Here is a 47,574-nt window from a genome sequence, read left to right on the forward strand (position 1 = left end):
GTGGTGTCTGAAGTAGATTGTAATGCCAATGCGCTTTCTGAAATAATATTTGTGTCACCTTCTGATGAGGCATTAATATCGCCTTGAGCCTGAATATCAATATTTTCTTCAGCAATCATTTTAATGTTCTTGGCTTGAAACTCTATATTTTCGGCAGCAGTTATATATAATGATTTTGCTTGTGTGTCAAACGTTATGACACTACCTTCATTATCATAAATATTTATTTTTTCTTCACCATCAGTATCATTTAGCTCTATGGTGTGGCCACTTCTTGTACGTATGGCTTTTATGTCGTTATTACTGCTTTCAAATGTACTAGCTTTATTGTTTCCGTTATATAAGCTACCTAGCATGTATGGGTGTTCAGCATTTCCACCTTCAAAACCAATCAAAACTTCTTCGTTAACTTCTGGTATAAAATGGAAACCTTTATCTACACCAGCATGTGGTGTTACTATACGTATCCAAGGTGTCATCTCACCAGTAATGGTTTGCCAAGGGAACTGTACTCTGATTCTACCTAAACCTTCCGGATCAACATTTTCTAATACAATTGCTGTTTGTGTTTCGCTTTTAGGAAATGCACTTATATTGGTATTTGGATAAGCATCAAACTCTGCTGTAATCGCTTCAAATTCGTTTAAATAATTTCCGTTTTCTGAGTTAGAGTGTGTAACACGTGTTACTCGGTAATTATTACCTTCAATTTTTATAATGTTTCCTAATTTGACTCCTGGATTGTCACTAACACCATTAAGCATGACTTGTTTGATTTCGATAGCTTTTTTCTGTAGCTCAATACTTGTATCTAAACGTTGTTTTGCTTGTGGATCGTTATAGTGGTTATGCCAAACTTTGGTTTCTTTATTAAAAATACTATTAGATTTATTGGTTACAAAACCATTATATCCATTAACTCCAGAGGTAATGTCTTTGGCGTCTTTTTCGTGTATTTCGTTTAATAAATAATCGTTAGCATAATATTTATAGTTGTGCGATTGTGGTAATAGTGATAAATGGTATTCTTTTAAATCAAAACCATAGATTAGTTCAAGCTCGTTGGTTTCTGGTGCACCAAAAATAAGTTGAGATCCATTATAATAAAACCATTCTGAGTGCTGTGCAGCAAGTCTGCTTATATAATTATAAGCACTTTCGTTATGTTGTACAGTATAATGTATAGATACGTTGTTTTGTGGTTGTACTACAACTTCTAATTGCGATTGGTCATAATCTATTAACGTATTTTGTATAATTTCAGAAAGCTGTTTGTCACTGTGTGAGGCGTAATGTGGACCATCATCTGTTATAAAAGTAGGACTTTGTGCTACTACTTGTATAGTATCACCAGTACTAGCTTCATGACCTTTAATAGTTTTTACCTGTGTGACTATACCTTTAAATTCTAATTGTTGGTAATTGTCAATATCGTCTATAGGTGCTATTTGGATAGAAATAGTTTCGCCTAGATAGTTTTTAGTCGTTTCGCCTAAAGTCATTTCTAAATCTTCAAGTACATCCATTCTAAAATGTAAGACTAGATAATGGTGTGCATCAATTTGCTGATTAAGCGTTAGTTTTTTAAAAGCTGTAATTTCTTGACCATTTATAAAAATGGTAGTATTGCTTTGTAAAGCCATGATTTGGTTGTTGTTTGGCTGAATTTTAAACTATTTTTTAACAGTTTAAACATCAAGCTATTGTAAAAAAAACGATACTATCAAATAGACGTTTAATTACTAATAATCTTGTTGATAGTGGCTTAAAATTAGTTTTAAAATATATATTATCATAATTTAATTAAACAAAATTTAATTAAAAATGACGTTATAAATTAGAGTAGATGAATAGTTTATCGTCTAAAACCGAATGTTTTTCGATAAGTTTCCCTTTAAAATTAGGAGCTGACACGCCTTCAGAAAATAATATATCTCCTTTAAAAATTCTTGCTTCGTCCCAAAGGTTTTTATCAATAAAAGCTTGTAACGTTTTTGATCCGCCTTCAATTATTACAGAATTGATGTTATTTTTAAATAAATAATCACAGATAGCAGTAACAGATTGCTCTTTAAAAGTTAGGGTTTCTGCTTCAGTGTTAAAAATAGTATAGTCATTAGACAATAAGTTGTTTTTGTCTAAAACGACACGTGTTGGGTTGCTTCCTGTCCAATCTCTAACCGTTAAGCTTGGATTGTCCATGATAACTGTGTTTGTACCAACTAAAATGGCTTGCTCTTCAGCTCTCCATTTATGGACTAGTTGCCTTGATATTGGATTGGTTATCCAAACGGGTTGTAATTGATCTCTGTTTTTTGGAGCTATAAAACCATCAACGGATTCTGCCCATTTTAATATGATGTAAGGTCTTTTTTTATTGTGAAATGTAAAAAAACGCTTGTGATGCGCTTTACATTTAGTTTCTAATACGCCAACTTTAACATTGCGTCCAGCATCTAATAATTTTTTAATGCCTTTTCCTGCTACCTCAGGATTATCATCTACACAACCAATAACAATGTTAGGTATCTGGTGATGGATAATTAAATCGCTACAAGGTGGAGTTTTTCCATAATGACTGCAAGGTTCAAGCGTAACATAAATGGTGGCTTGTTTTAAAAGCGATTTATCTATAACGCTGTTAATGGCATTAACTTCGGCATGATTACCTCCATATTTACTAGTATAACCTTCACCAATTATACGATTGTTTACTACAATTACACTACCAACCATTGGATTTGGACGTGTTTGTCCTAATCCATTTTTACCAATTTGTAAAGCGCGTTGTATGTAATATTGGTCTGTCAAATTATAGTTTGATTTTTACATCCTCTGTTCGGTCTACATTGTAAGTATGTGAGAAGCCTAAAATTTTATACTTAATTTCACCAAGGTATTGTACTTTCATTTTTTTACTAAACAAACTACCTAATAAGCTACTTAAATTTTTATTACTAAGTAAACTATCTGTTGGGATTTTGGCTTGTAGTGGTATGCTAAATTCTTTTCTAGAAGGGACTTTAAAACTTTCACTTGTGACAGACGCAAGTTCGTTGTTATTAACAATAACCCTAATTCCATCTGTTTTTAATTGTCCACTAATGTGATTTGGGTTTAAGAAAAAAGCATCTGCAGTAAGTGTAATAAATTTAGAATTAGAGTGTGACACTTTAATATTTTCAACTTTAATAAATTCTGGTCTTTCAGTCACTTTGCAACTAAAAAAGCAGAACAGTATTGTTAATAAAATTAGTGTGTTTCTCATGGTTCTATTTTTAGATTTACCGTATCTTTCACCTTTAAATCAAGCACAAAAATAACATTTAAAAGTGAGTAATACTACTATTGAAATAAGAGAAATCCAGCCACAGGATAATCCTGAAATAGAGGCAGTTATACGTGAGGTTTTTATCGAGTATAATTTACCTTTAGTTGGTACTGCTTATGAAGATGCTGAAACCCCTAAAATGTTTCAGGCTTATGCAGATCCAAAATCTGTGTATTATGTTGTTGTTGTTGATGGCAAAGTTGAAGGTGGTGGAGGTTTAAAACCTTTAAGAGGAATGGAGAACGAGGTATTTGAAATACAAAAAATGTATTTTTCAAATCGCTTACGCGGAAAAGGCTTTGGTAAAAAACTATTCTTAAAATGTTTAGAAAAAGGAAAGTCTTTAGGTTTTAAAAAGGCCTATTTAGAAACTATTCCTGTTTTAAAAGAAGCAATCCATATTTACGAAGCTAATGGTTTTAAGCATCTTGAAGGACCTTTAGGTAGTACAGGACATTTTAGTTGTGGAATTTGGATGTCAAAAAACATATAAAGTAGATGTTGGTAAACGATTTAAAAGCGTTGTTTCATAATCAATTGGATGCCATTTATGGCAAGGATGAGGTGTTTACTTTTTTCTTTATGTTAACGGAAGCGTATAGTAATATTTCAAGATTAGATGTTGCTTTAGATATTAATTTAAGTATCACAAAAGCTGAGCAGCAGCCTTTTTTTGACGCTTTAGAGCAATTAAAAAAACAGCAACCAATACAATATATAATAGGTGAGACCGAGTTTTTTGGACTGCCTTTTAAAGTTAATTCCAATACTTTAATTCCGCGTCCAGAAACCGAAGAATTGGTACAACTGATTATGGATAGTTATACTAACAAAGCTTCAGTAAATAACGCTTCAATTTTAGATGTTGGTACTGGCAGTGGTTGTATTGCTATTAGTTTAGCCAAAAACATAGCTAAAAGTACTGTTCATGCGCTTGATGTTTCCGCGAAAGCGATACAAAACGCATCAGAAAACGCAATGTTAAACCAAGTATATGTTAACTTTTTAGAATCTAGTATTTTAGAGGATACGACTTGGGATAGTGTTTTTAAGGATTTAAAATTTGATACCATTGTATCCAACCCACCTTATGTAAGACAGCTTGAAAAACAAGCCATGTCTGCTAATGTGTTAGAAAACGAACCGCATTTAGCTTTGTTTGTAGACGATGATAATCCTTTAATTTTTTATAAAGCCATTACAAATTTTGCATTAAAATATTTAAAGCCTAAAGGCGAATTGTTTTTTGAAATAAATGAATATTTAGGTCGTGAAACAGTAGATTTATTAATCCATAGTGGTTTTGAAAACGTACAACTAAAACAAGATTTTTTTGGAAAAGACCGTATGGTTTTTGGAAGAAAAAAATAATACAATAAGCAGTTAACAATTGCTAATAGTCACATTATATGAGCATACAATTAAAAATAAACGCATTAAGAGAACAGTTAAGAGAACATAATTATAATTATTATGTTTTAGACAGTCCAACTATTAGCGATTATGATTTTGATATACAATTAAAAGAATTACAGGTTTTAGAAGAGGCTCATCCAGAGTTTTTTGACGCTACATCACCAACGTTACGTGTTGGAGGTGCTGTTACAAAAAACTTTAATACAGTGGTGCATAAACACAGGATGTATAGTTTAGATAATTCTTATTCTTTAGAAGATTTAAAAGATTGGGAAACACGTATTAAAAAAATGGTGGATGGTCCAGTTGAATATGTTTGCGAGCTTAAATATGATGGAGCGTCTATTAACTTAACTTATAAAAATGGAACCTTGTTTAATGCGGTAACACGTGGAGATGGGATTCAAGGTGATGATGTTACAGCAAATATAAAAACCATTAATTCTGTGCCTTTACAATTAAAAGGAGAAGATGTGCCAGAGCAATTTGAAATTAGAGGAGAAATAGTATTGCCTTTTGATGGGTTTAATGCTATGAATGAAATACGAATTGCTAATGGAGAAGAACCTTATAAAAACCCACGTAATACAGCATCTGGTAGTTTAAAACTACAAGATAGTGCTGAGGTTGCAAAACGACCTTTAGATTGTTTATTATACGGTTTAGTTGGTGGAGCTTTTGATTATAAAACGCATTTTGAAAGCTTAGATAAAGCTCGTCAAATGGGGTTTAAAGTGCCTAATGAAGCTAAATTGTGTCAAAATATTGATCAAGTTTTTGAGTTTATTAATCATTGGGATGTTGCTAGACACGATTTACCGTATGAGACTGATGGAGTAGTGGTCAAGGTTAATAATTTACACCAGCAAGATGAGCTTGGTTTTACATCCAAAGCACCACGATGGGCTATGGCTTATAAATTTAAAGCAGAGCAGGTTAGTACTGTTTTAAATAGTATTTCTTATCAAGTTGGTCGCACAGGTGCAATTACACCTGTCGCTAATTTAGAACCTGTTGAACTTGCAGGAACAGTGGTAAAACGTGCTTCGTTACATAATGCAGATCAAATTGAAAAATTAGATATTAGAGAAGATGATACGGTTTTTGTAGAAAAAGGAGGAGAAATTATACCAAAAATTATTGCTGTTAATTTAGTAGAAAGACCTGAACATTCAATGCCAACTAAATATATTACAGAATGTCCAGAGTGTCATACACCTTTACAAAGAGAAGTTGGAGAAGCGAAACATTTTTGTCCAAATTACAATGGTTGTAACCCTCAAATCATTGGACGTATTCAGCATTTTATTTCTAGAAAAGCAATGGATATTGATGGCTTAGGTGGAGAGACCGTTGCGCTTTTAGTAAATGCAGGATTGATTAAAAATTATGCAGATTTATACGAGTTAACCAAAGCACAAGTCTTACCTCTAGAACGCATGGCAGAGAAAAGTGCTGACAATTTAATTGCAGGTATTGAAGCTTCAAAGCAAATACCATTTGAACGTGTTTTATTTGCTTTAGGTATTAGGTTTGTTGGTGAAACTGTTGCAAAAACATTAGTTAAACATTATAAAACCATTGATGCATTGGCTTTTGCTTCGGTTTTAGATTTAGAACAAGTTAACGAGATTGGTATTAGAATAGCTGAAAGTGTTGTTGACTTTTTTGCTGATCCAGAAAACCAAGACATGATTAGTAGATTAAAATCTTATGGTTTACAATTAGAGATTTCGGCTGAAAAATTAGCAGGTCAAACCGACAAATTAAAAGGACAAGTTATAGTGGTTTCTGGTGTATTCCATTCGGTATCAAGAACTGAGCTTAAAAAATTGATAGAAGATAATGGTGGAAAGGTAAGTAATTCAATTTCATCTAAAACTAGTTATATTGTAGCTGGAGATAATATGGGACCAAGCAAAAAAGAGAAGGCTGAGAAGCTGAAAGTGGAATTAATTTCTGAGCGGGATTTCTTACAAATACTTGAGTAGTCGCTATGTTAATCCGTTAAAAGGCGTTTATTTTCGTCTAATAACAAAATTAATGTATATTTGCTGCTCAAATCAAAATGATGAAGTTATCAAGGTTTAATGTTGTATCCATAATATTGGTTATACTTGTGCTGCTTGTTGCGGTTGGTAGGATATTTGTTTGTCCTACTTTATCAAATTATTCTTGGATAGCCATTTTTCCACTGTTTGTTTATTTGTACTACAGTCATGTAAAGGACAAAAATCATTTGTTTGGCTTTTTTCTTATAGCTTTTTCAATTGCAGAGTTTTTAAAAATAGTCTTTGACACTAGTAACGCTATGGCTTACTATTTTGCAAATATCTTAGTAATTATAGCCTACATTGCATTAATAGTCTTTTTTGTTAAAGACATTAAATTGAAACCATTATTAAAAGAATTTAAAATACATATTATTGTATTGTTAGTGTTTAATGCTTACATTATATATGTATTAAATCAAATGATCATGCAAGATGAAGATATATCTGTATATTCATTAGATTTTTTAATCGAGGTTACCTATAATGTATTAATATTACTAGTATTATCATTATCGTTAATACATTATTTATATCACGAGACTAAACCTGGTTTATTCCTGTTTTTAGCTAGTGTTTGTATTGTTTTTTCAGAAATGGTTCAGGTGGCTTATTTGTTTATTTCGTCTCAACAATTACTACAAGTTATATATTCTTCACTAATGGCAGTTGGATTTTATTTTTTATACGAGTATATCAAAATAAAAAACAATCCACCATTAGGATCACCACAAGCTTTAAGGCGTTAAACAATTATTGAGGTTCCTTCCGCTTTTTTAGTGTTATCAGATTCAAAATAAAAATCAATTTTACCAAGATTAATTCCGTAGCAACCAACTTGGTTTACTAATACATTTTTGCCATCAATATTTTGTGCAACTGTAGGTTTTGGTAAAAAAGTATGTGTGTGACCACCAATAATTAAGTCTATGTCTTTAGTGTTTTTGGCTAAGTTAAGATCACTTATTTTGTCTGGATTTTTCTTGTAGTTATATCCTAAGTGAGACAAGCAAATAATTAAATCGCATTGTTCATCCTTTTTAAGGATTCTTGTCATTTCTTGCGCAGTTTCAATAGGATCTAAATAGTCTGTTTCTTTATACATAGACTTATCAACAAGACCATCTAATTGTATTCCTAACCCAAATACACCTATTTTTAAACCTTCTTTTTTAAAGACTTGATAAGGTTTAACATGCGTATCCATAACAGTATTTTTAAAGTCATAGTTAGCAGATACAAAACCAAAATTAGCATGTGGTAATTGTGCATATAATCCATCAATACCATTATCAAAATCATGATTACCAATAGTAGCTAAGTCGTATTTTAAGCGACTCATTAGTTTAAATTCTAATTCTCCTCCATAATAATTAAAGTATGGTGTACCTTGAAAAATGTCACCAGCATCAAGTAATAAGGTATTAGGGTTTTCTTTTCTAATATTTTCAATTAAAGTAGCACGCCTAGCAACACCACCTTTGTTAGCATTTCGTCCATCTTCAGGACCAAAAGCATCAATGTGACTATGCACATCGTTAGTGTGTAAAATGGTGATTTTTTTAGTATTGGCAGTTGTTGCAAAAGATTGTAATCCATAACCACCAACTGTAATTAAAGCAGTAGCTGCTGTTGCTTGTTGTATAAAGTCTCTACGTTTCATGTTTAGTTATTTAGTTTGGATAAATCTATTGTCAATTACAGGTTTGATAGTGTCTACACTTTTAAAGTAGTCTATCATAGCGTTTCTTATTTTATAATCTAAAACATAAAGACTATCATTGGTTTTAAAAAATCGCATTCGGTCACCACCATTATATAAATAGTCGTTAGTAGCAACATAATAGGTCTTATCCTTTTGGATAGGTTCATTATTTAATAAAGCTTCAGTAATAGCATAGTTTTTGTCTAAAGTTAATTGCAATCCACTAATAGGATGTGGACGCTTAGATTTACTTAAGTAGTCTGTTAGGCTATCAATTTGTTGTCCTTTTAATGCAACAACAACAATACTGTTTTCAAAAGGCATAATCTGAAAAGCAGTTCTAGTCGTTACATTTCCTTTAGATATAATAGATCGTATACCACCATGATTTAGTAAAACCATATCTATATTATGACCAGTGCGTTTGTTAAAAATTGGGTCACTTTGCGTCAATACAGCATCAGCCATTAAGTTACCTATAGCTGTGTTTAAGTCTCCATCATTTTTGCTATATGTTTCAGGTGCGTAAGACAGTATAGCATTCATGTCTTTATTAACGCTTTCGCGGAAAGGTTTAATTATCGAGTCTATGCCTTTATCAATAGCAATAGAGTCCGTAATTGGGATCTGTTTTCCTTCAATTTTAGTTAAACTGAAAGTCTCTTGCTTACAGGATGCTAAAGACATAATAGCAAGCAAAAATAAAAGTGGTCTTAAATTCATATTTAAAGTTGAATAATTTAAAGTCAATATTTAGTTACAATCATTACATTTGTAACAAAGGAATAAAGATAGATGATTTTAAAAAGATTTATAGACAAATCTAATAAAAAGTATGTTAAGAAATCTGTACTAAACAGAGTAGTACAGCCTAATGACAACAAAATTAATAGCATTGGTGTACTGGTAGATAATAATGAGTTTACTGATATAGAGTGGATTAATAATTTAGCACAAAGCCTAAAAGTCAATCAAAATCAATTAAAAATTTTATCATATTTTAATCCCAAAAAAGAGGAAATTTCTGTCTTTACAAATACCTTTGCAAAAAAGGATTTGAGCTGGAATGGTCAATTTAAATCGCAAATAGCTAAGGATTTTGTAAATACATCTTTTGATTTGTTAATTAACTTGTATCAAACCAATGATTTAGCATTGCAAGTTGCAACAGCAGCTACTAATGCAACCCTAAAAGTTGGTTTAAATAACACAAATCCTGAATTAAACGATTTAATTATTAATGTAAACATTAATGATAAATCCGTTTTCAAAACCGAATTAATAAAATACCTAAACATATTAAATAAATTAAAGTAATGAATAACCCTTTTTTAGGCACAGGAGTAGCAATTGTAACACCTTTTAATGATGACTTAACGGTCGATTACAAAGCGCTAGAAAACATTGTAGAATACAACATTACCAATGGTACAGATTATATAGTAATAAGTGGTACAACAGGTGAAAGCGTTACAGTTACCAAACAGGAAAAAAAAGAGATAGTTACAGCAATAATTAAATACAATAAAGGACGTTTACCTTTAGTTTTAGGTATTGGAGGTAACAATACAGTAGCAGTTGTAGAAGAAATCGAAAATACAGATTTGTCTGCTTTCGCAGGAATTTTATCCGTTGCTCCATATTACAGTAAACCAACACAAGAAGGATTTTACCAGCATTTTAAAGTAGTAGCAGAAGCTTGTCCAGTACCAGTTATACTATATAATGTACCTGGACGTACAGCAAAAAACATGTCTCCAGAGACGACGTTGCGTTTAGCAAAAGATTTTGACAATGTTGTGGCTGTAAAAGAAGCAGGAAACAATATGGGACAATATTTACAGTTATTAAGAGATAAACCTGAGAATTTTTCAGTTATTTCAGGAGATGACGATTTAGCTTTAGGAGTTGTTTTAGCAGGTGGAGCAGGAGTAATATCTGTAATAGGTCAAGCTTTACCAAAAGCATTTTCTACAATGATAAACCTAGGTTTAGAAGGTAAAGCAAAAGAAGCTTATGATTTGCATTTTAAAATGATGGACATTGTAAGTTTAATTTTTGCCGAAAACAATCCAGCAGGAGTAAAAGCTGTGTTAAGCCAATTAAATTTATGTGCTACAACAGTTAGATTACCATTAGTTCCTGCAACAGATCAGTTACAAAAAAGTATTGAGGCGTTCCTGTCAAATTTTGATAAAAGTTAAATTATACTTAAACCTATATCAAACTTGATATCTTCAATTAATTTAGCAACTAAATTATATTTTTAAAATCCATTTAAATAGCGTATTTTTGCGCTTCGTTAAAATTTTATGAAGAATTTATTTTACATCTTAATTACATTTTTAGTTTTTACTTCTTGTAGTGATTATCAAAAGGCTTTAAAGTCTGAAGACGTTGCTGTTAAGTTTAAAATGGGAGAACAACTATATAATGAAGGAAAATTTAATAAAGCTAGTCGCTTATTTGAACAAATTTTACCAGCATATAGAGGTAAGCCTCAAGCAGAAAAATTAATGTTTTTAGATGCAGATTGCTATTTTCAAACAGGTCAAGAATACTTAGCAGGTTATAAGTTTGAGCGTTTTGCTTCATCATATCCTAAAAGTGAAAAGGTGGAAGAAGCCTATTATAAAAGCGCAATTAGTTATGCAGATTTAGCACCTGTATATTCTAAAGAACAACACGATACAAATCACGCATTAGAAAAATTACAATTATTTGCAAACCTGTATCCAACGTCAGAGCACATGCCAAAAATTAACGAATTGGTAAAAGATTTAGAATACAGACTAGAATTTAAAGCTTACAGTATTGCAAAACAATACAATCATATTTCTGACTTTAAAGCATCAATAAGTGCTTTTAATAACTTTATAGCAGATTTTCCTGGAACAACCTTACGTGAAAAAGCGTTGTTTTACAGATTTGATTCTGCTTATCAGTTAGCAATGAAAAGTGTAGAAAGTAAAAAAGAAGAAAGGTTAAATACAGCAATCACATATTATAATAGCTACAAAAAATCCAAAGGTGAATTAGAATTTTTGGAAGAAGCAGATAGTATGGCTGAAGATTTAAACGAACAATTACAACAATATAGTACCAAAAGCTAATATATATTATGGATTTAAAAAAAATCGACGCTCCGTTATCAACGACTACTTATAACAGAAATGCAATTGATGCTCCAACAAACAACATTTATGAAGCAATTTCAGTTATTTCTAGAAGAGCAGAGCAAATTAATTCTGAAATTAAAAAGGAATTAATTGAAAAGCTTGAAGAGTTTGCTACTTATAATGACAGTTTAGAAGAAATTTTTGAAAACAAAGAACAAATTGAAGTCTCTAAGTTTTACGAAAAATTACCTAAACCTCATGCTTTAGCAGTTCAAGAATGGTTAGATGACAAAATCTACCACAGAAATACAGAGCAAGATAAAAAAGACTAAAACTATGTCTATATTAAGTGGCAAAAATATACTATTAGGCGTCAGTGCTGGTATTGCTGCTTACAAGACTGCTACATTAGTCAGAGCATTCATAAAAGCAGGTGCCAACGTAAAAGTCGTTATGACACCTGCTTCTAAAGATTTTGTTACTCCGTTAACACTATCTACACTATCCAAAAATCCTGTTCATTCAACATTTACTAACGATGATGATGATAATGCTATGTGGAATAACCATGTAGAATTAGGACTTTGGGCAGATTATTTTGTTGTTGCTCCTGCAACAGCAAATACATTGTCAAAAATGGCAAATGGTACTTGTGACAATCTTTTATTAGCAACCTATTTATCGGCAAAATGTAAAGTGTATTTTGCACCAGCAATGGATTTGGATATGTATATTCATCCATCCTCAGTGCATTCTTTTGAAACACTTAAAAGCTATGGTAATGTTATGATTCCTGCTACTTCAGGAGAATTAGCTAGTGGACTTGTTGGTCAAGGTCGTATGGCAGAACCAGAAGATATTGTTTCGTTTATAGAAAAAGATATCATTAACGGTTTGCCTTTAAAAAACAAAACCGTTTTAATAACAGCTGGACCAACCTATGAAGCTATAGATCCTGTAAGATTTATTGGTAATCATTCCTCTGGAAAAATGGGGTTTGAAATTGCAAAAGCAGCAGCTAATTTAGGAGCAAATGTTGTTTTAATTTCTGGTCCAACGCATCAAACGGTTAATCATAACTTAATTAAAGTTATTCCTGTGGTAAGTGCACAACAAATGTATGATGCTGCTCACCTTCATTTTAATAAATCTGATATTGCTATATTGTCTGCTGCGGTTGCAGACTATAGACCAAAAAATATCGCTACTCAAAAAATAAAAAAGAAAACTTCAACGTTAACTTTAGAGTTAGAAAAAACAAAAGATATTTTAGCCTCATTAGGTCAAATTAAAACCAAGCAGTTTCTTGTAGGTTTTGCTTTAGAAACTAATAACGAGCTTGAGCATGCAAAATTGAAGCTTAAAAAGAAGAATTTAGATTTAATTGTTTTAAATTCGTTAAACGATAAAGGTGCAGGATTTAAGTCTGATACAAATAAAGTAACTTTAATTAATAAAGACGAAGAAGCTACTGTTTACCAGTTGAAATCTAAAGCTGAAGTTGCTAAAGACCTTTTTAATACTATAATAAATACACTAAATGCGTAATTTTTTATTCTTATTTTTATTTTGTTTTAGTGTTTCAATCAACGCACAAGAGTTAAATGCTACTGTCGTTGTAAATGCACAGCAAACAGGTAATGAAAACTTACAACAATTTAAAACACTTGAAAAACAACTGAAAGAATTTATATCTAATACACAATGGACAGATATAAAGGTTAAACCTCAAGAGCGTATAGATTGTAATTTTGTAATAAATATTAGTGAGTATTCAGGTAACAACTATAAAGCAACATTGCAAATACAATCGTCAAGACCAGTTTTTGGTTCAAGTTATACAACTCCAGTATATAATATTAACGATAAAAATTTTACGTTTGAGTATATCGAGTTTCAAAACCTTATATATAATGAAACACAGTATGCCTCTAATTTAATATCTGTTTTAGCTTTTCATGTTAATATGATTTTAGGGATGGATGCAGAAACCTTTAAAAAACAAGGTGGTAGTAAGTATTTTGAGCAAGCACAAAACATTGTTAACTTTTCACAGCAAGAAAATTATGCAGGATGGAAGTTAGCAGATGGTTTGCAAAGTAGATTTGCGTTAATAGACAATTTATTATCACCAACTTTTAAAGAATTTAGAACCGTTTTATATGACTATCATAGACTTGGTTTGGATGCCATGAGTGTTAATCAAAAAGAAGCTAAAAACAAAATAGCATCTAGTTTGTCTTATTTCAAGGATATGAATAGAAGACGCCCAAACTCGTATTTATTACGTGTGTTTTTTGATGCTAAAGCAGAAGAAATAGAACAAATTTTTTCTGATGGTCCAAGTGTTGATATCGCAGACTTAATAGAAACACTTAACAAAGTGGCGCCAATACATTCTTCTAAATGGAGAAATATAAAATTTTAGACTTAAATTATTTTCATTCTTAAAAAGCGAAAAACCAAAACTTTTCACTTTTTAATTTTTAACTTTTCACTTTAAGAATGCTTACAGGATTAACAATAAAAAACTACGCATTAATAGATCAACTTCAGGTTAACTTTAACGATGGTTTTACCATTATTACAGGTGAAACTGGAGCAGGAAAATCTATATTATTAGGAGGCCTTTCTTTAATTTTAGGTAAACGAGCTGATTTGTCAAGTTTACGTAACCCTGAAAATAAGTGTATTATTGAAGCTACTTTTGATATTTCAAAATATAAACTTAAAACCTTATTTAAAGAACAAGATTTAGATTACGAAACGCAGACAATAATTAGACGTGAAATTTTACCATCAGGAAAATCTAGAGCCTTCGTAAACGATTCGCCTGTAAACTTATCTAGTCTTCAAGCATTAGGTGAACAATTAATAGATATACATTCTCAGCATGAAACCATGCAATTGGTAAATGATGCTTTTCAATTTCAGGTGATTGATGCTTTAGCAAAAACAGACACTAATTTGTTGACTTATGCTACTTACTTAAAACAACATAAAGTTTTAAAAAAGGAATTAAAACAATTATTACAATTTCAAGCTGAAGCGACTAAAGAGCACGATTACAATTCGTTTTTATTAAACGAATTGGTAGTAGCTAACCTAAAAGAAGATGAGTTAGAAACTTTAGAAGAAGAATATGAATTATTAAGTAATGTAGAAAATATTCAGCTTAAGTTAGAGGAAGCCAATGCACTGTTAAATGAAGAACAAAAAGGTGTTTTAACGTCTTTAAGAGAGGTTAAAACAGCATTACAAAAATTAGCAACAATATCCTCTAGCTACCAAGGTATTCTTGACAGAGTAACAAGTAGTTTGATTGATTTAGACGATGTTTTAGTAGATATTGAACGATTTGAAGGGAATTTAGATGCAGACCCTAATAGGTTAGAAGTGGTTAGTGGTAAACTAACGATACTAAATAATTTGTTGCAAAAACATCTAGTAAAGACAGTAGCAGAATTAATAATTATTAGAGACAATTTATCTAAAAAAGTTGAAGCTACAGAAAATGCAGATCAAGATATTTTAGCTAAAGAAAATGAAATTGCTGCATTAGAAAAGATTTTAAATACTGAAGCAAAACAAATTACTGATAAACGTAATAAGGCAATTCCAGAATTAAAAAAGCAATTAGAAGCAATTTTAAGTCAATTAGGTATGCCAAATGCCCAATTTGATATTAGTTTGCTAGCTTCTAATACGTATCTAAATAATGGTAAGGATAATTTAAACTTCTTGTTTTCTGCAAATAAAGGAGGTCAATTTAATATTCTTAAAAAAGCAGCTTCAGGTGGTGAGCTGTCTAGAATCATGTTGGCCATAAAATCTATTTTATCTAAATACGTCAAATTACCAACTATTATGTTTGACGAGATTGATACAGGTGTATCTGGAGAAATCTCTAATAAAATGGCTGATATAATGTCACAAATGAGTACTAAAATGCAAGTTTTTAGTATTACACATTTACCTCAAATTGCAGCAAAAGGGAATACACATTACAAAGTGTATAAAAAAGATGTTAATGAGGTAACAACAACTAATCTTATTAAGTTAAATCATGATGATCGTGTTGTTGAACTTGCACAAATGTTGGGCGGAAGTCAACTATCAGATTCGGCAATTGCACATGCCAAACAATTATTAAATTAGAGGCTTAATTTCCGCGAAAGCGAAATAAAAACATATTAAATACTATCTTTGAAAGATATTAAAATAAACTAACAACTTAACTGATAAACTATAAGTTATGTCATACAATTTATTAAAAGGAAAAAGAGGAATTATATTTGGAGCATTAGATGAAAATTCTATTGCTTGGAAAACTGCCGAACGTGTTCATGAAGAAGGAGGTACGTTTGTTTTAACCAATGCACCAGTTGCAATGCGTATGGGACAAATAAATGCTTTAGCAGAAAAAACTGGATCACAGATTATACCTGCAGATGCAACAAGTGAAGAAGATTTACAAAATCTTGTTGAAAAATCTATGGAGATTTTAGGAGGTAAAATAGATTTTGTATTACATTCTATAGGTATGTCAATTAATGTTAGAAAAGGTAAACATTATACAGATCAAAATTATGCTTGGACACAAAAAGGTACAGACGTATCAGCAATGTCTTTTCATAAAACAATGCAGACTTTATATAAACAAGATGCAATGAATGAATGGGGAAGTATCGTAGCTTTAACTTATATGGCTGCACAACGTGTCTTTCCTGATTATAACGATATGGCAGATAATAAAGCTTATTTAGAAAGTATCGCTCGTAGTTTTGGTTACTTTTTTGGAAGAGACAAAAAAGTACGTGTTAATACAATTTCACAATCACCAACGCCAACTACTGCAGGTAGTGGAGTTAAAGGTTTTGATGGGTTTATCGCTTACGCGGAAAAAATGTCTCCTTTAGGTAATGCAACAGCCTTAGATTGTGCTAACTATACCGTATCATTATTTAGTGATTTAACTAAACGTGTGACACTACAAAACTTATTCCACGATGGAGGTTTTAGTAACATGGGAGTAAGTGATGCGGTTATGAATGCATTTGTAGAAGGTCAAGATAAATAATATATTGAATATTTAGTATTTAAAAGCCTTACAGTTTTGTAAGGCTTTTTTAGTTTAATGTCTTTTGTTAATGTTATGATCCAGGTATTATAACCATTCTTTGGTGTGTTTTATCGATTTAGTAGTGTATGCATTCTATTGTTGTCAATATTTCAATACTTTTAAAAAATAATTAACTTACACTACAATTTAATATGAAGAAAAATACTTTATTATTTTTAATATTATTTTCGGCAGTTTATACTTTTGCTCAATTGCAAGTTGGTGTTGGAAATACTCAGCAAACTATTTTGCCAATAGATTCATATAATGACTTTTTTTATAGTCAAGATTTAATGGTATACATTGATAGTACTACCAAAACAATGTTTGAGGACACTTCTGATAGGTTAGGTGTTGCAAAATTGACAGCATTAGAAGGTGATAATTTCTCAAACCCAATAGCATTTACGCCATCCGCAGAAGGTTCTACATGTGATACTTCAAATTATACGTTTTCTTATAATTTTAGTTCAGGTTATACAGATAGTGGTTTAGACGGTACATGTAACACAACAAATACAGGGCAGGATATATTTTTATCTTGGACTTCAACTTCTGATGCTTTAATTTGGAATGATGGAGGAGGTAGTCCAGGGGTTGTAATTCGTGATGCTTCAACAGGTAATGAAATAACTTGTGCTGCAACATTTGCTAGTGATGATTATGTTTTATCAGGTTGGACTCTAGGTCAAGATCTTATAATCCAGGTTTATGATTTTGGAGCACCAGATGTTAATCCATTGTCGTTTTGTTTAGCAGAATACAATTTACCAGCTAATCCAGATTGCGCAGAAAATGTAATGGCTACACCTAATTCAACTTGTGGTATTTTTAACACAATACTGACTTGGGATGCTGTAGCTGAAGCCGAAGGTTATAATTTAACAGTAGGAACAACATCTGGAGGGAATGATATTCTAGATGATGTGAATGTAGGAGACGTGGTAAGTTATGAAGTTGAAAATCAAACATCAAATACTACGTATTATTATACTTTAATACCATATAATATATTTGGTCCAGCTATTGATTGTGTTGAAAATACTTATACAACTATTGCTGCTATGTGTTATTGTGAATCTGTACCTTCAAGTATTGATGGTTCGGGTATTGGTAATTTACAAGTTGCCACTACAGATTTTGTCAGTGCAGGTGATGTTTCATATGAAGATTTTACTGGTGCTCCAGTTGATTTAGGTCAAGGTATATCTGCAAATGTGGTAATTACATTTATGACTAACTATGCATACGGTACAAATATTTGGATTGATTTTAATGATGATTTTGTTTTTGATGCTTCAGAATTAATGTACACAGGTGTGTCTCCAGATGGAGATACAGGTACAGATATTTTAGATGCTTCATTTATGCTGTCTGAGACAGCAACTTTAGGGATACATAGAATGCGAATAGTAACTGATTATACAAATTCAGATGCTACTGATCCATGTAATAGTTCTAGTTATGGTGTAACTATGGATGTGGATGTTAATATTGATGATATAACTTGTGCTCCTCCAGCAGGATCAGCAACGGTAGTTGCTGATTGTGCAAACTTTGAGTTTTATATTGATGTAGATGTTACTGACTTAGGTAGTGATTCTCCTTCAATATTTGATGGTTCAACGACAACACCAGTAACTGCTTTAGGTGTGTATACAGTTGGTCCTTATACAGATAGTAGTAGTGTAGCATTAACATTACAACATGGATCTAGTGCAGTATGTGATGTTAGTTTAGGTAATTTTACTAATTTATGTCCACCAATAAACGATGATTGTGCAAATGCAATTACAATTACACAGTTTAATAATGGTGATACCCAAGATGCAACAAATGCAACAAATAATGATGGGTTTATTATTGAAACAGGATGTGGATCTGCTAATGATGGTGTATGGTATACTTTTAAAATTGCTGATGCAGGTACAATTGATGTAGCAATATCTAATATAGTTGGATGGAATCCAGAAATTACAGTGTTATCAGGAGATTGTGGAGCGTTTACTTGTGTTGGGAATTCTGATTCAGGTTTTGTAGGTGATGGTGAATCATATTCTTTTTCTGCAACTGCAGGTACACAGTATTGGGTAAATGTAGCTCATAATAGTGGAACTATAGATAATGCTGAAGGTTCTTTTAGAATTAATGTTAATACATCAGATACTGCAACTTTACAAGATTTAAGTTTAAGTACTGAAGACTTTAGAAAAGAATCATTATTTACCTACTATCCAAACCCAGTTAGTAATAGTTTAAACTTAAAAGCTCAAAAAGAGATTTCAAATGTTAGTGTTTATAATATGTTAGGTCAAGAAGTTTACAGAAACTCACCAAACAGTTTTAATAGCACTGTAGATATGGCTAATTTAGATTCAGGTGCATATTTTGTTAAAGTAACTATTAATGATACTACCGAAACAATTAAAATTATTAAGAACTAACCTTAATTTTTAATACCATTAAAAGCCACCTATATTGGTGGCTTTTTTTATATGATTAACTTACATTTGTGATATGAAACTACATTTTTCTTTTATTATCCCAGTTTATAATCGTCCTAATGAAATAGAAGAGCTTTTATTAAGTTTTTCAAAATTAGATACAGTGGTTGATTATGAGATTGTTATTATAGAAGACGGTTCTTCTATTACAGCTAAAGATGTAGTTGAAAAATATTCCGATACATTAGATATATCCTACTATTTTAAACCTAATTCCGGTCCAGGAGATTCTAGAAATTACGGAATGCAAAAAGCAAAAGGTAATTATTTTATTATTTTAGATAGTGATTGTTTATTACCTAAAGACTATTTAACTCAAGTTGAAAATAGTTTAAAACAAGATTTTGTAGATTGTTTTGGTGGTCCAGATGGTGCACATCAATCGTTTACTAATCTTCAAAAAGCTATAGATTTTAGTATGACATCCATATTAACAACAGGAGGGATTAGAGGAAATAAAAAAAGTTTAGACAAGTTTCAGCCTAGAAGTTTTAATATGGGATTGTCTAAACAAGCTTTTAAGGCTACTAATGGTTTTGGAAACATACATCCAGGAGAAGATCCAGATTTATCCATTAGATTATGGAATTTAGGTTATAGAACAAAATTAATTCCAGAAGCCTATGTGTTTCATAAAAGACGTATTTCATGGTCTAAATTCTATAAGCAAGTCAATAAGTTTGGCTCTGTAAGACCAATATTAAATAAATGGCATCCTCAAACTAAAAAGATAACCTATTGGTTTCCTACTGTGTTTTGTTTTAGTGTTTTAATAGCTTTAATATTGACTATGTTTAATTTTTATTGGCCAATTTATATGGTAATAGGATACTTTATAATGATATTTATTTCAGCTTTAGCTAAAACAAAAAGTATAATTATAGCAGTTCAGTCTATATTAGCAGTATGCATTCAATTTTTAGGTTATGGTTATGGTTTTTTTAAATCAACAATAATGTTAACTTTAAAAAAAGAAACACCAGAGCAACTTTTTCCACATTTGTTTTTCAAGAATTAAATGAAACAAAATATTAAACATAAAATTTTAGGATTGTTTAAAAGTAGAAAGCTAAACGTTTTTTTACTATTTTTTGTGTTATCATTTTCAATATTAATTTTAACAAAATTATCCAAATCTTACACAGCTACTATTCCGTTTGAAGTTAATCCAATTAATGTAGACGATACTTTTGTGGTTTTAAACAAAGACCAATTAAAGCTTAATATTACTATGGAAACCTACGGTTTTAACTGGCTTAGATACGCTATCAATACACCTAAATTAGATGTGGATTTCAAGACAGATGTAGTAAAAATAGATTCTTCTTTAATATGGAGTGTTTCTAGAGGTTTTTCTAATATCAATAATCAGTTTAACAAACAAAAAAAGGTAATAAGTATCAATCCTGATACCTTGTTATTTAAGTATGATATTAATAATATTAAATATGTACCAGTACAATTAAATACTACTGTAAATTTTGCAGAAGGTTACAATACATTAGAAACCTTTAAAACTTTACCTGATAGTGTAAAATTAATTGGACCAAAAACAATACTTGATAAAGTAAAAGTTATTAATACAGAATCTTTAGAATTAAACGATATTAAAACAGATGTAAATATTGCACTGCTACTTAACTTAGACAGTTTAGGTAACCAAGTTAAAACTAATGTTAAAGAAGTGAATTTTGAGTTAGGAGTTTCTAAATTTTCAGAAGGAATAGTTCAACTTCCAATTGAAATTTTAAATAGTCCTAAAGGAAAACGTATTAATTATTTTCCTAAACAGATTTCAATAAGTTATGCAACCAGTTTAGAAAATTTTAATAACATTACAGCAACAGATTTTAAAATTATATGTGATTATAAAGAGGCTATTGATGATGCTTTTTTAACACCAATAATAGTAAAACAACCTGAAGGTGTTAAAAACGTAAGATTATTACAACAAAAAATTGAGTTTATTATAAAACAATGACACCAAAAATTATAGGTTTAACAGGAGGTATAGGTAGTGGTAAAACTACAGTCGCTAATTTTTTTAAAAAATTAGGCGTCCCTATATATATAGCAGATACTGAAGCTAAAGCTCTAATGAATCGTTCTAAAATAATTAAAAGAAAACTAATTAAGCTGTTTGGAGAACAAGCCTATATTGATGATAAACTAAACAAACCTTTTATAGCAAGCCAAATTTTTAGTAACCAAGATTTATTGCAACAAATGAATGCTATAGTACATCCAAAAGTAGCAAAACATTTTGCAAATTGGGTAAAAAAGCAAAGTACAGCTTATGTTATTAGCGAAGCTGCTATACTTTTTGAAAACGGAAGCTATAAAAAATATGACTACATTATTACTGTAGTAGCCCCAAAAGAGGTGAGGTTAAAACGTGTGCTAAAACGGGATAGTTCTTCTAAAGAAAAAGTAGAAGCTATTATGAATAACCAATGGTCGGATAATCAAAAAATCGAATTATCAGATTTTGTAATTAATAACACAAACCTAGAAACAACAAAGCTTGAGGTAGGAAAAGTCCACAAAAAAATCTTAAAAAGAATAACAAATCCTTAAAAATTAACGTTTTTGTTAATGTAAGGTTAAAAGCAAGGTTTTGTTAATGTTAAAATCTTAATTTTGGCTGATGAATAAAAGGATTTTTCTTGTATTGGTCATTTTAATGAGCTGCTCTCTAATTGGTATTATTTTAGTGCAAGCTTATTATATCAATAATTCTCTAGAGAATACAGAAAAGCAATTTAACTTTAATGTTAAAAAAGCTTTAAGTTATGTCTCTCAAACAATTGAGAATGAAGAAAAAGAAGACTACTTACAAAAATTTAATGATTTATTGAGTACTGGTAACATTAACGTTAATGATACTACAGCCATAATAAATATTTATTTAAAAGAAGATAGTCCAGAAACCAATGAAACTATTATTTACAGAAACGGTATTTTAGAAGAAAACTTTAAAGTGTCGTCATCGCTCTTTGACATAGGTTTAGATAGTTTAAACGTCCGAAGAATTTTACAAAAACGTGAAACTGAAACTGTAGAAAATAACTCGATTGATGGGAGTAAAAACCTATCAACCATGCTTTCTAAATTAAGTAAAGTTAATGAGACAACTCATCTTGCTTTTGAGTCAGTATATAAAGATAAAGCTTACTTAAAACCAATACATAAACGTGTTACAGTTGAAAAAGTTGATAGACTTTTAGCATTAAAACTGATAGAGGATGACATTAATATTGATTATGAGTTTGCCATATATAGTAATGATTTAGCAACAAAAGTTAAAACAGAAAACTTTGAGCTTCCGCAAAACAAAGCATCTACATTTAGTGTTCCTTTTTTTTACAATAAAAACGATAGTAGCAATTACAGGCTTTTAGTAAATTTTCCGGAACGTAATAAATTTATATTATCATCTGTGTTAACCATGTTAACATTGTCAATAATTTTTACATTAATTATTATAATAGCTTATTCAAGTGCATTATACCAATTAATTAGACAACGTCAAATCTCGCAAATTAAAACAGATTTTATAAATAACATGACGCATGAGTTTAAAACACCAATAGCAACAATCAATTTGGCGTTAGACTCGATTAAAAATCCTAAAATAATAGACGATAAAGAAAAGGTTTTACGCTATTTAGGAATGATTAAAGATGAAAACAAACGCATGCATGCTCAAGTAGAAAATGTATTAAGAATATCTAAACTTGAAAAAAATGAACTAAATATTAGTAAGGAACCACTAGAGCTTAACGACTTAGTAGAAGACGCAATAACTCATGTGGAGCTAATAGTAGAAGATAGAGGAGGTCACATTGAGACTAACATCAATGCTGAAAAGTCTTCTGTATTAGCTAACGAAACCCACTTTACCAATGTTTTAGTTAATGTTTTGGATAATGCCATCAAGTATTCTCCAGAAGCACCAAAAATTATTGTTACAACTGAGTTAGCAGGAAACAATATTTTAGTACATATTAAAGACCACGGAAGTGGTATGAGTAAAACCGCTCAAAAACGTGTTTTTGAAAAATTTTATAGAGAACACACAGGGAATATACACAACGTAAAAGGTCATGGTTTAGGCTTAGCTTACGTTAAAAGAATCGTAGAAGACCATCATGGTCATATATCAGTAGAAAGTGAAAAAGAAAAAGGAAGTACTTTTACAATAAAGCTTCCGTTAATCTCGTAACATTATGGAAGAACAATTAAAGAGAATATTATTAGTCGAAGACGATCCAAATTTTGGAACCGTTTTAAAAGATTATTTATCAATGAATGATTACGAAGTTACTCATGCTAAAAATGGTATGGAAGGCTTTGAAAAATTTAAACGTGGTGATTTTGATCTATGTATTTTAGATGTCATGATGCCATATAAAGATGGATTTACTTTAGCTAAAGAAATTAGAGAGAAAAATGCAGATATTCCAATCGTATTTTTAACAGCAAAAGCGATGAAGGAAGACGTGCTTAAAGGTTATAAAGTTGGTGCAGACGACTATTTAAATAAGCCATTTGATAGTGAAGTCTTACTAATGAAAATAAAAGCAATCATGCAACGTAAAGCTAACGATACTGTTGCAGATAGCAAACAATTTGAATTTAAAATAGGAGGTTTTGATTTAAATTCAAAACTTAGATTTTTAACTTACAATGGAGGAGAGCAAGTTAAATTGTCACCTAAAGAAAACGAATTGTTACGTATGTTAGCATTACATGAAAACGATTTAATGCCTCGTGAGTTAGCTTTAACAAAAATATGGAGAGATGATAATTACTTTACATCTAGAAGTATGGACGTTTATATAGCTAAACTTAGAAAGTATTTAAAATTAGATCCAAATGTTGAGATTTTAAACATTCATGGTGAAGGTTTTAGGTTAGTTGTAAATCAAGATGCCTAATCAAGGTTTATTTATATTAAAAAATCCAGCTATTCAGCTGGATTTTTTTTGTTTATAATAGTTTCTATTTTAGAAGTAATAGTTTCAATAGGCGTAAGGTAATCAAACCACAATGTATCTTGTTTTTTTCTAAACCATGTTAATTGTCTTTTAGCAAAACGACGAGAATTTTTCTTGATTTCAGAAATAGCAAAGTCTAAAGTCCATGTATTGTCCAGATAATTAAAAATTTCTTTGTAACCAACCGTATTTAAGCTATTTAGGTTTTTGTAAGGTAGTAATGCTTTTACTTCATCTAATAAACCATTATCTATCATAATATCCACACGTTGGTTTATGCGGTTGTAAATAATTTCTCTATCTGCATCTAAACCTATGGTTATGCTTGTAAATGATCGTTTGGTTTTATCTTTATTTAAAAAAGAAGAATAAGGTTGACCACTACCAATGCAGATTTCTAAAGCTCTAATCACACGTTGTGGATTGTCTACAGCTATGGTATTATAGGCTATTGGGTCTAAGGTTTTTAGTTTAAGTTGAAGTATCTCAAGTCCTTCTGTTTCTAATTGAGTATTTAATTGTGTTCTTATAGTTTTATCTACTTCAGGAAAATAATCTAAACCTTTTATAACAGCATCAACATACAAACCAGAACCACCTACCATAATTACAATATTATTTGTTTGATGAAGGTTTTGTATGCAGCTTATAGCTTCTTTTTCAAAAGTTCCAACATTGTAATCTTCAGTAATTGATCTGTTGTGTATAAAATGGTGCTTAGCAGCAGCTAGCTCTTGAGTTGTAGGAGCAGCAGTACCAATACTCATTTCTTTAAAAAATTGTCTTGAATCTGCTGAAACTATTTCAGTATTAAAATAATTAGCTAATTTAATGCTAAGTGCAGTTTTACCAATAGCAGTTGGTCCAACAATAGATATTAAATACTTGTTAGTGTGTTTCACTTTTAAAAGGTCTTAGATAGATTTAATGTAAGTTGTTTCCGCAGACTTTACAAAAATAAGCATCATCATCATGGTTGTTTTCATGACAATTAGAACAACGTTGTGTGTTTAAGTTAATTTTTGGTTCAGTAGTTTTTAACTTTTCATCATCAGATTTTTTCATATTTCTAGAATACTCAGCAGACACAATTCCTGTTGGAACTGCTATAATACCATATCCTAAAATCATGATTATTGTAGTTATAAATTGACCTAAAGCTGTTTGAGGTGCTATATCACCAAAACCAACAGTTGTAAGGGTTACAATACACCAATATACACTTTTAGGGATGTTAGTAAAGCCATTTTCTTCACCTTCTACAAGGTACATAATTGTCCCGAAAATTACAGAAGAAACTAATACAGCAAATAAAAAGACTAATATTTTAACGCGACTAGCTATTATAGAGTCCCTTAATTGGTTTGAAGCACCTAAATATCTAGCTAATTTTAAAATCCTGAAGACACGTAATAGTCGTAAAGCTCTTAAAGTAACTAAAGCATGTGATCCAGCAAAAACAAAAGATATATACATTGGTATTGTGGATAATAGATCTAAAATACCATAAAAGCTAAAAATATATTTGAAGGGTTTTTTAACGGTTATAATTCGTAAAATATATTCAATACTAAAAAAAATAGTGATTATCCATTCTCCTATATACAGTGCATTATGGTATTTAGCGTCAATATTTTTGACACTCTCTAGCATTACTAATACAATACTTGCTAAAATTAATACAAGTAATACAACGTCAAATAATTTTCCCGAAGGCGTGTCTGCCTCATAAATAATTTCATGAAGTTTTTCTTTCCAGGTCTTAGTTTGATTAGCTGTATTCATGGTGTAAAAATACTAAATTATGACAAGTTATTTTTTTTCTAATACAATTAGAGTTTTAGTTTGTACATCCACAACGTAGTTCATTAATTTTTTTAAGGATTCATACTGATTAGGTTGGTATATAGATTTGTTAAACAAGACTCTAAAAGAAAGAATTAGTTTATCATTTAAAACGTTTGATATAAATACGCAACTTGCTTCATTGTTAGGAAGTTTAACAGTGATATCTTTTGGTTTTTCAATCACGTTGTATTTACCCTCTAAGTCTATTTCAAAAGCATAAATAAAGCTGTCTTTATATCCAAAATCAACAGGATAAGTTCTTTCTTGTAAATTAAATGGATTTTTTTTAAGATGCTTAATTACAAATGGATCCAAATATATTTTGCCATCAATAGTATTTAATTCTGGTTGTATAAAATTAAAGCTTTCATTAAAAGTATTTTCAGATTTAGAGGTTGTAGCAACATTAAAGCTATCAATAACAAAGTTTTGATATTTATCCTTTAAATTTTTTAAGTAATTAGAGTTAGAGAAGTATTTTTTTCTTTTAGGATACGCATGATAACCAAAATATTTTGATTTTATTGAGCCAAGTAACTGATCTTTTTCTTGATCTATTTTTAATTTAATAAGATGTTGAGAACTTGTTTTAATACCTGGTTTTATATCTACCCAGTCACTACCATTTTTAAAATCTATACGTCTTCCGTAACTATTTAAACATTTAAAAGGAATCATGCCAAAACTTAAATAAGGACTAGTTGCGTCTAATAAATAGGATTTACCATTAACATTTGCTTCAACAACCATATAATTATAATCGTATTGAATAGGGATCAATTTTGTAATAAAACCATTACTTCTGGTTGATAAAATTACTGGTTTAGATTTAATATTATTTTGGTTTAATAAAGTATTTAATAAAATATTTATCTCTGAAACATTACCGGTTTTATTTTTTATTAAGTTTTTTACAGAGACATCAGAAAAGATTCTATACTTATCATTCCAAACATAATTACCTTGAACGTAACTGTATATAGCTTTTGCTTTTTCTAGAGGGTCTGAAATAGATTTGATATCATCGCTAAGTAAATCTTTACCTAAATTAGTTTTAAGTATTTGTCTGCCAAAATCATTATTTGTTTTCCATTCTTTATCAGTATCCTTCCAGGTTTTTGTTATTTTATCAACAGTTCCATCAAGTTGGTGTATTTCCTTTAATTCATACTTTAGTTTCGAAATGTAATTATTCTTTGAGGTCATGTAATCTTCTTCCTTAAAAGCAGGAATGTCAGTCATAACATATTTAGATATTAAGCAGCTAGCAGTTGTAATACCCTGAGATTTAAAACAATTTTTCTTTACAAATGATTCGTTTATATCTAATTTTTTTTCTCCTACAAGAATTAGATTATAGTTGTAGTTTCCAAAAATACTAGTATTATATTCACTGTATAATACTGGTATGTCTTCTTGAAAAGCCCAATTATGATATTTATAAATAAAAGGTGTATCTATTGTATAACTGTAGGTTATTACAGAACCATCTTGTAGATTTGGAAGTGTAAATTTTAATGTAGAATGGTTTTTGTCTTCTTTTACTTCAAAAATCTGATCTTCAGATAGTTTAGTTTCTATTATGTTTCCATCTACTAAGTTGTAAGTTGAAGCTTTAAGGTTTTCAATTTTAGTTCTTTTTGCCCTATTATCACTAATATAAATGCCAATTTCTTTTGTGGTATAATCACTTTCAGATTTATTAAAAATCTTAATCTTACGTTTAATTTCTGTTTTTAGGTTAAAAGTTTCATCATCAAAATAACTATTCCCATATTCATAAATGACTAATGCATTAGCAGTAGAGTCTTTACTATAAGAGTTAATTTTTAGATCATTAATGTTAATAGAGAAGCTTTTGGAGTTAAATTTATTTTGGGCAGTAAGTTGAATTGAAATTGAAAGACATAATAGCAATAGGATTTTTTTCATTATAATTCGATAATTTTTAGTCGCTTATTTTTACGCATATAACTTTGTATTATATGCTGTTGGTCTCTATTATTTTCCATTGGTGTGATAATAGATTCTAATATTTCTGGATTATTAATTTGATGATTTAAATTATAAAAGCCAAAGCCTTTAAAAATTCCGTTTTGGATTAAAATAGCACTTCTCTCATCTACCTCACGACCTTGATCCACAATTATCATGTTTTTGTTTTTATAACTGTATTTGTCAATGAGTTGTTGGACACGTTTGTTATAATTTTCAGGAGATTCTTTTTGTATACAAGCACCTTCACAATTTTTTACTTCATATTGAAAACAACTTGTATTTGTTTTATACAAACCACTTAATTTTTGACATAAGTTAAATTGTTCGACCATTTTTTCTAGAAAATGACGACCACTTTGTCGTGTATTAAATGTAGTAATATGTGGTTTACGTCCATCAGCTTTATCAATGGTTAAGTTGATGTAACCATTATGATCTGTAAAACTATATAAAGCATGTGTAAATTTACTTTTACGCAAGGCTCTGTTTAAGATTGGTTTGTTTAGTTTAATTTCTTCACTTTCTTTTAAAAGCGCAACAAGTTCGCTTCCGGTAGCTTCATAAGTCACATTAGTAACCTGAGCTTGTATTTTTTTAGATTTAGGTGTGTGACCAGTAAAATGTTGGTTTACTCTGTTTTTTATGTTTTTACTTTTACCAATGTAAATAATATCTCCATCAGATTTGTGCATGTAATATACACCTGTTTTAGAAGGTAAACCATCTATTATATCTATCAAACGAGGTTCCATTTGACGTTTAGGTTCTTTTCTAATTGAATCCTTTATTATAGTTTTTTTAGTGTCTTTGTTAAGTAGTAATTTGAATAGTTTAACAGTAGCTAAAGCATCACCAGATGCACGATGTCTATCTGTTACTGGTATACCCAAAGATCTCACTAATTTACCTAAGCTATAACTTGGCATATCAGGAATTAAATCTTTAGACAACTCCACAGTGCATAACGTTTGACGTTCGTATTTAAAACCTAGACGTTTAAATTCTGTTTTTAAAATACGATAATCAAATTGTGCATTATGAGCTACCAAAATGGTGTCTTCGGTAATTTCTACAATACGTTTTGCGACCTCATAAAACTTTGGAGCATTACGTAACATTTTACTATTAATACCAGTAAGATTAACGACAAAGGGTTGTATGTCACGTTCAGGATTAACAAGGCTTATAAATTGATCCACAACTTCATGACCATCATATTTATATATAGCAATTTCTGTAATGCCTTCTTCATTAAATTTACCACCTGTGGTTTCTATGTCTACTATTGTGTAAATAAAGAGTTGATTTTAATTATAATTTCTTTTACCAAATATACTACTTCCAACGCGAACCATTGTACTTCCGCAATCTATTGCTAAAAGATAATCACCACTCATTCCCATACTAATAGTTTCTAGTTGGCAATTATTAGTTTGTATAGCTTTAAGATTGTCAAAAGCTGTTTTTAATGTATTAAACTCTTGTTTAATTTGCTCTTGATTATCAGTAAAAGTAGCCATTCCCATGACACCTGTTAGTTTAATATTTGTTAATTCTGAAAACGGTTCTGATTCAAGTAATGCTAAAGCCTCTTTTTGTGTCATTCCAAATTTAGAATCTTCTGAAGCTATTTTAATTTGTAATAAACAATTAATATTTCTATCGTATTTTTTAGCTTGTTTATTAATTTCTTTTAAAAGTTTAAAGCTGTCTACACCATGAATTAAATCTACAAACTCAGCCATATACTTGACTTTATTTGTTTGTACGTGACCTATCATATGCCATTTAATATCTTTTGGCATCTCTTGATGTTTGTCTACCATTTCTTGGATTTTATTTTCTCCAAAAATGCGTTGTCCTGCATTATAAGCTTCCATTAAATCACTTACAGGTTTTGTTTTAGAAACAGCAACCAACGTCACATGATCTGGTAGTGTTTCTTGTATTTGATTTAGGTTATTTTTAATTGACATTAAGATTGTGTTTAAATTCTTGGATTTGCTATAACTGACAAGTTACGTGTTTAAAACTCATAAATAGTGACACCACTTCTAATTTTTGGTTCAATATATGTGCTTTTAGGAGGCATTGTAAGTCCATCGTCTGCAATTTGTTTCATTTGCGTAATGGTTGCAGGAATCATACCAAAACCAACAGTATAAGCTTTGCTATCTACTTTACTTTTTAAGTTTACAATGTCCTTTTTTCCGCTAAGGTAATGTATGCGATCATCATTACGCAAATCTGTAATACCAAGGATTGGTTCAAGTATTGTTTTAAACAATAATTGTGCATCTAATTGATCCAAAGAAGTGTTAAATTGATAATTAGTTTTTCTTAAATACAACGAGTAAAATTCGCCATCCAAATACATGCTAAAATGATGTGCTTTTGAGGGTTGATAAGGAGTGATACCTCTATTTTCAATACGATACATGGTGTCAAGTTGTATTAAAAACTCTTCTTTTGTTAATCCGTTTAAGTCTTTAACCAAACGGTTAAATTCATGAATACGTAACTCGGATTCAGAAATTAAATAACTCATAAAAAAGTTATAACTCTCTTCTCCTGTATGTGCTTTGTTATCCGTTTTTAAGTCTTCACATAACAGTTTTGAAGATGATGATCTGTGGTGTCCATCTGCTATGTAAAGCGTTTTGGTTTTATTAAAAGTTTCAGCTATTGCATTAATATCTTCTTCTTTATCTATTAGCCATAACAAATGTGTGTCTCTGTAAGTTGTTGTAAATTCAAACTCTGCACGTTCTTTTTGTTTTTCATTAATAATAGTTTTAATAGTGCTATTATCAGGATAGGTAAGTAGTACAGGTTCTGCATTAAAACCTACGGTTTTAAGGTAGTCTTTAAAAACAATTTCGCGAGCCGCAATTGTGTCTTCATGTTTTTTAATAATGTTATTTGTATAATCTTCTACACTTGCTGCAGCTACAATACCATTAAACACTTGATGATCTCTGTCTACTATTTTGTAAATATAAAAACACGGTTTGGTGTCTTGTTTAAAAATCCCGTCTTCTTTAAACTCTAAATACCTGTTTTTAACTAAATTGTATCGTGCTTCACCAGAGATTTCTTTATCGTATTTGTAACCAGGATTTACAATGTGCAAAAATGAAAACGGGTTATAATCTAAACGTGCTTCTCTTTCGGCTTGTGTATAGCTTTGGTACGATCTTGAAGCCACTAAACTTACTTTGTCTCTAGTTGGTCTTACAGCTTTAAAAGGTAAAATTTTAGTCATATGTGTAATATATGAAAAAGGAATAGTATTAAAAAAAGGCATAAGATAGTATATGTCTTATGCCTTTTTTAAGTGTTATATAAACTGTTTAGAAACGTGTTCTGCTTTTCTACTTTCAGAATAATCATAAAACCCTTCGCCTGATTTTACACCTAGTTTTCCTGCTTGTACCATATTTACTAATAATGGACAAGGTGCATATTTAGGGTTTTTAAATCCGTCGTACATAACATTTAATATTGATAAACAAACGTCTAAACCAATAAAATCTGCTAATTGTAATGGACCCATTGGATGTGCCATACCTAACTTCATGACAGTATCAATTTCTGATACTCCAGCAACACCATTGTATAACGTTTCAATAGACTCATTAATCATAGGCATTAAAATACGGTTTGCCACAAAACCTGGATAATCATTAACTTCAGTTGGTGTTTTACCTAAAGTTTTAGACAATTCCATGATGGTGTTTGTTACATCATCACTAGTGTTATAACCACGAATAATCTCTACTAATTTCATGATTGGTACAGGATTCATAAAATGCATACCAATTACCTTTTCTGGTCTTGAAGTTGCAGCTCCAATTTGTGTGATTGAAATAGAAGAGGTATTGGTCGCTAAAATAGTATCTTGACTACAAGCCTCATCTAATTGTTTGAATATTTTTAATTTTAGATCAATATTTTCGGTAGCAGCTTCAACGACTAAGTTGACGTCTTTAACTCCAGATTCGATACTAGTAAAAGTCGTTATGTTATCAAGCGTAGTGTTTTTATCGGATTCAGTAATTTTTTGTTTAGCAACCATACGATCTAAGTTTTTAGCTATGGTATCCATTCCTTTTTTTAATGAAGCTTCGCTAATATCTATTAATTGTACTTTAAATCCTGATTGTGCAAATGTGTGTGCAATACCATTACCCATTGTTCCTGCACCTATAACTGCTATATTTTTCATTTTAATTATGTTTTGTTATTCACTTATAACATAAGTGAGTTGTTGTTGTTTTATAAATGTTAAACCTAATTGTTCTTTTAAATTTGCTTTAAAAGTTACTAAGTCTTTAATTTTTGTATCATAATTTATTACAGCTCTGTTATTTGTACTGTAACAATTGATGTCAAATCTTTCTTTTATTAGTTTTGAAAATTTGACTAACGAGACGTGTTGTAGCGATATAGAATCTTTTGATTTGTAGACTCTTGTTTGTTTATTATTTGCATAATGTTTGTACAATTTAGTCGAGTCTGTAATAGCTAGCTCGAAAAAATCTTGATTTTTTAAACTGCTTTTAAGAGATAATTGTTTAACTATTTGGTCTAAGATTTCTTTTTGGACTACTTTAGTATTATTCTCTATTGTTAAAGACACTTGAAGTGGTAGGTTATATAAATCTTGATTTTGAAAGTGAACCGTTATCGTTTCGTCTTTAAAAATAGTACTAACAAGCTCATTAAATTTGATGTTTTTAGCATGTATGCTAAATGGTTCTACCGAAGTTTTATTGGTAAAATCATCATGGTTAATAGACGCTTTTTGTACAGATAATGTATAATTATTTGCTGTTATTTCCTTTTGTTTAATATCCTTTTTACAGGATACCAATACACTTAACAGTAAAAATAATATAACGTACCTCATATATTAAAACTGATCTATAATCATGGTTGCTACACGTAACGCTTCAGTACCATCATGTAATGTTACTATTGGTGTTGTGTTGTTGTTTATAGCATCAGCAAAGGTTTCAAGTTCGTCTAAAATGGCATTGTTAGCAGAGACGTCAGGATTATCAAAATAGATTTGTTTTTTAACACCTTCGGCATTTTGTAAAACCATATCAAAATCTCCAGGAGATTCTGGAGCATCTTTCATTTTTACAACCTCACATTTTTTCTCTAAGAAGTCTACAGAAATATAGGCGTCACGTTGAAAAAAACGTGTTTTACGCATGTTTTTAAGTGATATTCTGCTGGCAGTTAAATTAGCCACACAACCGTTTACAAACTCGATACGTGCATTAGCAATATCAGGTGTGTCACTGATGACTGAAACACCGCTTGCAGATACATTTTTTACTTTAGACTGCACAACACTTAAAATAACGTCAATGTCATGAATCATTAAGTCTAACACCACAGGTACATCGGTACCACGAGGATTAAACTCGGCTAGACGATGTGCTTCTATAAACATTGGACTGTCTAATTGGTCTTTAACTGCAGTAAATGCAGGATTAAAACGCTCGACATGACCAACTTGACCTTTCACGCCATATTCGGCAACTAAAGCTCTTAAAGCCTCAGCTTCTTGTACAGTATTTGTAATAGGTTTTTCGACAAAAATATGTTTGCCTTTAGCAATGGCTTGTTTAGCACAATCATAATGTGATAGAGTAGGCGTGACAATGTCAACCACGTCTACCGCTTCAATTAATCCTTCAATTGTATCAAAGTATTTGTAACCAAATTCGGCTTCAACCTGTTTAGCATTATCAGGATTTGCGTCATAAAACCCTACTAAATCAAATTTTTCTGATTGGTTTAATAATCTAAGATGAATTTTTCCTAGGTGACCAGCACCTAATACACCAGCTTTAAGCATAAGTTATTACGTTTTCAACAAAAATAAGTTTTTTTGAACAGTATTTTATATGAAATTACTATTTATATATACCTAATTGAACAAAAATATAAATTGAAAGAAAATCCTTTTCAGCTTTAAATTTTTGAAGTAATTTTATGCTCTAAACTAACTGCTACCATTGAAAGATACTTTTAAACATAAAGGCTTACGTCAGCAACTTGTTGCTGTTTTGAAAAACAAAGGAATAACTAATAGTGCTGTTTTATCTGCTATTGGCAAGATACCAAGACATTTATTTATGGATTCTAGTTTTTTGGATCATGCGTATCAAGACAAAGCGTTTCCTATTGCAGCAGACCAAACCATATCACAACCTTATACTGTTGCTTTTCAAACCGAATTGATGCAAGTTGAACGAGGTGATAAAGTGCTAGAAATTGGTACAGGTAGTGGCTATCAAACTGCTGTATTATGCGAGCTTGGCGCTAGAGTTTATAGTATTGAAAGACAACAAGAATTATTTAAAATTACTAGCAGATTTTTACCTAAGTTAGGTTACCGACCTAAAAGTTTAATTTTTGGAGATGGTTATAAAGGATTGAGAGAGGAAGCGCCTTTTAAAAGTATAATAGTTACTGCTGGTGCGCCATTTGTACCCAATGCTTTATTAGCACAGTTGGCTATTGGAGGTCGTTTGGTAATACCTGTAGGAGACGATGTGCAAATCATGACCCTTTTTGTTAGAACCGGTCAAACTGATTTTGAAAAAACTGAATTTGGTGAGTTTAGATTTGTACCACTTCTGGAGGATAAGAATTAGTAGTTTGGTTTTAGATATGTAACCTATTTTATTTAGTTTAATAAATTAGACCTTCCATTTCTGTATAAACAGGTGTTATTAATTCAGTTTTGGATAAAGAAAATATTTTTAAGCAAGGTATATTCTTGAGGTTTACTCGTTTTCATAATCATGTACAAATGTAATCTGATTACTGCTAGCCATTAAATTAGGGTTTGTGCCTTTAATACCTTCTGGAATTGGTTGGTTGCGTGCGTTGTAATATTCTACCCAACTTGTTAAAGGTTGACCAGAACTATCGTTAAAGGTCATTGGGTGTGTAAGAAACGGAATAGAGTCTTTGGGGAGGTTTTGCGTTGAAAACATTTTATACACTAGCTCTGAGCAATAATAGGATGTGTCATCCCATAAAAAAATATCGTCATAAGGTGTGTTAACTCTGGCAGTACCATAATTTATTGCTTTTTTTAGATATGGTTTGTAATAATTGTCTAGTCTAGCTACTGTGGTTTGAGATTTATTGAATTTGTTTTTATTTCTTTCTAAAAATTTAGCTATTGGTGTTATGCAAACGCCTTGTTTTGGTATTGCTTCTAGAACAAACCATTTGTTGTTTTTTTGCATTGCTATACCAACATGAGAATAGTTTTTGGCAGCAGCAGTTGCAGTAACATCTTTTATAGCATTATCAATCTTGTCTGATCCTGTGTTTTGAAACAGTAAATCTCCTTCCTTAAGTTTAAAAGTAGTCTTTGTATTGTTATTACAGTTAGTTAAAACAAGTAGCCCTAAAAGTATAGATGTTATTAGTTTTATTGATAGTTTCATTACTAAGTCGCATTTAGTTGAAAAACAAAATTAATAAAAAGGGGATTATGAACAATTGGTTAGCGGGTTACCACATAACCATTTACTTTCTATCCACCCAATGGTGTTATTATATTCAATTTTAACCCAATCTCCGCAAAGCTCTTTTAGTTTAAGTTGAATAGTTTCTTCTTTAATAATCGTCATAATTTTACCGTCTATAGGCTTGTCTAGAATATTTATATGCTGTCCAGAATAATTTCTAGTATCAACTGCTATTACAGACCCATGAATCCAACCTTCATTATTAGGTATTATAACGTCATTCTCCATTCCTATTATTGGGTTTTTAATTTTAAACCAGCCATTTTTAGCCTCTGTGACTGTTATGATATAATCATGGTTTAAATTATCTACTATCAGTTTAGTAATTACTTCACCATTTGGTTTTTTACGAATATTTGTACCTGATGTATCAGGATCGTCTAAATACACTCTAATTTGTTTTGAAAAACATTGTTTTAAACTTTTTCTTTTAGAGGGATAATGATCATTCTTTTGATTTTTATAAAAACTGGTTTCAATTTTAGAGGTCAGTAATTTCTCTTTGTTAATTTGATTGTTTTTACAAGCCAACATAAGAAGTATTAAGAAGGTGTGGATTATTACTTTTTTCATTGTAGTTAATACGCTATTGATAATATGTTAAAAGTTAAGCTAATGTATTACTTTTCTATTTAGTCATTACCGTATTTTACCTCGTTAATAAGTTCTTCTTTTTCATTATAAAACTTCCAAACGCCTGTTTTATAGTTTTCTTTATATTGTCCGGTTGCAATTACAATACTATCTTTTTGTGTATAACTTGTAAAGCGACCTGTTATTTTCTCATCTTCATCATAAAACCCTGAGTGAAGAACCACGTTATCATTTTTTTTACCGCTATATCTGTTACCTTCAGCTTCAGAGTCCTCAGCAGTATGTATAAAAGGTCCTGTTTTTTTATTATTTACATAAGTGTCTTGCCAAAATATAGTACCATCATCATTATATCTAGTATGTGTACCGTGTTTTTTTCCATCAGAGAAGTAATTGGCATCTTTTAAGATTCCTTTATAATCAAATTTTTCTTGTAACCCTTCAAGCTGCTTATTTAGTGTTCTAACCACTTTTATAATCTTTCCATTATTTGTCTTGTAAGTTTTTTGATTGATAGTACCTTTTGTAGATGGTATGTCTTTGGTTTCAATATTGTGAGGTATACCATCTTCATAAGTGTACGTTTTTGATATTTTTCCGGTTTCTAGGTCGTATATATCTAAAGTTCCATTACTTTCTTTGAAAGTTCCATATTCTATTTGGGTGCCTTTACTATTGTAAAACTCTAGTACGTTATTTATTTTTCCGTTTTTGTACTGTAAAACCCTGTGTAATTTTTTATTCGCAAAATAAGTTTTAGAGTTTCCATTTATCTTTCCATCTACATAGTTTGTGATACTGGAAACATTTCCGTTTGCATGGTATGTGGTATATAAGCTATCTATTTTATCCTCTTTGTAAAATAATGTTTTCTCTAAATTACCTTGCTTATCATAATACAGCCATTTACCTTGTCTTTTTCTGGACGATCCAAAATAGGAACTTTTATTTGACTTAGAAAAATTACCTTTTGCACTTACTGTTCCGTTTGTATAATATAGGATGATTTCTCCAACTTCTTTATTTCCATTGGTTAGCAAAGTGTCTTTTGTATAGATGACTTTTTGCTTTGGGTTGTTATCTTGATCAAAATAGGTTTCAAGAATAGCTTTACCGTATTTGGGATGCTCTATCTTTTTTGTGGTTGTTTGTTGTGCTTTAACAGAAATTATACTTGTAATGAGTATAAAGATTAAAAGTATTTTGTTTTTCATTTTTTGCTTGTTTATGACGCCTAACAAATATGCTTCTTTTTGAATGAATAATATCTTAACCTAACGACATAAGTTAATTACAATTACACAGTAAATTTATACTATTAAACGTCTATAATTAGAGTATTCTGAAATAATATTTTTTTTATTTAGAAAGCATGTGTTTCACGGTTTTGTGTTTGATCTTGTTGCGTGGTCTATGTATTACAATTAGCAAGGACATTACAGATAGAAAACCCACAAGGATATTGGTAGATAGGCTAGGTTTAAGCCACTACATTACACAAGCCTTAATGCTATATACTTAAACAGGTAGGTTGTTTATTAGGATTAGTATATACTGACTGCTTTAAACTACGCTATAAGCATGTTATAAGTATGGTATAACCATGCTATAACCACGCTATAACCTATTTTGAAATACGTGTTAATAATATGATTGTCAGGTATTTGTGATAATATTTGATTTTATGTTAAAATAGGCTGGAATTATCCCTTGTTTTTGGGTTTTTGAACGGTATTAATTTTATTGTTTATGTGAAGTTTTAGTGTTTGTAACAGAAGAATTTTTGCAAAGTAATTTACAGTTGGTTAGTTGTCAAAGGGAAGAGCAAAAAATTAGCATTAATAGCGGTTTGTAATAAGCTATTAAAACAGACTTTTGCAATAGCAAAATTAGGACTAACTTATGATAATAACTACAGAAGTGCTTTATTAAACAATTAATGCGTTTTTACTTGTTTTTTACCACAGTACTTTGTTGTGTACAGTTATTTTTTTCTAAGAATTTTTCGATCATTTTATTCGTTCCTTCTTCTGTGTAGTAACTTTTTGATTTAACCTTGGTTTTTACAGCTGTCTTTTCAATAAAGAAGTCAAAATGTTCAATAGCTAAGTCGCAAATCTTCGTCATTATATTATCAAATTTGGTTTTTGATTCTGCCAAGTTTTTGATTCCAGTAATAATCTTATCAGGAACATTTTTCTTGTAAACATCCACTTTTGTATGGAATTCGTTATCTATTGATATAAAGAGTAATAATAGGAAATGGTGTCTTAAACTTAATAGATATGGATACTTCGACCTTAAGAATCTATCCAAATAGTTAAAGGCAAGTGAGGAAATGTAATATGACTTTAAATCTTGTTTTGTTTGACCATTATTTTTTGTTCCTAAGAAATCTTTTTGTTTTAGCATTTCTCTTTCAAAACCGCCATATCCAACAGTTAATCTATGCGGAGCAACACCAAAAGATGAATAATAGCTTCTAAATAAATCGGTAGTTTGAATTTTATAGGCATTCCCAACTTCAGGATACTGGTTAGACAATCTTTCATAATGCAACCTATCTCCACTTCTAACTTCATTATTAAACATACCTTGTATGGCTTTAGCTTCATCAGTAATTGAAATAAGCTGAATTGTTTTTACATCATTTGCTGTATTTGCAGTTTCAGTAATAAGAGCTCTTAAATCAGTGTTTCCAGTGATAATAATTTTAACAGGAATATTCACAGTTTTTAAGTATTCACTTGTATGTATATTTTCTTTAACCCATTCATATATAATATTAGATGTTTGGCACCCGTTAATAATTGAAAATGCTTTTATTTCTAGGTTTCCATTTTGAGGGTTAAAATGCTTGGAATGAGCGGTAATAGTAATACCGTTATGTAGAAGATGGAAAATATCATCATTTACTGATAAGCTATTAAATATCTTACTGTTGACACTATCTTCTCCGCCAAAACCTTCGAAATATCGAATATTATCAAAGAATACGTCATCTAGACCACCATCTTCTGAGGTAATAAGATCATTAACTTCATTTAGGTTGAGATAACCGATAAAACACGTAGCTTTTTCATTAGTTATTTCTATAAAACGATCTTTTAGGTCTTTAACTGGATAATCACGCTGGTTTGGCGCTAGTATTCCTTCAAGTTTTTCTAGATATTCTTGACCTGATTTTATTTCGATATCTACATTTGAAAAAATGATTGACTTTAAATCCTTTTTTTGCTTAGCAATTGCAGAACTCCATTGGATATTAGAAATTGTCCTTTCAAGAGTTCTGTTGTCTTTGTTTATAGCACATATTTTTACAACTAAATCTAGGTTATGTTCTTTTTCGCAAACCTTTTCAAATAAAAACTTTACTGATTGAACTTGCTTATTAGAGTGCAAGTCAGATGGTTCTTCATTAAAAATATCATAGACAGCGTCACAAACACCTTTGAACTTATCTAATTCTATTTTTGATGATTTTGATTGAATGAATATAAATTTTGCATCAATTTTAGAAGATTCATCAATTATTTCTATAATTCGATTTTTCCAATCTATAAAGAAGTCTGTTTCATTTTTTTCAGGAAAACCAATAAATTGATTATTTAGCACAACATATAAACCATCAATCCCTCTCATATCTCCAGTAGAAATTGATTTTATTTCCTCGCTATCAATTACTTTTTGTAAAGTGTAATATTCAATCGAGTTTACGAAATACTCATATTTTAAAGCTTTACGATGCGCTTCGGATTCAGAATTATTACCTAGAATAGAAAAATCTATATCAGGAAAGTGATTATTTATAAATGTTTCAATTTTTTGATCTATGCTTGCCATATTTGTTTTTTGCAATTGTACACAACGGTTAGTATAAGAAACGTAGGGAAGTTGATAAGCACTTTATTTCGATTATACACTTAGCCATATTTTTTATTTTATTTTTATCTTTTTACTAAAATACATATTAAAAATATGGCGGACTTCGCAAATAAATATAAACCTTTGATTTAGCACAAAAACCCTATGTTTTTTATACATTGTTAGCAAAAGTTGTTTATCCGTTCAAATATTCATTTCGTTTAAAATCAATTCCTTTTTTAATTAAATATGCGTGATAAGCACTCGGAATGTCGTGCGTCCATTTTGGTAATATCAGGGTTATTAATATTCTGTCAATATGAGATATTAGTCCCATAATTATTGCTAACGCGAACGGAATTCCAGCGTGATTAAATCCAATTAATGATGTGAAAGCAATCAATAAAGTAATTCCCCAAAGTTTTGAAAGAAAGGCGTGTGTGCAAGTTTCTTTTTTGAATTTTATTAAACTTATAACATAACAAGCTACTTCCATTCCGAGAATCGTCCAAATTACTATTGAGTTATCAGAAATCAGTTTTGGGTATAGTATCCAAGTTGCAAAACCAATAGATAACCAAAATATCATATCAGTTTGACTGTCCATTCGTCTTAATTTTGCAGATGAAATATTTTGCTTTCTTGCAATTATTCCGTCCAATATGTCAGATATTAATCCTAGATATATTAGTACTACGATAGTTATTTTAGCATTTTCTCCAATAAAATAAGCTAAAGATAAAATTATTGGAGCTAATAATAATCGAAATAATATTAATGAAATTGGTATGTTCATTTTTAATTTTTGCTAACTGGTTATATAACAACTAATATAGTTGTTATTGGGGTTGTATTTCCCGTTATGACAATTTTTGTTAGTACCTATCAAATAAGTGTCATTTTGTTATAGTTGTATTTTTTATAATTAAAAGCTAAATTACAATAATGCGTTAGCAAGTACAATACGTATAACTACGTATTTTTTAGCTAGTGATTATTTCGTGTTTTAATAAGTGAACGTAATTAATTGTTTAATTTTAGTCTACCTATTTTTGGACAACACATTATGTAGTTACGCTAGTTTAATACCAGTAATCCGTCAAAGTGGGAGTAGTGTAAAAGGACGTCCTAGAATTAGTAAAATAGGGAATTGAAAGCTTTGAAATTTATTATTTATGTGCAGTTTTAATGCCTGTAAATATAACTATGCTTGCAAAGCAATATACTATTGATAAGTAGCCAAAGGAAAGCGGAAAACATTAGTATTAATAGCGGTTTGTAATACACTATTAAAACAGGCTTTTGTAATAGCAAAATCAGGATTAACTTATGATAATAATTATAGAAGTGTTTTATTGAAAAATTAATGAGTTTTTACTTGTTTTTTACCACAGTACTTTGTTGTGTAACGTATTTTATAATTCCGCTTTTAAATTCCAAATAATCGCTATCAATATGGTCGAAACCTTCGTTGACATTCCATTTCCCATTATTATATATAAACGAAGTATAGTAATTAATAAACGGTCTTCTTTTATTTTTTAATTCAGGACTAATGTATTCATATCTCAAAACTAAAAGATCATTTTCTTTCGGATGATAGTCAAAGTCAAAGTCAATTCCCAAATTAATAATTTCAGCAATTTTTTCTGCTGTCAATTCTTCATTCAATTTATCTTCTGATGACTGATATTGCCAATTCATTCCATCATCTGCTCTTTCTCCAGTATATTTTTTTAAAGCCCAAATAAGCTCTTTTTCTTCGTATTTTTCTTTATTAAACTTCACTCTATTTTTTCGAGAATTTTTATGATGAATTATTTTTTCATACTTACTAGAATGTTCTTCTTTTGGCTCGATAGTAATAAATTCGAATGTTGTTTTTTCTTCAGACATGTTCTTCGCATATGTTGCACAACGTGTTTGTGCATGGTTAGTTGCGTGGTTTAGCATGTAATTTAGCAAATAAAAACCGAATAGAAAATCCGCGATGATTTTGGTAAGTAGGCTATAATTAGCAATGAATTATACAGGGTGTTCTACGCAGTTTTTTTTCAGTTCGTTATAATAATTGTTTCTATTCGCATTGTCTGGAAGTCCTGCAACTTGTCCATCTCCTAATTCCATTATTATCCAACCTCCATTTTTCTTTTTTGCAACGTCCATTGTAAAGAAATTGCTTTCTACTTTCTCCGCAATGTTTTGAAAAAAATCAATATCTGGTTTTTCAGAATCATAATTTCCTTCGTCCCAATAATTGAAAATTTGAACAACCTTTTTATTTAAGAATATAATTCTAAACTCTTTAGTTAATGGCATTTTACTTTTTGAGTGTTCAGTTAGAAATTCTAACTCTATAAACTCTCGGAAAACAATTCCCTCGTTCAAATAATCTCCTCGTAATTCAATAAATCGATTGGTTATTTCCAAAACTTTATTCTTGTCAGATGCGTTTGTAATAAAACAAGCGTCATTCCAATTATGTTTTTCTGATTTCACATAATCTTTCACAATAATCGGTTTATCTCCAAATTTACTTGATAACTCTAAAATACTATTTTCGGAAATATCTTTACTCCAATTCGATTTTGGTGTTTCGTTAATTATTTTGTCATAGGATTCTGGTAAGTAATGGCAATGTTTGTATTCATTTGGATTGTTAATCAACTGAATATTCTTTTTTAGAAGACCATTGTAAAACTGTTCATAAATTTTCGGTGTCATCATCCAACCACGATAAATCCCTAATTCAATTTTTTCGCAAGTTTTAATGAATTTCAGTGCATTATTTATATTTCCATCTTCTATTTCCTCAAAGCTGAATAACTCAGTTTCAAATCCGTTTTCTTTCGCAGAATTAAATTCAGATTCATAGTCAGGTTCGACTATTTTATTGTCAATTACGCTGTCGTTAAATATGATTTTCATTGGTCTGGCAAATTGCACACAACAGTTTTTTATATGGTTTGTTACGTGTTTTAAACAGCTAATTTAGCAAAAATAAACCTAATATAAAATCCGCGAGGATTTTCGTAAGTAGGCTAGAACTAGCAATTAATTTCACACTTTGTTGGCAATCAGGCTTTATTTTGTTCGTTTCATTTTCGGTGGATTTTGGCGAGTATCAAAAATATCAGCAATTTTTATAAATTCGTTTTGTTCATCAACCGAATATATGACTTTGTAGTTTTTGAAAACCAAATAACGATATTGAATTTCTCTATCTTTAAGTAATTCTTCTTCTTGTCCAATAAAGGATGCTTTGATTAATTTTTCCGATTCTTTAATTATTCCAGTTACAATTTTAGTAGCAACTTTTAAACTTGCTTTCTTTTCGTAATATTCATAAATTTCGTCAAGTTGAGTTTCCGAAAAGTCTGACCAAATAATTTTAAAATTCATTATTGGTATTTGGCTAAAAGTTCAGAACTTGATTTAAAGCGATTGTTTTTGAAATCCGATTCTGATTTGTCAATTCGATTGTTTAACTCATCAATGGTCATAGGCTTAAGAAGCCTTTCGTCAGAAGTGTCTTTTTCCTTTTTCAATATTTTCTCAAGCTTGGAAATTGCTTCCTCGCTTTGAAGTTTTAGGAATTCTTGAATAAATTCTATTTTTCGAGCTTCTAGATTCATTTCGAGTTTCTTTTTATCAAAGATACTAAATTATCAAATTCAATCCATATCTTTCTTCGTGTAACGAATTTTTCAGCTTGTTGCCAACGGTTTTGTATATGGCTCGTAGCGTGCAAAAAGACACTAACTTTTGGGATTAACACTGAGCCGAATTTTTATGTTTTGTTTTTACTTTTTTTATTTGTAAAGATCGCCAAATTTAAAAATTTGGCGATCTTTACAAATAAGTACAAACCTCTCGGTTAAGCACTTAATTAGCTATGTTTTGTAACCGTGTTGTCTGTAGTTATTTTAGTTATTCAAATCAACTATATCACTCCAAAACCGAATCCGTTTAGGTTCTTTAATTTTCCCGAAGGATATCGGTAATTCAATATTAAATTCATTTGAAAAATAGTCCATCAAGTCGTTTCCGTAATAAATAATGTCCATTTGATGTACGGAAAAAATTGGGTTGTTTACTTCATTTGGTTCGCTGGCTAAATATCTATGAGAATAAATCGGAATTAATTTCGGTTGTTTAGCTAACTCATTTATGGCTATTTTCTTTTGTTCTTTATAATCAGAGGGTTTAATTCCCCATTTATCCAACCAAAAGGAATTATTCTTAATGTCAAAAAGCATACCCTCTAATGGCCAATTCAATCTATTTTCAATTTCTTGTTTTCCTTTTTCACTATTTATTCCATATCTCCAATGAACGAAACCAGAACTTACAGGAAGTTCGGTTTGAAGAAGTAACTTTAAATCACTTGGAAAAATGATTCCAAAATCACGGTTAATCTTTTCTATTTCAATATTCGTTAACCCACTATCAAAAGAAATGTCTTTTCCTTTTAACAGTTTAATTATTCTATTGACTTGTTTTTGGTTCATTTTAATTACAGCCAACGGTATAGTGTATGATTAGTAGCGGGTTTGTACTTACTAAACTTTCAGTTTTGCACTAACCTTTGTCTTATATTTTATCTTTCTTTTTATCACTTAAACCGCTATTAATTATACACCGTGTTAGGTGCTAGCTTTATGATGCGCATTCTTTTTTTAATGAATAAAATAGACCTTTTTAATCTTATCATTTTCAATATGATAAATTGCTACAGCTTCAATTATATCATTCCTAAACCGAACGCGCTCTTTGTCTATAACAATATTACCTTGTACAATTCTCTCTTTTAGTTCACAATGTAGGTTAGGCGTTTTATCAAACATCTCTGAATATTGTTTTCTCATCTTTTCTTTTCCTCTATATAACAGTTTATCTGGATATGAGTAAATTTCAACATCATCAGCGTATGGTTCTAAAAATGCATCTATGTTTCTAAAATTATATGCATTTAATTGTCTTTGGGCTAAATCAGCCGGTGAGTCTTGTATAAGTTCATCAGGTTTGAATATAACACCTTTATTGAAAATGGTATTTATTTTGGTGACGTTTTTAATGTTTTCAATTGGATCTCCATCTAATAAAATAAGATTTGCTTTTTTCCCAATATTGACTGTGCCAAATTCACTTTCCTTGTCAAAAACTTTAGCACCATTTATAGTTGATGCTTGAATAATTTTCCAATTACTCATCCCGCTTTTTTGCATAGCTTGTAATTCTTGCAAATAGGATGAAGCATGCAAAGTCCCGATATTTCCTGCATCAGTTCCAGTAGTGATTGAAACTCCTGCATCAGATAATATTTTTAGATTAACTAAGCTAATAGAGTCCGCTTTTTTTAAGCTTGCGATACTTTGCGGAGAGTTTGCGTAGTTTTTATATTTCTTTACTAATGTAGTGTCAGGTAAATGTTTTAAATCTAGCAAAGAGCCTAATTGGTACGAATCTGCTTTTTGTAATTCATAGTTTCCCATATTTAATTTCTGACCGAACGTATTTAAATATCCACTATGAACTATTAATGTTGGACAAAGTGTCGTTTTATTTTTCTTCATTAATTGAATAAAATCGTCTTTTAAAATTTCGTCATCTACACTATGTACCAAAAAATCTGCACCATTTTCAACAGCTAATTGCGCTGTAAACCTTTGAGTTGCATGAACTGCTACTTTTAAATTGTTTTTATGAGCTTCATTTATGATAGCTTTAATAATAGGTAGGTTTTTGCGTGCACTTTCCTCTAGACTTAAGCCGTCTGTTCCTGCTATAAACCAGATTTTTATAAAATCAGGTTTATATCTCAGCTGTTCTTTAACTCCATTAACACCGTCTTCAATAGTTTGTGTTAATGTAAAAGGTTCATCTTCTCCTAAGCCTTCATAGACTTTTGGTTCATAGGTAGTCAATAAAGGCCCAGTAATAAAAATGGAAGGTGAGAATGGTTTGTCTGTAAAATCATTTCGTTGCTTAAGGAAATTATAGTTTGCACCGACATCAATAACTGTTGTAATACCATTTTGAAGATATCTTCTCAATTTGGCTTCCATATCAGTTTTTGCATACGTAATATCTTGTTCATAGTCCTTGAATTTTCGTAAATCAATAGCATCGGGACGAGTATATAATCCACCATTTTGGAAAAAATGAATGTGTGCATCTATTAGACCAGGAAGGAGATATTTATCCGATCCATCAATTATTGTAGCATTTTCAGGAACCTTTATTTTATTACTTTTTTGAATGTTTGATATCAAATTATCAGTAATAATTACTGTTTGATTGGACAATAATTTTTGTTTTTCTACATCAACTATTGTCACATTTGTGATAAAGGTTTGAGCAAATAGAAAGTTTGAGAAGAGTAGAAGAAATAAAGGTAAAAGGTGTCTGTTTTTCATTAGAATAAGTCTTTTTTTTGATTGTTTAGTCAGCTTGCACCTAACGGTTTTGTATATGATACGTTGCGTGTGTAAGCAACTAATTTAGCAAATAAAAACCGAATAGAATATTCCGCAGGAATATTCGTAAGTAGGCTAGAACTAGCAATGGATTATATACCTTGTTACCACACGTTTTTTTTTATTCCGTTATTATTTTAATTCAGTTTTTTGTTTTCTAAAATGTCAAATCCAAAAAGTCCTTGTCGAATCTCCAATTCTACATTATTATAGAATTTCCTTTTTTCATAAAATTCAGATGAAAAGACTAATTCCTTTACTTTTCCATTATAATTAATTCTAAACGTTGGTGTTTCAACATCAATTCTATATTTGCCTCCAGAAGCTAGTGAGGAAGTTCGTATAATCTCATACGATTCAGTTCTTGTATTTTGGTCAGCGAAATAGTAATTCGATAACATAAAGATTGAGCAAGCAATAAATCCAAATCCGATTACATAATGCATTGCGGAATAGAGGTAGAGTCCAATTCCGCTATATTTATAAGTCCTCTTGTAATTCTTAAAATCGAGAATAAATGCAATTATTCCAACAACTAATATAATTCCGACTGGAATCATCCAATTGATAATGGTTTCTCTGTAAATATTAATTTCCCAAATAATTAAAATTGCTCCAAGAAAGAAAATTACTGGGTAGAATATTTTACGTTGTTTTTGCGTCATTTGTATTATACTGAAATAGGTTGACTCTTTTTAGTTAATATTTAGACGTTCAAAAGTTTTTTTTTAGCCGTTTAGAATGCAAAAAAAAGTTTGAACTAGGTTTGTTCTTAAATTGTAAGTTCAGGTAAATTTACATTATTTTTTCGGTACGACTTGTATTTGATGTTTGGATTGAGATGGACTTCAGCAGGTTTTCTGAGATCCAGGCTAAAATGGGTTCTTAAATTGTTATAAATATAGACTGCTTGTTGTGTCATTTTTTGTGCTAATTGAGTGTTTTTAATGGTTTGTTTTAATCCATATTCATATT

At 30.3% G+C, this 47,574-nt stretch carries 44 protein-coding genes and 4 pseudogenes (1 of these 48 running past the window's edge); 21 read left to right on the top strand and 27 right to left on the bottom strand.

Translation table 11 applies throughout. The features are described from left to right. From JAO71_RS08915 to JAO71_RS08925, 3 genes are all read right to left on the bottom strand, one after another. Positions 1-1,643, bottom strand: the 5' portion of a protein-coding gene (locus tag JAO71_RS08915; protein ID WP_116822469.1) for a type VI secretion system Vgr family protein. It extends 169 nt beyond the left edge of the window; only the first 1,643 of its 1,812 coding nucleotides appear in the window; its start codon is at positions 1,641-1,643; its stop codon lies off the left edge, out of view. Between the two features lie 187 nt (positions 1,644-1,830). Further along, a complete protein-coding gene (gene ribD, locus JAO71_RS08920) occupies positions 1,831-2,811 on the bottom strand; it encodes a bifunctional diaminohydroxyphosphoribosylaminopyrimidine deaminase/5-amino-6-(5-phosphoribosylamino)uracil reductase RibD (protein ID WP_215906981.1) in 981 nt (326 codons plus the stop codon). A gap of 1 nt (position 2,812) precedes the next feature. Beyond that, positions 2,813-3,268 (bottom strand): LEA type 2 family protein, encoded by a 456-nt coding sequence (locus tag JAO71_RS08925; RefSeq protein ID WP_116822470.1) that lies wholly within the window; start codon positions 3,266-3,268, stop codon positions 2,813-2,815. Between the two features lie 64 nt (positions 3,269-3,332). On the opposite strand from JAO71_RS08925, the gene JAO71_RS08930 reads away from it, so the two are divergent. The 4 genes from JAO71_RS08930 to JAO71_RS08945 all read left to right on the top strand — a co-directional run bounded on the left by JAO71_RS08930 (position 3,333) and on the right by JAO71_RS08945 (position 7,547). Next, positions 3,333-3,824, top strand: a complete 492-nt coding sequence (locus tag JAO71_RS08930; protein WP_116822471.1) for a GNAT family N-acetyltransferase — start codon at positions 3,333-3,335, stop codon at positions 3,822-3,824. A 5-nt stretch (positions 3,825-3,829) separates the two neighbouring features. Next, on the top strand, positions 3,830-4,702 hold the full coding sequence (gene prmC / locus JAO71_RS08935) for a peptide chain release factor N(5)-glutamine methyltransferase (RefSeq protein WP_203000333.1): 873 nt from the start codon (positions 3,830-3,832) through the stop codon (positions 4,700-4,702). Positions 4,703-4,740: 38 nt separating this feature from the next. Next, positions 4,741-6,738: an NAD-dependent DNA ligase LigA gene (ligA, locus tag JAO71_RS08940; RefSeq protein WP_203000335.1), complete on the top strand. Its 1,998-nt coding sequence runs from the start codon at positions 4,741-4,743 to the stop codon at positions 6,736-6,738. A gap of 320 nt (positions 6,739-7,058) precedes the next feature. Next, positions 7,059-7,547, top strand: a complete 489-nt coding sequence (locus JAO71_RS08945; RefSeq protein WP_203000337.1) for a hypothetical protein — start codon at positions 7,059-7,061, stop codon at positions 7,545-7,547. Here JAO71_RS08945 and JAO71_RS08950 read toward each other — a convergent pair. Together JAO71_RS08950 and JAO71_RS08955 are read right to left on the bottom strand one after the other, a co-directional pair. Then, complete coding sequence (locus JAO71_RS08950) at positions 7,544-8,461, bottom strand: bifunctional metallophosphatase/5'-nucleotidase (protein ID WP_116822475.1); 918 nt, start codon at positions 8,459-8,461, stop codon at positions 7,544-7,546. The two genes, JAO71_RS08945 and JAO71_RS08950, sit on opposite strands and share 4 nt — an antisense overlap. A 6-nt stretch (positions 8,462-8,467) precedes the next feature. Continuing rightward, the gene (locus tag JAO71_RS08955; protein WP_028607140.1) at positions 8,468-9,226 is read right to left on the bottom strand and encodes a 5'-nucleotidase C-terminal domain-containing protein; all 759 of its coding nucleotides are present in this window, start codon (positions 9,224-9,226) and stop codon (positions 8,468-8,470) included. A gap of 72 nt (positions 9,227-9,298) precedes the next feature. On the opposite strand from JAO71_RS08955, the gene JAO71_RS08960 reads away from it, so the two are divergent. From JAO71_RS08960 to JAO71_RS09025, 14 genes are all read left to right on the top strand, one after another. Continuing rightward, positions 9,299-9,820, top strand: coding sequence for a DUF6913 domain-containing protein (locus JAO71_RS08960; RefSeq protein WP_028607141.1), 522 nt, complete (start codon positions 9,299-9,301; stop codon positions 9,818-9,820). Then, entirely contained in the window at positions 9,820-10,707 is an 888-nt protein-coding gene (gene dapA / locus JAO71_RS08965) for a 4-hydroxy-tetrahydrodipicolinate synthase (RefSeq protein ID WP_203000339.1), read from the top strand. Before JAO71_RS08960 ends, dapA begins: the two co-directional genes overlap by 1 nt. A gap of 108 nt (positions 10,708-10,815) precedes the next feature. Next, on the top strand, positions 10,816-11,616 hold the full coding sequence (locus JAO71_RS08970) for an outer membrane protein assembly factor BamD (RefSeq protein WP_054850700.1): 801 nt from the start codon (positions 10,816-10,818) through the stop codon (positions 11,614-11,616). 8 nt (positions 11,617-11,624) lie between these two features. Then, a complete protein-coding gene (locus JAO71_RS08975) occupies positions 11,625-11,954 on the top strand; it encodes a DNA-directed RNA polymerase subunit omega (protein ID WP_054850701.1) in 330 nt (109 codons plus the stop codon). Between the two features lie 4 nt (positions 11,955-11,958). Then, the gene (coaBC, locus tag JAO71_RS08980) at positions 11,959-13,170 is read left to right on the top strand and encodes a bifunctional phosphopantothenoylcysteine decarboxylase/phosphopantothenate--cysteine ligase CoaBC (RefSeq protein WP_116824478.1); all 1,212 of its coding nucleotides are present in this window, start codon (positions 11,959-11,961) and stop codon (positions 13,168-13,170) included. Then, complete coding sequence (gene porD, locus JAO71_RS08985; RefSeq protein WP_028607144.1) at positions 13,163-14,050, top strand: type IX secretion system protein PorD; 888 nt, start codon at positions 13,163-13,165, stop codon at positions 14,048-14,050. The genes coaBC and porD overlap by 8 nt, the downstream gene beginning before the upstream one ends. 77 nt (positions 14,051-14,127) lie before the next feature. Beyond that, entirely contained in the window at positions 14,128-15,780 is a 1,653-nt protein-coding gene (recN, locus tag JAO71_RS08990) for a DNA repair protein RecN (protein ID WP_203000341.1), read from the top strand. Between the two features lie 97 nt (positions 15,781-15,877). Beyond that, complete coding sequence (locus JAO71_RS08995) at positions 15,878-16,702, top strand: enoyl-ACP reductase FabI (protein ID WP_028291410.1); 825 nt, start codon at positions 15,878-15,880, stop codon at positions 16,700-16,702. A gap of 194 nt (positions 16,703-16,896) precedes the next feature. Further along, positions 16,897-19,188 carry a T9SS type A sorting domain-containing protein gene (locus tag JAO71_RS09000; protein ID WP_203000343.1) on the top strand — a complete coding sequence of 764 codons (2,292 nt, stop codon included), beginning with the start codon at positions 16,897-16,899 and terminating at the stop codon, positions 19,186-19,188. 73 nt (positions 19,189-19,261) lie between these two features. Further along, complete coding sequence (locus JAO71_RS09005) at positions 19,262-20,266, top strand: glycosyltransferase (RefSeq protein ID WP_116822481.1); 1,005 nt, start codon at positions 19,262-19,264, stop codon at positions 20,264-20,266. Continuing rightward, complete coding sequence (locus JAO71_RS09010) at positions 20,267-21,229, top strand: CdaR family protein (protein WP_028291413.1); 963 nt, start codon at positions 20,267-20,269, stop codon at positions 21,227-21,229. Next, positions 21,226-21,825, top strand: a complete 600-nt coding sequence (gene coaE, locus JAO71_RS09015) for a dephospho-CoA kinase (RefSeq protein WP_116822482.1) — start codon at positions 21,226-21,228, stop codon at positions 21,823-21,825. The genes JAO71_RS09010 and coaE overlap by 4 nt, the downstream gene beginning before the upstream one ends. A gap of 106 nt (positions 21,826-21,931) precedes the next feature. Next, the gene (locus JAO71_RS09020) at positions 21,932-23,473 is read left to right on the top strand and encodes a sensor histidine kinase (RefSeq protein ID WP_236011224.1); all 1,542 of its coding nucleotides are present in this window, start codon (positions 21,932-21,934) and stop codon (positions 23,471-23,473) included. Positions 23,474-23,477: 4 nt separating this feature from the next. Next, complete coding sequence (locus JAO71_RS09025) at positions 23,478-24,188, top strand: response regulator transcription factor (protein ID WP_028291416.1); 711 nt, start codon at positions 23,478-23,480, stop codon at positions 24,186-24,188. A 29-nt stretch (positions 24,189-24,217) separates the two neighbouring features. Here JAO71_RS09025 and miaA read toward each other — a convergent pair whose 3' ends face one another. The 9 genes and pseudogenes from miaA to JAO71_RS09070 form a co-directional block, all read right to left on the bottom strand. Then, positions 24,218-25,150 carry a tRNA (adenosine(37)-N6)-dimethylallyltransferase MiaA gene (gene miaA / locus JAO71_RS09030; protein WP_203000345.1) on the bottom strand — a complete coding sequence of 311 codons (933 nt, stop codon included), beginning with the start codon at positions 25,148-25,150 and terminating at the stop codon, positions 24,218-24,220. 22 nt (positions 25,151-25,172) lie between these two features. After that, positions 25,173-26,033: an ion transporter gene (locus tag JAO71_RS09035; RefSeq protein ID WP_028607151.1), complete on the bottom strand. Its 861-nt coding sequence runs from the start codon at positions 26,031-26,033 to the stop codon at positions 25,173-25,175. Positions 26,034-26,060: 27 nt separating this feature from the next. Next, positions 26,061-28,028, bottom strand: a complete 1,968-nt coding sequence (locus JAO71_RS09040; protein WP_116822484.1) for a transglutaminase domain-containing protein — start codon at positions 28,026-28,028, stop codon at positions 26,061-26,063. Further along, the gene (locus JAO71_RS09045) at positions 28,028-29,389 is read right to left on the bottom strand and encodes an exonuclease domain-containing protein (RefSeq protein ID WP_028291420.1); all 1,362 of its coding nucleotides are present in this window, start codon (positions 29,387-29,389) and stop codon (positions 28,028-28,030) included. Before JAO71_RS09045 ends, JAO71_RS09040 begins: the two co-directional genes overlap by 1 nt. A gap of 12 nt (positions 29,390-29,401) precedes the next feature. After that, a pseudogene (locus JAO71_RS09050) lies at positions 29,402-30,079 on the bottom strand (YggS family pyridoxal phosphate-dependent enzyme); the annotation flags it as partial. A 41-nt stretch (positions 30,080-30,120) separates the two neighbouring features. Beyond that, positions 30,121-31,359: a DUF1015 domain-containing protein gene (locus JAO71_RS09055; RefSeq protein ID WP_116822487.1), complete on the bottom strand. Its 1,239-nt coding sequence runs from the start codon at positions 31,357-31,359 to the stop codon at positions 30,121-30,123. Positions 31,360-31,434: 75 nt separating this feature from the next. After that, positions 31,435-32,322 carry a 3-hydroxyacyl-CoA dehydrogenase family protein gene (locus JAO71_RS09060; protein WP_203000347.1) on the bottom strand — a complete coding sequence of 296 codons (888 nt, stop codon included), beginning with the start codon at positions 32,320-32,322 and terminating at the stop codon, positions 31,435-31,437. A 15-nt stretch (positions 32,323-32,337) separates the two neighbouring features. Then, entirely contained in the window at positions 32,338-33,006 is a 669-nt protein-coding gene (locus tag JAO71_RS09065) for a hypothetical protein (protein ID WP_203000349.1), read from the bottom strand. A gap of 3 nt (positions 33,007-33,009) precedes the next feature. Continuing rightward, positions 33,010-33,969: a Gfo/Idh/MocA family protein gene (locus tag JAO71_RS09070; protein WP_054850714.1), complete on the bottom strand. Its 960-nt coding sequence runs from the start codon at positions 33,967-33,969 to the stop codon at positions 33,010-33,012. A gap of 160 nt (positions 33,970-34,129) precedes the next feature. Here JAO71_RS09070 and JAO71_RS09075 point away from each other — a divergent pair, with 160 nt between their 5' ends. Beyond that, positions 34,130-34,771 (top strand): protein-L-isoaspartate(D-aspartate) O-methyltransferase, encoded by a 642-nt coding sequence (locus JAO71_RS09075; RefSeq protein WP_028291426.1) that lies wholly within the window; start codon positions 34,130-34,132, stop codon positions 34,769-34,771. 132 nt (positions 34,772-34,903) lie between these two features. Here the strand turns inward: JAO71_RS09075 and JAO71_RS09080 are convergent, their stop codons facing one another. The 3 genes from JAO71_RS09080 to JAO71_RS09090 are packed head-to-tail and all read right to left on the bottom strand — an operon-like array spanning position 34,904 to position 37,470. After that, positions 34,904-35,578, bottom strand: a complete 675-nt coding sequence (locus JAO71_RS09080; protein WP_203000351.1) for a YiiX/YebB-like N1pC/P60 family cysteine hydrolase — start codon at positions 35,576-35,578, stop codon at positions 34,904-34,906. A 45-nt stretch (positions 35,579-35,623) separates the two neighbouring features. Next, positions 35,624-36,235: an SH3 domain-containing protein gene (locus tag JAO71_RS09085; protein WP_203000353.1), complete on the bottom strand. Its 612-nt coding sequence runs from the start codon at positions 36,233-36,235 to the stop codon at positions 35,624-35,626. 59 nt (positions 36,236-36,294) lie between these two features. After that, a complete protein-coding gene (locus tag JAO71_RS09090) occupies positions 36,295-37,470 on the bottom strand; it encodes a toxin-antitoxin system YwqK family antitoxin (protein ID WP_203000355.1) in 1,176 nt (391 codons plus the stop codon). Positions 37,471-38,061: 591 nt separating this feature from the next. Here JAO71_RS09090 and JAO71_RS15855 point away from each other — a divergent pair. Then, positions 38,062-38,196, top strand: a pseudogene (locus tag JAO71_RS15855) (IS110 family transposase); the annotation flags it as partial. Positions 38,197-38,203: 7 nt separating this feature from the next. Here JAO71_RS15855 and JAO71_RS09095 read toward each other — a convergent pair. After that, a complete protein-coding gene (locus JAO71_RS09095) occupies positions 38,204-40,099 on the bottom strand; it encodes an AIPR family protein (RefSeq protein WP_116822493.1) in 1,896 nt (631 codons plus the stop codon). Positions 40,100-40,316: 217 nt separating this feature from the next. Further along, the gene (locus JAO71_RS09100; RefSeq protein WP_116822494.1) at positions 40,317-40,916 is read right to left on the bottom strand and encodes a CDP-alcohol phosphatidyltransferase family protein; all 600 of its coding nucleotides are present in this window, start codon (positions 40,914-40,916) and stop codon (positions 40,317-40,319) included. A gap of 268 nt (positions 40,917-41,184) precedes the next feature. Here JAO71_RS09100 and JAO71_RS09105 point away from each other — a divergent pair. Beyond that, positions 41,185-41,487 (top strand): annotated as a pseudogene (locus JAO71_RS09105) (transposase); the annotation flags it as partial. A gap of 7 nt (positions 41,488-41,494) precedes the next feature. Here the strand turns inward: JAO71_RS09105 and JAO71_RS09110 are convergent. The 8 genes and pseudogenes from JAO71_RS09110 to JAO71_RS15775 all read right to left on the bottom strand — a co-directional run. Beyond that, positions 41,495-42,016 (bottom strand): hypothetical protein, encoded by a 522-nt coding sequence (locus tag JAO71_RS09110; RefSeq protein WP_162874813.1) that lies wholly within the window; start codon positions 42,014-42,016, stop codon positions 41,495-41,497. A gap of 129 nt (positions 42,017-42,145) precedes the next feature. Then, a complete protein-coding gene (locus JAO71_RS09115; protein ID WP_116822496.1) occupies positions 42,146-43,048 on the bottom strand; it encodes an ATP-grasp domain-containing protein in 903 nt (300 codons plus the stop codon). Between the two features lie 156 nt (positions 43,049-43,204). Further along, complete coding sequence (locus JAO71_RS09120; protein ID WP_116822497.1) at positions 43,205-43,522, bottom strand: type II toxin-antitoxin system RelE/ParE family toxin; 318 nt, start codon at positions 43,520-43,522, stop codon at positions 43,205-43,207. Then, complete coding sequence (locus JAO71_RS09125) at positions 43,522-43,755, bottom strand: hypothetical protein (RefSeq protein ID WP_054850723.1); 234 nt, start codon at positions 43,753-43,755, stop codon at positions 43,522-43,524. The genes JAO71_RS09120 and JAO71_RS09125 overlap by 1 nt, the downstream gene beginning before the upstream one ends. Positions 43,756-44,046: 291 nt before the next feature. Beyond that, on the bottom strand, positions 44,047-44,631 hold the full coding sequence (locus tag JAO71_RS09130) for a hypothetical protein (protein ID WP_203000357.1): 585 nt from the start codon (positions 44,629-44,631) through the stop codon (positions 44,047-44,049). Positions 44,632-44,799: 168 nt separating this feature from the next. Next, complete coding sequence (locus tag JAO71_RS09135) at positions 44,800-46,539, bottom strand: amidohydrolase family protein (protein WP_116822499.1); 1,740 nt, start codon at positions 46,537-46,539, stop codon at positions 44,800-44,802. Between the two features lie 197 nt (positions 46,540-46,736). Further along, the gene (locus JAO71_RS09140; RefSeq protein WP_116822500.1) at positions 46,737-47,264 is read right to left on the bottom strand and encodes a hypothetical protein; all 528 of its coding nucleotides are present in this window, start codon (positions 47,262-47,264) and stop codon (positions 46,737-46,739) included. 107 nt (positions 47,265-47,371) lie between these two features. Beyond that, positions 47,372-47,574: pseudogene (locus JAO71_RS15775) on the bottom strand (IS3-like element ISElsp1 family transposase); the annotation flags it as partial.

Source organism: Olleya sediminilitoris (assembly GCF_016785945.1).
In the GTDB taxonomy this organism is placed as follows: domain Bacteria; phylum Bacteroidota; class Bacteroidia; order Flavobacteriales; family Flavobacteriaceae; genus Olleya; species Olleya sediminilitoris.

What these genes read in the sequence shown, in the direction of transcription:
- JAO71_RS08925 (WP_116822470.1), bottom strand. Translation starts at nt 3,268, where the DNA reads ATGAGAAACACACTAATTTTATTAACAATACTGTTCTGCTTTTTTAGT.
- prmC (WP_203000333.1), top strand. Translation starts at nt 3,830, where the DNA reads ATGTTGGTAAACGATTTAAAAGCGTTGTTTCATAATCAATTGGATGCC.
- ligA (WP_203000335.1), top strand. Translation starts at nt 4,741, where the DNA reads ATGAGCATACAATTAAAAATAAACGCATTAAGAGAACAGTTAAGAGAA.
- JAO71_RS08945 (WP_203000337.1), top strand. Translation starts at nt 7,059, where the DNA reads ATGGCTTACTATTTTGCAAATATCTTAGTAATTATAGCCTACATTGCA.
- JAO71_RS08950 (WP_116822475.1), bottom strand. Translation starts at nt 8,461, where the DNA reads ATGAAACGTAGAGACTTTATACAACAAGCAACAGCAGCTACTGCTTTA.
- JAO71_RS08955 (WP_028607140.1), bottom strand. Translation starts at nt 9,226, where the DNA reads ATGAATTTAAGACCACTTTTATTTTTGCTTGCTATTATGTCTTTAGCA.
- JAO71_RS08960 (WP_028607141.1), top strand. Translation starts at nt 9,299, where the DNA reads ATGATTTTAAAAAGATTTATAGACAAATCTAATAAAAAGTATGTTAAG.
- dapA (WP_203000339.1), top strand. Translation starts at nt 9,820, where the DNA reads ATGAATAACCCTTTTTTAGGCACAGGAGTAGCAATTGTAACACCTTTT.
- JAO71_RS08970 (WP_054850700.1), top strand. Translation starts at nt 10,816, where the DNA reads ATGAAGAATTTATTTTACATCTTAATTACATTTTTAGTTTTTACTTCT.
- JAO71_RS08975 (WP_054850701.1), top strand. Translation starts at nt 11,625, where the DNA reads ATGGATTTAAAAAAAATCGACGCTCCGTTATCAACGACTACTTATAAC.
- coaBC (WP_116824478.1), top strand. Translation starts at nt 11,959, where the DNA reads ATGTCTATATTAAGTGGCAAAAATATACTATTAGGCGTCAGTGCTGGT.
- porD (WP_028607144.1), top strand. Translation starts at nt 13,163, where the DNA reads ATGCGTAATTTTTTATTCTTATTTTTATTTTGTTTTAGTGTTTCAATC.
- recN (WP_203000341.1), top strand. Translation starts at nt 14,128, where the DNA reads ATGCTTACAGGATTAACAATAAAAAACTACGCATTAATAGATCAACTT.
- JAO71_RS08995 (WP_028291410.1), top strand. Translation starts at nt 15,878, where the DNA reads ATGTCATACAATTTATTAAAAGGAAAAAGAGGAATTATATTTGGAGCA.
- JAO71_RS09000 (WP_203000343.1), top strand. Translation starts at nt 16,897, where the DNA reads ATGAAGAAAAATACTTTATTATTTTTAATATTATTTTCGGCAGTTTAT.
- JAO71_RS09005 (WP_116822481.1), top strand. Translation starts at nt 19,262, where the DNA reads ATGAAACTACATTTTTCTTTTATTATCCCAGTTTATAATCGTCCTAAT.
- JAO71_RS09010 (WP_028291413.1), top strand. Translation starts at nt 20,267, where the DNA reads ATGAAACAAAATATTAAACATAAAATTTTAGGATTGTTTAAAAGTAGA.
- coaE (WP_116822482.1), top strand. Translation starts at nt 21,226, where the DNA reads ATGACACCAAAAATTATAGGTTTAACAGGAGGTATAGGTAGTGGTAAA.
- JAO71_RS09020 (WP_236011224.1), top strand. Translation starts at nt 21,932, where the DNA reads ATGAGCTGCTCTCTAATTGGTATTATTTTAGTGCAAGCTTATTATATC.
- JAO71_RS09025 (WP_028291416.1), top strand. Translation starts at nt 23,478, where the DNA reads ATGGAAGAACAATTAAAGAGAATATTATTAGTCGAAGACGATCCAAAT.
- JAO71_RS09035 (WP_028607151.1), bottom strand. Translation starts at nt 26,033, where the DNA reads ATGAATACAGCTAATCAAACTAAGACCTGGAAAGAAAAACTTCATGAA.
- JAO71_RS09040 (WP_116822484.1), bottom strand. Translation starts at nt 28,028, where the DNA reads ATGAAAAAAATCCTATTGCTATTATGTCTTTCAATTTCAATTCAACTT.
- JAO71_RS09055 (WP_116822487.1), bottom strand. Translation starts at nt 31,359, where the DNA reads ATGACTAAAATTTTACCTTTTAAAGCTGTAAGACCAACTAGAGACAAA.
- JAO71_RS09060 (WP_203000347.1), bottom strand. Translation starts at nt 32,322, where the DNA reads ATGAAAAATATAGCAGTTATAGGTGCAGGAACAATGGGTAATGGTATT.
- JAO71_RS09065 (WP_203000349.1), bottom strand. Translation starts at nt 33,006, where the DNA reads ATGAGGTACGTTATATTATTTTTACTGTTAAGTGTATTGGTATCCTGT.
- JAO71_RS09070 (WP_054850714.1), bottom strand. Translation starts at nt 33,969, where the DNA reads ATGCTTAAAGCTGGTGTATTAGGTGCTGGTCACCTAGGAAAAATTCAT.
- JAO71_RS09080 (WP_203000351.1), bottom strand. Translation starts at nt 35,578, where the DNA reads ATGAAACTATCAATAAAACTAATAACATCTATACTTTTAGGGCTACTT.
- JAO71_RS09085 (WP_203000353.1), bottom strand. Translation starts at nt 36,235, where the DNA reads ATGAAAAAAGTAATAATCCACACCTTCTTAATACTTCTTATGTTGGCT.
- JAO71_RS09090 (WP_203000355.1), bottom strand. Translation starts at nt 37,470, where the DNA reads ATGAAAAACAAAATACTTTTAATCTTTATACTCATTACAAGTATAATT.
- JAO71_RS09095 (WP_116822493.1), bottom strand. Translation starts at nt 40,099, where the DNA reads ATGGCAAGCATAGATCAAAAAATTGAAACATTTATAAATAATCACTTT.
- JAO71_RS09100 (WP_116822494.1), bottom strand. Translation starts at nt 40,916, where the DNA reads ATGAACATACCAATTTCATTAATATTATTTCGATTATTATTAGCTCCA.
- JAO71_RS09110 (WP_162874813.1), bottom strand. Translation starts at nt 42,016, where the DNA reads ATGTCTGAAGAAAAAACAACATTCGAATTTATTACTATCGAGCCAAAA.
- JAO71_RS09115 (WP_116822496.1), bottom strand. Translation starts at nt 43,048, where the DNA reads ATGAAAATCATATTTAACGACAGCGTAATTGACAATAAAATAGTCGAA.
- JAO71_RS09120 (WP_116822497.1), bottom strand. Translation starts at nt 43,522, where the DNA reads ATGAATTTTAAAATTATTTGGTCAGACTTTTCGGAAACTCAACTTGAC.
- JAO71_RS09125 (WP_054850723.1), bottom strand. Translation starts at nt 43,755, where the DNA reads ATGAATCTAGAAGCTCGAAAAATAGAATTTATTCAAGAATTCCTAAAA.
- JAO71_RS09130 (WP_203000357.1), bottom strand. Translation starts at nt 44,631, where the DNA reads ATGAACCAAAAACAAGTCAATAGAATAATTAAACTGTTAAAAGGAAAA.
- JAO71_RS09135 (WP_116822499.1), bottom strand. Translation starts at nt 46,539, where the DNA reads ATGAAAAACAGACACCTTTTACCTTTATTTCTTCTACTCTTCTCAAAC.
- JAO71_RS09140 (WP_116822500.1), bottom strand. Translation starts at nt 47,264, where the DNA reads ATGACGCAAAAACAACGTAAAATATTCTACCCAGTAATTTTCTTTCTT.